Below are 57,671 nucleotides of genomic sequence, written 5' to 3'. Positions count from 1 at the left end.
ACTTGTCGTCCAGTTTCCATCCGAATGCTTCCAGTCGTTTTCTCAGCACCATCTCATTGGTGCCTTTTGTTTCCAGCATTTCTGTCAAAGACTGTCGGAGGTCCAGGGCTACATCCGGAAGCAGGATATTTCCCTGGCGCATTGCCGACAATACAACTTTCGCAAAGTGTTCTAAAAGCGCATAATCTCCTGCCGTTATTTCCCTGCCCAATTCATTCACGCAGATTCTGCCAAGATAGGTCTCTTCAAACCATAGATTGATATAGAGAATCCTGTATCCAAACTGCTGCTCCGAAAACATCTGAGATCCTTTCGTGTTCATGGTCTTCTGGTATTCGGGTGAAATTTTAAAATCATTCATAATCTCAACGGGCAGATGGCGTTTGCCTGAACCCGGATCTGAATTCCAGCTGAACTGCCCCGGCATTTCATTTACGCTGGCCATTATTTCCGAATTGGTATCATGGATAAAAATCGGATTTTCAAAGACGGGGATGCTGATGATGCAGATTTCCTCCAGGGAAAGATTCGACAAAAGGGCTTTCGTCAGTTCCTCATCCCATAAATTGAATTTCATGAAGATTCTCTGCACCTCATAATATATTTCATGCAATGATGTCTGCTCCGGCAGGCATATACAGGCATTCTTATTCAAGACCCTGCTTCGGGGTTCTCCTATGCATATAATTCCGTATCCGGAAATATCCAATGACTCATTGAAATACGCCGCCTCCCCCAGAAGCACGTGCTGGGGGATAGGACCGGAGCTCAGTTCCATTAACTGGGATCCGATGAAATCCAGCCGTGTGCCGGCATATCCTCCCTTTACTATGGGATTCCATGCCCTTAATCTCTCACATAGAATATTCATGCTCAATCTCATGATTCACCTCCCGATTCACGAAAATATGTTTGGTATAAAGTATATTAATTTTTTTCCAAATTGTCAATTCTATGTAGTATATACTTTGTCATTCTATACCTGTATAATGAGCTCATGTGATGCATTTAGATGTTTAACAATCTAGGAAATGGAGGAAATATCAATGTTATCGAAACGTGAAAACTTACTGGAAACCATAAGGGGAGGTCACCCGGACAGATATGTCAATTCGTACGAAGCTTTAGGTCTCGTAATTGACCCGATCATGACAAAAATCGGTGGTTTTGCTTACACAATGACACCTGGTGATGTAGAAGTCAACGGATGGGGGGTTACCATAACCTTCCCTGTCGGAGCACCCGGTCCTTTCCCTGTGCACGACGAGAAACATGTTTTAGTCAAAGATATAACAAAATGGAAAGAGGTTGTAAAGGCGCCGCCTGTGGTACTTACAGACGAGGAATGGACCGATGTAAAGAAACAAGTAGCATCGATTGACCGGAATGAACAGTTCGTCACGGCGTTTATGGCACCCGGAATGTTCGAAAAGCTGCATTACCTTATGAGTATAGAAGATGCCCTTATTGCTTTTTATGATGAACCGGAAGCAATGCATGAACTTATTGACTTTTTGACGGAATGGGAACTTTCCTACGCGAAAGAACTTATGAAACATATGAAGCCGGATGCAGTTTTCCACCATGATGACTGGGGAAGCCAGAAATCATCTTTCATTTCTCCGGAAATGTTTGAAGAATTCATTGTTCCTGCCTACAAGAAAATTTACGGATATTTTAAGGAACAGGGATGCCTCATCGTTCACCATTCAGACTCGTACGCCGCCAACCTGGTCGATTCTATGATTGACATGGGTATAGACATCTGGCAGGGCGTTATGTCAACAAATAATATTCCGGAACTGATTGAAAAGTATGGCGAAAAGCTCACATTTATGGGTGGCTTGGACAATGGCCTGATTGACAGAGAAGACTGGACACCAGAAAAAGTAGCCGCTTTTGTTGAAAAAACCTGTCAGGAGAACGGAACCAGATATTATATCCCATGCACAACCATGGGCGGTCCTGAAAGCACATATCCAGGAGTTTATGAAGCAGTCTGTTCCGAGATAGATCGTATGAGTAAAGTAATGTTTTAAATCTGCACTAAAAAGGGAGCTGCCTGGCCTGTTGAGCCGGCAGCTCCCTTTGAAATCAATGATTTACTTAACTATAAAAACCGGACATTTGCAATGGGAGATGACCCTCTGCGCAACGCTGCCGATCAGGTAATAGTCTTGAGCCGTCTTTCCGAGATTGCCGATTACTATAAAATCGACGCCCTTCTCTTCTGCATACTTGATAATTTCCCACGCAGGATTCCCGTGGAGCATTTCGTGCGAATAGTCCACGTGGGACTCTTCCGCCAGTTTTGAACATTTTTCCAACACTCCCTGAAATGACGAGTCCCAAAAGCCCTCTGTGTCTGCAGCATAAGGGCTGCAGACATCGCAAAATGCCAGGTACGAATTGTCGATTACCGATACACCGATGAGCTGGGCATCATAGAGACCGGCTAACTCTAAGGCCTTATACATTACTTTAGGTGCGTAATCAGAGTTATCCAGAGCAACTAAAATTTTTCTATTCATAACAACAGCCTCCTTATTAAGTATAAGTCACCGTTCCACAAACTTGCAGTTTATACCTTTTCCGCCTCTGCCTTCCTGCTTCTTCTCCTCAAGATTGAAAAAACCAGGATGCCCCCCAGCACGATTATGATCACATCGGCAACAAAGGCTGTTCTCAGATTGACTCCGGCAATGCCGCACCCTACTAAAATAATCATAAATGCCGCAATAAATCCAAAAAATCCATATATCCTTTTAATTAAACCCATTTCATCCCCCTGCTTTTACTGTTTGACTTAATTATACCCTCACCGGAAAAATTATTCAACTCATTTATCAGCCCGGCATTGTTTGCAATAACGCCGATATCCATTGATAACTGCACCCGTATAATGATATAATACGCATATAAAATTCCCGAAAATCGGGTTTTTCCGGTTATACTTCAAGTATAGCACTACAATAGTTTTACACTCAGATATTCAGAAAGAAGGACAGAACATTTATGGATACAAAACACAACAAACTCATTTTATTCACGACCAGCCTGGGTGCTTTCATTGTACCGTTCATCAATTCAGCCATTAACATCGCACTCCCGTCCATCAGCAGGGATTTTTCATTAGGTTCCATCCTTCTGAACTGGATTCCATTATCCTTTACTCTTGCCGTGGCAATATTCATTCTTCCATTTGGAAGGCTTGCAGATATTCTGGGCAGGAAGAAGCTCCTTGTTTTGGGTATGCTCCTATTTGCGATTTCTTCCATCCTGAGCGGACTATCTACCGGTCCTGGTATGCTGATCTTCTTCCGGATTTTTCAGGGAATTAGCGGTTCTGCGATTTCAGTCACTTTAATTTCCATTCTGACCTCCGTATTTCCAGCCGGTTCAAGAGGCAAGGCTTTGGGCTTGAACGTTGCAATGACCTATATAGGCTTGTCCGTCGGACCATACCTGGGCGGTCTGCTGGTTCAGTATTTCAGCTGGAGGAGCATATTCTTCTTTTCAGCAGTCATTGCCTTCATTATATTCATCTCTCTGATCGGGCTGAAGCAGGAGTGGGCCGAAGCGAAAGGGGAAAAATTCGACCTTGTGGGCTCAACCATTTATGGCATAGCCTTAATGGGTATTATTTCCGGTTTTTCTTTTATCCAGTCCATATGGGGCATCATCCTCATTCTGGTGGGGCTCGCAGCCACTGCTTTTTTTATTGTTTATGAAAACCGGACAAAATATCCCATTCTAAACATTTCACTCTTCAGATACAACAAGGTGCTGGCTTTTTCCTCCCTGGCTGCCCTGATAAATTACAGTGCTACCTTTGCACTCAGCTATCTTCTCAGCATTTATCTGCAAAACAATTTTGGATTTGATTCTGCTAAAGCCGGACTCGTTCTGATTGCCCAGCCCGTAGTTATGGCAGTCTTTTCTCCGGTTACAGGGTTTTTGTCGGATAGAATCGAGCCGCAAAAGGTCGCCACACTGGGTATGTCTATTACAACCCTGGGATTATGCTTCTTCATCTTTCTGAACAAAAACACCAGCATTGCCTATATTGTTGTGGCTCTGTTGATTCTCGGTTTTGGTTTTGCCCTGTTTTCATCTCCAAACACAAATGCTATTATGAGTTCCGTGGAAAAGAAATACTATGGTGTTACTTCTGGAATTCTGGGTGCGGCCAGAACGGTAGGTCAGGCTTTCAGCATGGGCATATCCTCCCTGGTTTTAGCGCTCATCATCGGAAACCAGCAGATCAGTCCGCAGAATGCACCCGAACTCCTTTCCGCCGTTAAAACAACATTTACAATCCTTGTTATACTTAGCTTTTTTGGAATATTCGCCTCCCTTGCCAGAGGAAAAATGCATACAGACACAGCCGAAAAAAAATAATCTCGTTTGTAGCACTTCCGGGAAATCAATATGAGAAAAAGCCAAAAATATGTACTGATCGTCTGATTCCTGGTTTCCATATTCACAATCGGGATAGTTGGATATAGAATCTTGCTTGATGTCAGCTTTATTGAAGCGTTTTATATGACATACATGACAGTTTCTGTATGAACATGCATTTTCTCCACAGCTATGGCGTCAGATATCTAAGATTTGTCATGCTGCCAAGCAGCTTGTACAATATGTTCTTTAACTCAGTATCAAAATCGGCGCCATAAATATAAATTCGTGCCGATACAGGATAATCCGTTATTATCCCATCAACACCAATCCGGCTCATTCCGCTGATATATTGGGGCGAGTTTGAAGTCCAGCAATATACAAGTTTTCCTGCCTGATGTATGGTATTGATCCGATCAGCGCTCAAAAACACCTGATTTAAGACGATTGCGTCCGCATACTCTATTTTTCTGTAATTTCCATACACCGTCGTCGCTATTAGACCTGTCATAATAGAATCATCCAATTCTTTGACTCTCTTGATTGCGCCGCCATTGAAAGAACTAATCATGACCGATTCAGACATATCCGCTTCCTGTACCAGGTTTACAACTTTTTCCGCTAGGCGGATTTCATTGCCATTTTCTGATTTAAGTTCAATTTTTAGTGCAATTTTACCATGGCATTCCTCCAGAATCTCCCTCAGACTCGGAACATGCTCCCCTTTAAAATCCGCAGAAAACCAAGAACCGGCATCCATCCGGTCTATTTGCCAGGAAAACATTTCTGACATGGCGGCATTGACTCCTGTGGTTCGCAGCAAGGATTCATCATGCATAAGATACACCACCCCATCCTTGCTTGTCTGAACATCTATCTCGATTCTGTCCGCTCCGGCTTCTATGGCGGATTCAACTGCGGCGACTGTATTTTCAGGAGCCTCAGAAGAAAATCCTTTGTGTGCAATTATTTCCGGACATGTCAGATCCAGATAATACGCATACCTTGTAAATGTGTTCCTGAAATATTTTGGACCAATGAGGCTAAGGGAGAACACAGCCGTCAAAAGGATAATGGAGATTGTCCAGTATTTGATTCCGACTTTCCTTGAATCAATCTGTGGAAAATCCGGGAACATTTCTTCCCTCTTGCACAGACGGTACAAACGGGCGGCAACAAAACTGTTTATAATGCTAAAAATCACCACAGTGACCAGGGTAATCGCCGTTTCCAGAATCTGCACGGCCGACAGGAACATGCCAAAAACCCCCTCTGCCGTGCCGTTGTTTGCTAAAGCAAGAGTTATAAACATTGAAATGATCAAATACATTCCCAGGATCAGAATGCTTGCCCAGAACAAGGCAACAACGAGATAAAACATATTTCGCAGCCAGTGCTTGCAGATTATTCTAAAACCTTCAACAATTGCTTTTCTAATCGTTTTCCCCTCTAAAAAAACGATTGGATAAACAAACATCGTAAAACTATTGATTATCAGAATAATAACTATTGCGGTTCCAAAATGCCAGTCCTGCATATTAATAACCCTGTCAAGACCAAACCGAAAATAAAAGGAAAGAAGAAACACAAAATTCGAGAACGGATGTGCAATTATCAGGATAATTACACCGATTACGGATTGGTTTTTTAGCGCACAATGAAATTCCGCAACACTTTGTCTGACTAAGTTTCCCAATGACCTTATGGAAGGATTATTAGCGAGCGTATACATTGAAGTTATCCTGAACAAGGAAAGAACCATAAAGATCGCGAATAACAAAATAAAGCTCAACATGGAAAGCGGTTCGGACAGCAAAACCTTAAGATCGGAATTCGTCAGATAATCGAGATTGGCGCTTTCCAAAGAAAAAAACAACAGATTCCTGCTTAGCGGCATTAATAACAAACTGATCAGAATTTCTATAACCAGGTTAAATGTCACGGCAAGCCCAAGAATCTGACGCAGGCTTTGCCATGTACTCAAAAAAAAGTGATTCTTATGCCTGATTTCTTTTTTGCTTCGCATCATCCTATTGCCTTTCACAGAGTAAACTTCACGTACTTTTCACCATATTCCCAAATGCATGACACATCCCGGCGGTATATTGATTACACAAAGCAATTGACTTTGTAAATATAAATCTTTTTCATAGCCGGCGGGACTAGCCATCCTGCCGGCCTCCTTCTTTTATTATTCGAGCCAGCATTTGTTCTGCTTCATCCAAATCATCTTCTGACAGGACCACGAACCCTGCATTTCTAAGCATCTCCGCTGCAACTCCCTGCCCTGAGATTTTCTGTCCCGTAAAGCTTCCGTCGTAGATCGTTCTGCTCCCACAGGATGGGCTGCTTTGCTTCATGATTGCAAAAGCCGCACTGTTTTCCTGTGCCAGTCTGAGAGCTTCCTTTGCCCCACAGATATATTCCTGGGTTATGTCCGTACCATCCCTTGCAATCACCTTGTCATCCACCCTCTGGGCATCTGCACGGGGGACCGGCAGTCCCCCGAAAACCTCAGGGCAGATTGGTACCAGCCGCCCCTCTTCCTTCCATCCAGCAAACCGTTTATCTGTCAGCGGTATGTTCTTTCCGTCATATCGAACTGCCCTGCCCCCATACAGACATTCACTTACAAGGATTTTTTTCATCTGCTTCCTCCGATCAAAAGATTGAATTTTACTGCATTTTACTACTATGCATATTTATAAAATGATGCTATAATCTCCTAATGGAGTCATAGCTCAGCTGGGATGAGCGTCCGCCTGACACGCGGGAGGTCATGGGTTCGAGCCCCATTGGCTCCATTTTTTTGTGTGTTTTTATATATATAAAAGCAATGCGATTATTTCCAGATCCTCCTGTGTGTCATTAATCAACGCATGGCTCTCTCCGTCGTCAGTCAGGGCAAAATCGCCTTCGTATACCTCAGCTTCTCTGCCATTATCGATTATCTTACCTTTCCCTTTCAGGATATAATACCCCTCAAAATCGCCTTCATGCAGATGATTTCCAATGGAGACACCCGGTTTGAGTATCATTTTCGAAAAAACCCTGCCCTTTCCACGAAATTCCTCCTGTGTCAAAAACGGAATCATCATCACCTCGCCATTGCCACCCTGGATATTTCTTGGTATTGCCGTTAAATCTTCTCTTCTTTTTATCATGATATCCTCCCTTTTAACTTCACTGTTTTTTCATCTTTTGTACATATTTTTTTCACTTTCACCTGTTATATTAAATACACCAAGCAAATACCTTTTAATATATATTTTTCATTTGAGCCGGTCCGGGAGAAATTCCGACCGGCTCCCTCTCTTTTCAGGGAATCCACTAAGCGATTCCAGGTATCACCGGCACTTCGTCCGTAATGAATATATAATCATCCCCCGCTTCACATTCAAAAGCCAGCACCTTTACCCCTTGCTGTTTCGCTTCTTCCAGCACAAGTCCGAATTTTGGATGGGTATCCATGTTAGGCGTGAAATATTTCGCTCCTTTCATCTGTATAACAAAAATAACATATGCCTCAAACCCTTCCCTTATGCATTCGCATAGCTCATTGACATGACGGACTCCTCGCTCAGTAGGAGCATCCGGGAACTTCATAACTCCATTTTTTTCCAGTGTAACTCCCTTAACCTCAATGAACATCTTCCTGTCCCCGGATTCCACATAAAAATCAAATCTGGAGTTCAGATGCCTGCACTCCGGTTTTATGTGTGTGATATCTGGAATAAGTTTTCCCTGTTGAAGGAATTCCATGAATATTTTATTAGGAGCCTGGGAATCGATATTAATAATTTTGTTTCCTTTGTATGCGCTGATTAAATCATAGCTCGTTTTTCTGGATGGAGAGGGCAGATGCTGAAGAAAAACATCGGTGCCAGGCAGCAGAATTTCTTTGCACCGTCCGGTGTTTTTTACATGACATACCCGGCTTATGCCTTCCACTTCCACATTCGCGATGAATCGGTTTGGCCTGTCAATAAATTTCCCGGAAATTACGTTATTGTATATCATTTGATTTCTTCGACATCCCTTCTCATACAAATCCCCGGCACAGGTACCAGAAATCGGCACCTGCACCGGGGTTAAAATTGGCACCTATGGCAAATCAATAACTTTAAGCTTTTCCATCACTGCCGAGCACATTTACAATTTTATGGGCAACCACGTCCTTAATATTGCTTCTTCCCACCTTCAGGTATTCCCTGGGATCAAATATCGCAGGATTTTTGAATAAAACCTGTCTGATTCCGGCGGTCATAGCCAGACGCAAATCTGTATCGATATTAATTTTGCAGACTGCCGATTTTGCGGCTCTTCTTAACATTTCCTCCGGTATGCCGATAGCATCAGAGAGATTTCCACCATTTTCCTGTATAATCTTAACATATTCCTGGGAAACGCTGGATGCACCATGCAATACAATCGGGAACTCTGGAATGCGCTTCGTGATTTCATCCAAAATATCAAACCTCAACACAGGATTATGGCCTGGTTTGAATTTGTAGGCTCCATGACTGGTACCTATGGCAATGGCCAGGGAATCAACATTTGTGCGGCTTACAAATTCCTCAACTTCGTCCGGGTGAGTATAGCTTGCATCTTCGGCACTTACGTTTACGTCGTCCTCAACTCCGGCCAGTTTTCCAAGCTCGCCTTCCACTACCACGCCTCTTTCATGGGCATAGTCGACCACTCTTCTGGTAATTTCAATATTTTCCTTAAAGGAATGGTTTGAACCGTCAATCATTACGGAGGTGAACCCGCCGTCGATGCAGGCCTTGCAGATTTCAAAATCATCTCCGTGATCCAGGTGAAGGGCAATAGGGATATCGTTTTCGATCAGCGCTGCCTCCACCAGTTTCGTTAAATATGTGTGGTTGGCGTATTTTCTTGCACCAGCTGATACCTGTAAGATTAACGGAGATCTCAGTTCTCCCGCAGCTTCCGTGATACCCTGCACGATTTCCATGTTGTTCACATTAAAAGCTCCAATTGCATAACCGCCTGTATAAGCCTTCTCAAACATTTCTGTAGTCGTTACCAATGCCATAATAATTGACCTCCAAAGTTTTTCTCCATTTTATTTGTTTTGATTCAACAAACATCTTCGTTCTCTAATTTAACACGTTTCATTAATATTTTCAATCCTTAAAGAGGTAGAGGGGGCAGACCCCCCTACTCAACAAAAAAGATGAGACTGTTTGGAACATACAGCCTCATCCTGCAAAAATCCGCTATTTAACTGCTACCGGCTGTTTTCCTTCAAACTGGAAAAAATATACGGGAGCAACTTTCTTTCCTTCAACCCACTGGAATTCTCCCTGGATTCCTTCAATTACTGGAGAATTATAAAACCATTCTGCAATTGCAGCTTTTTCAGTTTCAAGCTTGGCGGGGTCACCAGTGATGTTCAGTTCTTCAAAACACTGTTTAATTGCCATAAGGGCGTTATAATAATCAGGAACCGGATTAACGGTAGGCGAAGCTCCCTCATTATCGGCTTTGTATGCTTCCACAAGTTTGTTCCATTCTTCACCGTCATAATTTGGATCCAGCTTATTCCATATATACGTTCCATTAAGGGCATCCTCACTCACAACGTCAGAATAGTTAGGAGAGAATGCTGCAAAAGTGGCACAGATTCTATTTCCCTCATCGACGCCTCTTGTTCTTAATTCGGACACTACCTTGGCTGCCTCATCGGCTCTGATACCGATATAGTAGCCATCCACGTCTGCATTTATTGCCTGGACTGCCGCTGGACCTGCATCCAGGACACCTGTTTCAACCTCTATGATTTTCTTCACTGTCACACCAACTTCCGGGAGCCCCGATTCCAGCATTTCCGCAGTAGCCATCTGGGAAGGATCTGTTGGATTTGCGAACACAACAATCGATTTGATGTCCGGATTTAATTCGACCCAATGTTTTGCTGCCAGTAAATCCCCTTCTTCTGAATCTGTCATATATGCTATGGCAAATGGTGAATACTGCGCCCTGATGTCCGGAAAGGAAAATGCTGCAATATTTGTAACAGATGCATCAAATGCAACCTGTCCGGCAGCCTCACCGCCCGGTGCATCCATCGGACCTACCACAACCAAAGCATCATCAACAACCTGACTCATGGCACTTACCGCCTCCGCAGTATCAAACTTTGTGTCATGCATGTCGATCTTAATTGTTTTGCCATTGATGCCACCGGCTTCATTGATAATTCCTGCTGCATATTCGGCTGCCCACGCTGCCGGCTTTCCTACAAAAGCTATGGGACCGGTTATTGCGCTTAATACCGAAATGGTCAATTCCCCCTGTGCCGTGCTTGATTCTCCGGATCCGGTTGTCTCCGCTCCTCCGGAACTTCCACATCCGCTCAGACTTCCTAACACCATAATCATGGAAAATGTTGCTGCCAGAATTCTTTTGAATCTCGATTTCATAAACTTCCTCCTTCTATATGTAAAATTTTAATTAAAACCGTACTTATTTTCTGACAAATACCCTGCCTACGCCTGCAACCATTTTTCTGGTTACAAGTCCTTCCGGACGTGCCATCAGAATCACTATCAGAATTACCCCATATATGATCTGCGCATAAATTGCAAGACTGGATGGTATCCACTTATTGATTCCCCATAGCAAGGGTACCGATATAAACATCCCCCATTGGGTATAACGCCCGCCTACAAAAAGCATTGTCATGACAGAAAGAAGCAGGGAAAATCCAAAAGTTTCGGGGTAAATAATCCGCATATTAAATGCATAGATTGCGCCGGCTACAGCCCCTAGTGCAGATGATATCGTAAGACCTAAAACACTGATTATCTTTACGTTAACTCCCAGAGTAGCCGCCATATCCGGATCTGTCTGAACAGCCTCAAAGGCACGTCCCAGTCTGGAATGATCCAGCCTGAAAATGAATACGGCAACAATCAGTACAAGAATCAGCGAATACAGAACCAGATTCTCTATCTTCGGGATGCCGCTTATGCCTCTGCCAGCCCCTAAAATATCTATATTGCGGATAACAGACTGAATAATGAATATGAGAGCCATGGAGGAAACCGCCGTAACGATTCCGCTTGTCCTGGAAAACCCTAACGCCGGTATGAACCCCAAAATTGCGCCAACTACGATAGCCCCGATAATGCACACCCAAAATGGCCAGTGCCATGTCTTTGATGCAAGTGCCGCAAAGTATCCGCCTATCGCCATGCAATAAACAGTGCCATTATACAACAGACCTGCCCGGAAAGGAACATATGCTGCCCAGGTCAGTATGATGAATACGCAGCAGAATATTATAAAATATGAAAGCGCTGTTGACATGGTATCCCCTCCTTTCTATTTGGCCGTTCCAAACAGCCCGTTTGGTTTCCATATAATTACCAACATGATAACCCCATAGAAGATTGCCTGCGTCCAGCTGCCAGGAAGGTAAGCAAGAGCCATCGCTTCAATCAGACCCATGAACAGAGCAGATAAGAGACCGCCTTTCAAATTACCCATGCCTGCAAAAAGCATCAATATTACGGATTTCACTGCAAATGTATCTCCAAGAGAGGGACCGCAGGTTCCTATCGTCATAATAATAAGGATTGCAATAATGGCTGCCAGAAAACCGGCTATCCCAAATCCTATCATTCCCGTCATTCCAAAAGGAATGCCAAGCATTTTCGCCACCCGGAGGTTCTGGGCCATAGCGCGTATGGCACGTCCCTGTTGCGTTTTATGCATGAACCAGAGCAGTACAAGTGCTACGACCACAGCACTGATCAAGGCAATGATGTTCGCAAGCGAAAGCCGAATCAGACCGAAAGTCAATGTAATTCCGCCACCCCTCATACTGGCTGGAAACGCAAAGTTTCCTCCACTGTTTACAAATTGAGACATGAATTCCGTCAATATAATCCCTACGCTCATTGCAAGTACGATCGTCTCAAGTTGGGCTCCTCTCTTGCACAACGGTCTGAAAAGCGGTTCTGTCGCCATTGTAACCAGAACACCGACAACAACCATGACAGCGATGGCCATCGCTATGTTTCCGCCTGATGTATTCAATGTAATCCAGCCTGCTGCCATCGTAATCATAATAATATGGGCATAACCTTGATGCACTATATCCCTCACCAATACCAACAGATTCATGCCGAGTACTATTAATGCATAAATGCTGCCTGTAGCCAGTCCGTTAATTACCTGGGCAATAAAACTTTCCATACTCTAAATCACTCCCATCTATTGATATTAATCTGCACCTAAATATGCACTTCTGACGGCTGGATTGCCAGCCAGGTCGCTTGATTTTCCATCCAGTACAGTTTCGCCTAAATCAAGAACATATCCTCTGTCAGAATATTGGAGCGCTTTTTTTGCATTCTGCTCCGACAGCAGGATGGTCATCCCTTCCTTTTTCAACTCAACAAGTATTTTAAAGATTTTATCCACATAGGCCGGAGATAAGGCCAGGGAAGGCTCATCCAGCAGAATCAGCTTCGGATCTCCCATTATGGCGCGGCTGATGGCCAGCATCTGCTGTTCTCCTCCGGATAAAGTGCCGGCTTTCTGCAGGCGCCTGTCATAGAGAATCGGAAAACGTTCATACACCTTTTCAAGATTTTGCTCTATCACGTTTTTCTTATGATAGGCACCAAGCTGCAGATTTTCCAGAACAGTCATACTGGCAAGCATACCCCTGCCTTCAGGAACGACCGAGATTCCCCTTTTAATCACTTTATCTGTCGACACCTTAGTGATGTCCTCATTCATAAATGTAATTTTTCCTTTAGTTGCTTTCTGAAGTCCGATAATCGTATTGATCAATGTTGATTTTCCTGCGCCATTTGAACCGATCAGGGTAACGATTTCCCCTTCAAATACTTCCATATTAATGCGCTTGATTGCGCAAATCTGCCCATAGTAGACAGACAACTCTTCAATTTTTAAAATTCTACTCATCTGTTCCAAGATATGCTTCCACCACCCTCGGATTATTTTTCACTTCTTCCGGCAAACCTTCCGCAATTTTCGAACCAAACTCGATAGCTGTAACAATATCCGATGCACGGGTAACGAGCTTGACATCATGTGCAATCAGAATAATCGTGGTTCCATTTGCTTTGATTCGTCTTATCAGATTTTCTATAAATTCGGACTCTTCCGCACCCATACCGGCCGTTGGCTCATCCAATAGCAGAAGCTTTGGTTCACCCGCCAGCGCCCTGGCAATCTGGAGGGTCTGCTGCTCTGCCCATACTAAATCTCCAGCCCATCTGCCTGCTGACTTATCCAAACCGACAAATTCAAGAAATTCCATTGCCTTGTATCTGATATGTTTTTCCTGTTTCGATTCCTTAAAAGGCAGATGGAAAAATGTTCCCATAATATCTGTACTGGTTCGCAGGTACATTCCGGCCATAACATTTTCAAGAACTGTCATTCGCGGCATTACACGTGGAATTTGGAACGTACGCCCAATTCCATGTTTGGCAATTTCATAAGGCGTCATGCCCGTTATATTCTTTCCATCAAAGATGACTTTCCCCGACGTCGGACTAAAAACGCCACTAATGACATTAAACGTAGTTGTTTTTCCAGATCCATTAGGACCGATCAGTCCATGGACGCTTCCCTGTCTGATATTCAAATCAACATCTCGCAATGCTTGTACGCCGCCAAAATTCTTGATGACCTTTTCCAATTTCAGGATGTCCAATGTGCCTCCTCCTTTTCCTACATTATTTGGCTTACCTAAATCTATCATCTTCAGGTGTGACGAGTATGTGACCATTGTGAAATCCATGTGAAATACTGCATTTTTTTCAGTTTTTTTGTGCATATGACACAAAAAAGGAGCCGTCATACACGACTCCTTACCGTGAATATCTTTTGGTCTATTTATCTGCTCCCACTACTCTATCCGCAAAGAAATGCTTTGCAATAATCCGTATCCCATCCTGAATGCACAGGTCACAATCCCTGATTGGCGTGCCTGTGTCCTCACCGCGCAGTTCCCTGCAAATAATGGTGCCATTCCTATCCTTAAATTCCATAGCCAGTTTTCTGGTCAGATCAATTGTCTGTACTTTTGTGGTATTATTTTCGATGTTCCCTCCACTCGTCATAAGTCCGGCAATCATCGCCATTGCACAGACAACACCACAAACTTCCATAAGACCTCCGACTCCGCCTCCAAATCCTTCTGCCATCTTAAAAAGATCTTTCTCGTCCGTATCCAGCAGGTCCGAAAAAGCGCACACCACACACTGGGAACAGGCATACCCTTTTCCTCTGCCGCCCATCGCAATATCAATCCTTTTTTGAATATCCAAAATGTTCCCTCCCTACCCGTATCTTAATTTTAAATTCCTGTGGAACTTTCACGCTCGAAACCAGAACCTGCTGCCCTTACCCGGCTCACTGTCAACCCCATATTCGAAATTATGCTGATCCAGGATTTCCTTGACGATGGACAAGCCGACCCCCGTGCTTCCAAAATCTTTTGAACCGGGATTTATCTTATAGTATTTGATCCAGATATTGGGCAGGTCTTCCCCGGCGATGCCGACGCCATGGTCTATGACTTCAAATAATATATGTTTGCCTTCACACCTTACATTGATATAAATTGGCCCACCGGAATATTTAACCGCATTAATTATTACATTGAACAACACCTGTTCAATCATGGGTTTATCCGCCTTAATCATATATTTTTCAAAAATCTTCGTTTCAAACACCGCATCTTTCCCATAAATCACTTTCAAGTGTTCTATAACTTCATTTACCAGCCTCCCAAGTGAGAATTTCTGTAACTGAAGTTTCGTTTCTTTTGACTGCAATTTGGCCAGATTCAGGGATGCGTTTACAAAAATGGAAAGTTTATCTGTCTGCTCAATGATAATTCCCAGGTGCCTGTCCCTTTTTTCCTGATTATCACCAGAAATGTTCAATATCATTTCCGCATAAGCTTTAATCATTGTCAGCGGAGTCCGCATATCATGAGAAACGTTGGCTATCAAATCCCTTCTGTTCTGTTCGTAATTGGCAAATTCGCGTGCCGCCATTTCCATTGTCTCTGACAAAAGATTGATTTCTGCATACGTATTTTGTGGAAATGACACGCTGTAATCTCCGTTGGCCAGTTTTTTTGCACTATTCGTAATTATAACTATCGGTTTCAAGAACTGCCTGGCCAGAAACCACGACATCAGCAAGGCGAATGCAAATACAATGAGGGATATCTCCAGAAGCTGCAGCTGTACATTATTGATTACAGCTTTTTCATGGTCTGTGGATTTTGCAACAAAAATAATCTCCCGTTTTCCTTCCCAGCTGGCCAGGACCTGCGCATGCACGACCCAGTCCGTGTTTCCGTCTTCTATGACATAGTCTATATAACCATTGGAGTTTTTTAGCTGTTCGATCAGATTATCCATTTTTAGAATTTTTAACGGCCATCGGGCATCCAGTCCGGCGACTCCGACTGAGTCCAATTCCTCTCCATCCTCTGTCATGGTCTTAATCTGATACTCGCCCGAATAAGCTGCAGCCCGCATTGCCTTGTAATAGGCATCCGTACCATATGTGGCTGAAATATTCCATGTTATGTTCCGTAACGAATCCAGAGTATCCTGTCTTACCCTTTGCTTTATATTGAAAAGTTGAATGAAGAATACCACTCCGACAATAATTACCGCAAATCCGATAAACAATAGATATAATCTGAAACGTATTCCCTTAAAATCAAAGAACTTCAAACTTATAACCTACCCCTCTCGCCGTGATGATATATTTCCTGTATTCTCCAATGGAATGGCGGAGCATTTTGACATGGGTATCCACCGTCCTGTCGTCTCCCATGTAGTCATAGCCCCAGACGTTATCCAGCAGCTGCTGCCTCGAAAAAACGATATTGGGATGGGATGCCAGAAAATAAAGCAAATCGAATTCCCTCATCGTTATTGCAGCTTTAACACCGTCAATGTATACATTATATGCCTTTCCGTCAATTTTCATCCCCTCGAACTGCAGGCGGCACTTAGAAGTATCTCCATCTGATATGCTCTGTCGTCCCCGATTTCTAGACAGGATTACGCCAAGACGAGCCATCAGTTCTTTGGGCGAAAACGGTTTGACCACGTAATCATCTATTCCAAGACTGAATCCATACAGCTTGTCATGCTCTTCCCCTTTTGCAGAGAGTATAAGTACCGGAATCGAATTGGTCTTTTTAATCTTCTCGTACGCCGTCAATCCATCAATCCCCGGCATCATGACATCCATTATTATGGCATCAAAATCCTCTGTCCTGCAGCATTCAATAGCCTTCAGTCCACTTTCCGCTTCCCTGACTTCATGTCCCTCCAGTTCCGCATATTCACGTATTACTTCACGAATCATCGGTTCATCATCAACAATCAAGACTCTTGCCACTTTATACCTCCTAATGCCACCCATCCATCGAAATAATTTAGTATATTATATAACTTATGTCATAAATTTACAATTCACAGTTCCATATGTTAAAATCATTGTAACTAATGTCTGGACGGAGGAGTTTTTCATATGGATATAAAGCTTTTATTATTCAAACAGCATTCCTATAATATGTGGGAATATGACGACGATTATATAAACCGCATAGCGGCTCTGGGCTATGACGTAGTCCTGCATCCGACCGAGGGACTTTCCCTGCCGGAGGAAGCCTATACCTGCGAAGTACTTGCCACGGTAGGCATCTTCCAGCATGAGAATATTGATGATTTCAAAAACCTGAAGTTTATCCAGGTACTGGCTGCAGGCTTTGACCATTTTCCTGCGGATAAGATCAAGGAGCGAAAAATCATCCTGGCCAATATGCGGGGTGTATATGGCATACCGATTTCCGAATTCGTGCTCTCCGGTATTCTCAACGTTTATAAACAGAGCCGGGTGTTTGATTCTCAGAAAAAAGATCGTGTTTTCAGGCGAAAACAGGACCTTATCGAAATCTATGGTAAAACAGCAGCTATTCTGGGAACCGGCGACCTCGGATTCCAGATTGCAAAAAGACTGCAGGCTTTCGGAGCCAAAGTGATCGGCTTCAACCGCCATCCACTGCCTTCCGACTGTTTTGATGAAGTCCATTCCATTGATCATGCGGGGGATTTTCTGCCCCAAGTGGATATAGTAATTCTTACGCTTCCCTTGTCGGATGACTCCTTTCACCTTGCCGGAAAGGATTTTTTCCGCAGCATGAAACCGGGCAGTGTCTTTGTCAACGTGGGCCGCGGGGCGGTCTGCGATGAAGGGGCGCTGGTTGACGCACTTAAAAACAAGCTGCTGCTTGCAGCCGTTCTGGACGTATATGAGAAAGAACCCCTGCCCATAAACAGCCCTCTCTGGGACCTGGAAAATGTTTTTCTATATCCCCATACAATGTCCGGTTCGGATAATGCATTCGGAAGGATGAAGGAAACACTGTACAGAAATCTAAAGGCTTACGCAGAATGCAAAGAACTGGAGAACAGATTTTTTTAAACCGTCTTGCATTCGGTTATGGAATGGTTATAAGACTAATAAGAACTTTCGTTAATTCACTTATGGTTATAAAATGGAGATACAAATTCAGATTTTTAGGAGGTTATTTATGAGTTGCAATCCATTTAACAAAGAAGAAGAACTAAAAGATATGGGGATGTATAAAGATGTTCCCAGCCCATACGGATTCCCGCCGGTTCACGCCAGAAAATTCAACACCCCGATCACCCCAAAAGAGAATTTTCAATTATTGATGCAGAATAAAAAGCCCTGTTGGATGCCTGTACTTCCCATCGACTCCAACATTGTCCAGCCTGAGGTCATGCCGGATGCATTTGCCAGAAACCATGGTGGAATTGACTGGTTCGGTATTGACTGGGCATTTGAGCCAAAATCAAATGCTGCCATGGTCAGACCAAACACAAGACGGCTTTCTGATATCACGGAGTGGGAGAAAGAGCTTGTCTGGCCGGATTTAAATACTATCGACTGGAAGAAGGATTACGAAGAAAATTATAAAGATGCTATCGATCCGGACCGTTTCACCACTTTCATGATCGTCAACGGTCTTTTTGAAAGAACCGCCGACCTCACTTCTTTTGGAGATACTTTCTGCTATCTGCTTGAAGAGCAGGAAGCTCTCGAGGCATTCTATACCAAGTTGACTGACTTCCACATCGATCTGATAAAGATTGCAAAAGAAGTTTATGGGGCAGATATGATTACTTTCCATGATGATATGGGAACACAGAGAAGCCCATTTATGTCCAATGAGACATTCCGGGAAGTCATGATGCCTCACTACCAGAGAATGAACGCCGCTGCCCACGATATGGGTCTGTATGTGAACTATCACTGCTGTGGAAATGTCGAACCAATGATTCCACTTTTCATAGAAGCCGGATTTGATTTGTGGGAAGGCCAGGACAATGCGAACAATAAACTTAGTATCATGGAAAATTATGGCGATAAAATGGCTCAGGTCTCCATTATGGTCGGCGACCCTGCCCTGCCGGATGAGGACCTCCGGAAACTGATAACCGATCTTGTAAATACGGTCGGCAAAACCGGACGATTTATTCCATACTATATCGAAACGAATCCTGACAGATCCTTCGATTCCTATGAATTATTCTATGTTTTGAGCCGTGAATTATACAGCAGATAATTACTCAGTTACTCGGGGGTCAGACCCCCGAGTATTTTTTCTACTCTTTTGAATTTAAAATCATCATATTCGATTACATGGATTCCCATTTCCCTGGCCCTCCTGTAAACAGTCGGGAAATCTGTGGAAAAGGTCCCAACCGTGGCGACTACTCCAATGCCGCATTCTCCGCCAAACCGTTTGACGAGCATATCAATTTCGTTCAAATCTTCTACTGTAATTATTTTAAGCTTACAGGAAATAAATATCGGCCGGGTGCCTTTCACCAGGGTCACGTCCAGCTCATTGCTTATGTTATTCTCTTCATTCCCAATTCCATTCCAATCGATAATCGTACTTATCCGCACCTCATCAAAAAAATCCATCCGCATCGCAATCAGAAAAAGATACAATTCCAGGATAAGGCCCTTATCATTCAGGCATTTTTTTATGACATCATTTTTATAGGAAAAATTTATCTGCTTCTGGGTTATGTTCAGATCCCGGATTATTTTGCCTGGAGAGGAAGCCAGCGTGGACAGCTTATCCTCAATGAAATCATTATACTGCATCCGTTCATGCAAAGAAAATGGAGACGGATCAGTCAGAAGGCTGTTTCTTTTATTCTGAAGGTAATCAATCAGCCTCCTCCATCTTTCCTGATTGTCAAAAAAGATATTCCATAAAAATTCTATATCCAGCTGCATCTCCGGAGACAGCTTGTTGATTCCGATATGTCCATATCCTTCCAGAGAGCCTCCCGCCATCAGGACAAAATCCTCCAGTTGTAATTTTGGAGCTTTTAAATTATTCATTTCTTCTGTAATTTTAAAATTTGATACATTTCTTATCATGGCATTTTTAATGTCATAAAAAAAAGCTGGGATTCTTTGTTCACCAATAAGCTCTCCAACAGCAATGTACAGAAGATTTCCACCTCCACAAAGTTCAACAGCACTTTCCGGATATTTTTTGAGAATTTCTTCCAAAACCTGCGAAATATTCTCCAGATTCTGTAAATCCACTGTATAGAATTCCATTTTCACAGAAGGAAGCTTTTCCCTGAAGAAAACTTTCAGCTGTTTTTCCCGCATTTCCTTACCGCCTAAAAATACAATCTGTTCCGGTTCAAACAAAAGTGCAGCATATACATTCCGAATTGGGGATGAAGAATATAGTTTTATCAAGGTCTTCATTGGGGTCAGGCACCTTTCTTCTTTTTTTTATATTTTATCGATTTCAGCAAATAATTAATCCATTCTTTGTTATATTCACGAAAATTCATTTTCGTGGCCCAGACTTTTGTACTTTCATGCTGCGGATGGCTCTCATCATGGTAAATGCGCAGAAATTCATAGAATCCCTCCAATCCACCTACATCCTCCGGCGGGGCTGTCCCTTCCCCATCCAGAAGCATCGGGTATCCATAGGGGTAATCTTCCACGGTCTCCTCCAGTCGGACCACAAGCTGCCATCCTGCCCCAAAATCATACTCATAAAGAATCTCCCCCTGTCTCTCCAGATACCCATCTATTTTCAACCCACTTGGCTTACGTATGACAACCTTCAGACTTTCCTGGTAGGCCCGCTCAAATTCCTCCAGATTATCCGGAATTGTCTCCAGCCTTTCCTTGTAGAATCTTTTGTTTTTCAAAAAATGCTTGTGACCCTCATACGCATCCTCATCATTAGTCACCCTTATATTTTCCTTGCTCAGCACAAATGCATACAAATGATAATTTTCATTGGGATATCCTCCCCGAAAATTCGTCACATCCTGTATGATATCATGTAGCCTTCTGTATGTGGCTCCGGCCGGCATGATGATCCGACGCCATACCAGAGGCTCTGAGCCCTTCATTTCAATTTTCACGATATACGCTTTCATGACAGATCCATCCTTTTTATTTTCTAACTTTTTTATCATAGGCAAAATCAATCCATTCGTCAAGAAATGAATCACTGCTGACATCAAATGCTTGATTTTATTGACATTACGATACATTACTTCTATAATGAGAAAAATATAACCTTTAAATGAGAACATAAAACGGAGGGTATAAAATGAAAAAAGAGAAATTATTTGCACTGTTAACCGCTACACTATTATTGATTGCCATGCCTGTGAACGTTTCAGCAGCATCCGGAATCAATGATGCAGAACAGAGCATACTGACAAAATTAAAGGCAGGAATCAGCGTGAATGGGACCAACATAGCGATTCCGGCTGAATATATCAACATGGCCGAAACAGAAATGATGAAAGACGGTGTAGACATCACTGCAACTGAGGCTTCTAGTATAAATGCACAAATCGATGCAGCAGCCGCCATCGTAAAGGCTGAAGGCGTGTCTCAACTCAGCCAGCTGTCAAACTCTGCCAAAACACAGATTGTTGATAAAACGTCTGCCGCTGCTGCAGTTGTGGATTACTCCGTGACCTACAATACATCCAGCGATATTTTAACCATTAAAAATTCTTCCGGCGCTGTGGTAGCCACTCTTTCAAATTCCGACATCATCAAAGCGACCGGTGCTTCCACAAATTCGACGGCCATTCTCCTGTCCGGCATAGCCGTGGCGGCCATCGCAGGAATTGCAGTTGCCAATAAAAAGAAACTTTTTGTTAAAACAGCATAAAAGGAATATTGTGAAAAAGATAATGAAAAAAAATCTCAGTAAAATAATGGCATATTTTTATCTGCCATTATTTTTTACTTTAGCAGGATATGCCTTTATATATTTTGCCGCAAAACCACTTATAGATACCGGCTTGTCGGTCGCAGGAATGATGGTGGCTGATGAAGTTCCGGATTTCTCATCTGATTTGAATTCCATCTATACCGGAGCGGTTCTTTCTGACCAGCAAACCATTCCGTTGAGCAGCATCCAGATTCCCGACTATGGAACCCATTACGGGAACATCCGCTGCGAGAGGATCGGACTTGATGTTCCTGTATATATGGGCGATGACAACGCCATACTTCGGGTGGGCGCAGGGCAGTTTTCAGGAAGCTTCCTGCCCGGTTTCAACAGGACGATTCTTGTTGGCGGTCATAACACCACTTTCTTTCTGCCATTGCAGTACATCCAGCCCGGGGACAGGATAAACTACTCGACCAACTACGGAGAATATATTTATGAAGTGACGGAGGCAGCTGTCCACAACTATAAAGATACCTCCGCATACGATTTATCGGCCGAAACTGAACAGCTTATCCTGTACACCTGTTATCCTTTTGACAGCCTGACAGGCTCCAAACAGGACCGTTTATTCGTGTATGCAAAACGTTTATCCGGACCGGATATCGAATAGGAGACCAGAATGCGGAGCTTAATAAAAAACTCATCAACGAGATACATCATCAGCCTGATCATGTCTTTCATCCTGACACTTGTCCTGACGCTCATGACATGCTTAATAGGAATCTATGCAGGCTTTCTGCATGACAATGCAGTCTTAAAACGGCTGGACAGCACCTATTTCAAAAGCCTGCAGACCGTGCTTTACGACAATCTGGAATCAGCTTCGATTCCGGCGGGAATTCCATTGGAGACGCTTACGGATATTTACCCGCTTACTATGGTTGCCCTGGATACTAAGGCTTACGCTGAAGCCATACTGGCAGGACGCGAATACGAGGCAGACTCAACTGCTGTATCGGAAACGCTTAAAAGCAATGTCCTATCATATATGCAAAGCCAAAGTATTTCCTTAACGCAGGAGCAGCTGGCCAACCTGGATGAATTTGCAAAACAGACAGGAGCTGATTATACCGATGAAATAAAAGTCCCTTTTCTGACATACCTGGTGCAGGCAAGGAATATATATGCTCCGGTTATGATGATCGGCATCCCGGTAAGTATCCTGATTTCCATCCTGATTTCCTTGTTCCTGATCCGGCTTTATCATTTCAAGCATAAGGCTGTGCGCTTCCTGACCTACAGCACTTTATCTGCGGGACTCCTGTGCATTATCGTTCCAGGGCTGGTTCTTCTGACCGGTTTCTATAAGAGGATCAACCTTGAACCTGAATACTTCTATCATTTCGTCTCAGGATATCTCTCCAGCGGGATAAAGGTTTTTGTTATACTCGGCTTCTTATGGCTTCTCGTTTCGGCATTCCTGATAGGGGTGACGGCTTCGATGAAGAAGTCTGTTAAATAAATAAAAAGATATCCGCCGGCTGTTAAAGAAACGACAGCCGGCGGATATCTTTTTATTTATCTATTAAAGATTTTAAGAGTTTAGACTTCTGAAAATTACAGCCACCAGGCCCACTCAAGCGCTAATCCAAAGTGTGCGAAAATATAGAATGCCCCGTCTGCATCATAGAATGGTACTCCAAAGTCCTTATTGTCATCAATTCCCGGAGCTCCAGTGAAATTCATTGTATTACTGATACCTAAATGTTCATCTATGATACTGACATTGTAAACTTCCCCATTCATTTCGATTCCCTGGGCCATATTGTAATCAATCCTATACATATTGCCACCAAGACTTACAACCGTGAATATTCCGACCAGGCACTGTCCACCAACTGGATTGCCAGCCTGAAGCGGGTAGGTGCTCCTGCTTCCATTATAATAATTGTACATGAACCAGTTTCCCTTTGGCAGTATCCGGGTTCCTGTTCCGTCAATCCAGCTGTTGGCGCCCGTCGCCGTTTCATTCGTTATACAGCAGCAGTATTCTCCACAATTTGGATCAACGCAGATTTCTTCGGCAAATACCGGGACAGCCAATACCGGAAGCAACAGTGCCATCGCGGCAATAAAAGCTATACCCAACCTGATTTTCCTACTTTTCCTACTTTTCATGATCCTACACCTCTTTCCTGTTTTCAGGTATAATAATCGCAGTCAGATATCTCCTGAATTCTACATATCCTACCACCTCCGGATGTTTATTCCATCCTGCTTCTCAAATCCACCATTATCCTCACCTTCATTATATATCAGCTTTTATGCTAAATAAAGAACCGGAGCGAATTTGGCAATGACAACGATTGGTCACAATCAATGACATTGCCATCCGCTCCGATTTATCCCATGTATTTATTTATGGATTAAGAAAGCCTGGACTCCGGTAATCATATTCCGGTTTTGCTGTTCCTGGGAATTATAAGCGGTTGTGATGCCAATATCACCAACCGCACCGGCACCAAGTGTAAACCGCCCTGAAAAGACGACTCCGCTGGACCAGTACAGCGTCCCTTCCAATTGGAGAGTGTATTCTCCGTCCGGTACCGGATTTCCTGTTTCATCCCTCAAATCCCATCTATATTCTCTTGTGCCGCTTTCCAGAGGTGTTGCCCCAGAAATAGAATCGAGCTGGATTTCAGATAAATTGCGAGGCACGGCTTTAGCAACCCAAGTAGGAAGGGCATCCTCCCGGAAAGTATATCCGGCCACTCCGCCTGACAGCTCGTTTCCTGTGGCTGTAAAGCTGGTGACAAAAATCGTCCTCACAACTCTTCCTGAGCTGTCCTCTATCCAAAGGGCGTACTGGTTGGATGCCTCTGTTGTGGAATAGCTTTTGTAAAACGATACAACCAGCTGGTCTGGTCTCTCTGGAGGATTTGTCTGGGTAGTGGACGTAGGTGCAGTAGTCGGATCTGGAGTGGATGAGGAGTTCTTTATCGTGGTTTCTGAGGTTTGCGCATCTGTTTCAGCAGTCGCAGAGGCCGATTCAGTAGTTGCCGCAGTTGTCTTACCCGACTCATCATTATCACCATGCCAGACTGTTAACCGTACGGCCAGGATAACTACAGCCAGTATGAGTACGATACCGGCTCCCGTCAGCAGTTTTTTTTTCCTGATAAGCTTTTCCTTCATGGCAGCCACGCTTCCCTCTTTCAGGTTTTTATTTTTTCATACAGTCCCAATACTGGTTTCATGATTTTATCCGATTCAAAACCTAAACAGTATATGTCGGCCAGATCCTTTAAGGAGGTCTCTTCCTCATACAGATCTTTCATCAGGTCTTCATAGAATACCGGCCTGATAGGATTTTCCATATTTTCCTCTGACCTTATATCCTTTTGTCGGATTGCTTCAGACTCAACCTGTTCGCCTTTACACAGCTCTTCTAACACTTCTCTTCCCTTTGCGGTAAAGGCAGCAGCCAAAGTTGCCCTATCCCCGGGTTCCCGGTAACGACCCTCCCAGAAGTCCCCCAGACGTATGTCTGCGGCGGACCCCCGGCGGAAGAGGCATTCGTAGCACGATGGCATATATACGTGACCCAGCAGATAAAACCGGTAAAATAAATCCTTCGTTTCTGTACAAGTATACTCCTTTGCATTACCCTCTATCCGGATGTGGATTTTTTTCCCTCCCGACTTATCCCGGAATACAACCCGTGGGGCCAACCCATATCCATGTTCCAGGGCTCCCTGCTGCAGATATTTCTTCCATAGATTCCAGGTAGGTATCCCACGGCAGACAATATCTACCAGAACAAATTGATCCCGCCTGTTTTCCTTTTGAAGCAGTTTATCCATTCCGCTGATCTGGCAGGGCGTTCCGAAAATTGCAGCCTTTTGCCGGATATTCTTTGCCTTCAAAAACAGATCTGCCGAATTGCTCTGGATATACTTGGATCCCTGGAAATTGGCTAATTTTAGCATTTCCCCCTCCACGGCCATTTCATGGGACGCCTCCCGCTTCCCGGCATCGTATGAACAGCCGGATATGATGTATCCCCGAGTATGGAGCATCCGGGCTATCTCGTACGCAGCTCCTCCGGATGCGCTGGCATTCCTGATTTTCTCTTCCCTGGAACGGATTGCAAAAAGCGCCTGTTCCTTTTCACTCAAATTTCCGGTGGTCTCCCCATTAAAGGGACAGACCTCTACGCACACGCCACACCGTGTACACTTTTTCTGCTCTACCTGCGCTGCCCAGAACCCGTCCCGGTTTCGTATTATCCGGACGGCTCCCTGATCACATATGGCCTGGCAGGATCCGCATCCGCAGCAGGTATTGGTGATTTCAAAAGAAAGATGATTTTCGGAAGCCATACTCTTGGAAAGCGCATCATGCAAGAAAACCAGGGATTTCCGTTTTTCCTCCTCAATCCTTTCCATAGCCCCCTCAAATCTGCAGTCCATCGGTTCCGGGTTTACCTGAGACTTGTTTATGACCAGCCTTTCCTTCAGTCCCGATATTTGCAGTATATTGTGGATTCTTGAATTCCGGGAATTTTTATCATTATTGGAATACCTTTCATACGTATAAAAAGGCACTTTGAAAATAATGGAAAATATCGTGCCATGAAAAGAATCTGTGCACACGAAAGCCGCATCCCTGATCAGATGTATGAACTCCGCCGGGCCTACTCCGTCTTCCGCGGCAAAACCCCTTTTATAATCATCGTTGCATACCGGGATGACCTTCACGGGGATTTTGATTTTTTCAGAAAGCATCTTCACATGATGCCAGTTCTCTTCGTTGTCATCCCCCAGAAAATAAGACAATATATAAGGTTCTTCACTCTTGCCTTCTGACGCAAAACCAGTCCATTCATCCGCCGAGAGAAGAAATGTGGGATCCAAGGCTACAAATGCATCTTTTCCACATATCTGTCTGATTGCGCGGGAACCCTGCTCCTCCCGGACCGACAGGTGTCTGAATCTTTCTATACTCTCTTTCATTCTTTTCTTCACGCATGGATCCAGTATATCCGTCTGGCCGATACTGGGTGCATAAGCAATCATCTTATCCGTATCACGGACAAAATCCAGAAAATACTTTGGATTGAACCAGGACGGCGACCAGATCAGATCGCTTCCACAGACAAACGAGTCATACAGGTCATTCAATCTGTATAAATCCGAAGCCGTTCTGCATTTATACGTTAAAGTAATATGCTGTTCCCGGAACTTTTCAAAGGCAGCATTCCGTTTTTCATCCCGGATTTCCAGTTCATCCTTGTGCACATGGGTTATTTTCCTGACGGCTTTCCTCGCATAATACGCAAAATGCTTTTTATCCTTCAAAGTCACCAGTCGTCCGTGTGGAACATAGTGGATAACGTCTGCTTCATAACCGGCTTTCCGTATGGAATTGTACAGAGCTGTCACTTGAAGAGCTGTCCCAAAATTATTATAATGAAACCAAGTCATTATGGCTGCTTTTTTCATAATGAACCCTCCCTGCCCAGGCCCTTGTTCTCACTTTCCCATTCTGGAGAAAAGTTTTCTCCAATTTGTATGAAAGATTCTTTTTTGTTCCAGTTGCAGTAGGATGACTGATAGCAGCGTCTGCATGGGTTCTCCATTTTTTCCGGATCATTGACGATAGACCTGTATTTCTGATATTCCGGAGCATTCCAGACGCTCATGAATTCCGGTCTGTTCTTTACATCGTATCGGAAAAACTGTACCGGTGTAGACATGCATGGTCTGACATAGCCATCAGAACCCAGAAAAAAATCTCTCCATGATACATAACATTCCTTATGCAATTTCTCGGTTGCTTCATCTTCCCCCGAAATGTAGGGCAGTTTCAGGAGAATTCCAAGTTCTTCTCCGATTTGCGCCGCCTCTCCAAATACACTCCTTACCTCTTCTTCCTGCCCCCATAGACTTTCGTTCAGAATATCGTCCCCAAATACCGTCAGATAAACGACTTTCACTTCTTCGATGCCAATGTCAGCGGCAAGCCGGATGAGATCCGGGAGTTCATGAAGGTTTGACTTCATGGCACAGAATACGAAATTGATATAAGGATAGGACAGGCACTGTTCTTTTTTTTCTCTTTCAATTTCCTTCAAATCCCGGACAATCATATCCAGATCTGATCCTTTCCGGATCCTGTTGTTGGTTTCCTTCGTAGCTCCATCCACACTCACGGCAAATACATCCACTTCATAATCAAATAATGCTTTCTTTATCTGCTTTAGATTCATCCCATTCGTGCAAAAATATTTTCTGGCTCCATGCCTATGGATAATTTCAAGCATTTCAATAAAATGCGGATGGATGGTGGGCTCACCCCATCCCATCAGGGTTACCTCCTCCACAATGTCCATCATCGGTTCAAAACTTCTGAACACCTCCATATCGAACGCTGTCGGTTTAAATTTTGCGGCATTTCTCCCGCACATAATACAGTTAAGGTTGCAGGCATTTGTCAGCTCAAATACGAGTCTTCTGGGATAAGATTCCAGTATCTCTGCTTTAGCTTCCAGCTCGCACATATTCAGTTCTGTATTTTTCTTCTGCCTCTCAGACAGTTCTTTTCCTGAAAACAGAGTCTTTGTTTTTGCACGGATAATCATACGCATCTCCCCTTTATCTGCTGTGTATAAATCCAAGAATTGACTGTACCATAAAATCCAACTTCCGATCATCCATCCCGGGATAAACCCCTATCCACAGCGAATCGCTCATGATTCTGTCTGTGTTCTCCAGGGTGTCAACAACCCGGTATCCGCCATTGCCGTCTCTCATTGCGTCAAAGCAGGGCTGTTTGAGGAAATTTCCAGCAAAAAGATATCTTGTCTGGATATTTCTCTCTTCAAGGTGCTTTGCAAGCTCATTTCTTGCAAAACCTGCATTTTCCTTGACCGTCATCAGAAAACCAAACCAGCTTGGATCCGAATTCGAAGCCGTCTCTGGAAGAATTATTTTGTCCGAAACGATTTCAAGTTCCTGTCTCAGCTTATTCCAATTTTTTTTCCTTGCTTCGATGAAACCAGGGAGCTTCTTCATCTGTGCACAGCCAATGGATGCCTGCAGGTCGGTAGCCTTTAAATTATACCCAAAATGGGAATAGACATACTTATGGTCATATCCCTCCGGAAGCTGTCCAAACCGGCCGGCATGTCTTCGTCCACATGTGTTATCGACTCCGGATTTACACCAGCAGTCCCTGCCCCAGTCCCGGTAGGAATTTACGAGCCGGTTCAGCAAAGGATTGTCTGTACAGACTGCGCCTCCTTCGCCAAGAGTGATGTGATGGGGCGGATAGAAGCTGTAGGTAGAAAGATCCCCGAAGGTTCCTGTCTTTTTGCATTCCCCGTCCATACAATACACGGACCCCAGGGCATCGCAGTTATCCTCAATCAGCCACAGCCCATTCTGGGTACAGAATTCCTTCACAGTTTTCAAATCGAATGGATTTCCCAGAGTATGTGCCAAAAAAACCGCCTTTGTACGATTGGACAGGGCCTTTTCCAATTTGGAAACATCCACGTTGTATTGTGGAATTGTAACATCCAGGAAAACAGGGACGGCACCATACTGAATGATTGGCGTAACGGTTGTCGGAAATCCGGCTGCCACCGTAATCACCTCATCTCCCACTTCAATCCGGCGCACGCCAAGCTCCGGTGCCGTTAGGGCCATAAAGGCCAGCAGATTTGCTGACGAACCGGAATTTACAAGAGATGCATATTTCAATCCTAGAAATCCGGCCAGATTCTGTTCAAACTCATCTGCATAATGTCCCGTCGTCAGCCAGAAGTCCAATGAAGCCTGTACCAGATATACAAGTTCGTCTTCATCAAATACCCTGCCAGAGTAGTTGATTCGGTCTCCAGGCGAGAATTCCTTATGATTTGCAAACTCTTCCTGATAATATTTTTTTGTCAGTTCAATAATTTCTTTCCGTAAATGATCTGCTCCCATATTCCCCCCCATATCATTTTACAAATCCGGTCTGCTGTTCCTCCCAAATTCTCCACGGTGCAGTGCCTTCTTCCCATAATCTTTCCAGAAGCATTTTATCCCGCATAGTGTCCATGCACTGCCAGAACCCATAATGCTTGAAGGCTTTAATTTCCCCCTGTTCAGCAAGGGTTACAAGAGGGTATTTTTCAAGAATGCAGTCGTCTCCGTCAAGATAATCGAATATCCTCGGATCCAGCACCATGAATCCCCCGTTGATCCATCCACCCTCTTCGATCCCCTTTTCCTTGAAACTGGTGATATCCTCGTTTGAATCGATATCAACGCTTCCAAACCTTCCCCCGGGCTGGATCGCTGTAATCGTGGCGATTTTTCCATGGGCATGATGATAGTTTTCAAGGACATTCATGTCTGCATCGCATAAGCCGTCCCCGTACGTCAGCATAAAGGCTTCGTTCCCAACAAATGGCTGTATGCGTTTAATACGTCCTCCTGTCATAGTGTTGAGTCCTGTATCGATTATAGTAACCTTCCAGGGTTCCGTGTGATTGCTATGTACCACCAGCTTGTTTTCAGCAGTAAAATCAAAGGTGACATCGGACATATGCAGATAATAGTCTGCAAAGAATTCTTTGATGACATACTGTTTGTATCCACAGCATATAATGAAATCATTGTATCCATAATAGGAATAGTACTTCATAATATGCCAGAGAATCGGTTTCTCGCCGATACCTATCATCGGTTTCGGGATTAAGTGGCTCTCCTCACTGATTCTTGTACCAAACCCACCTGCTAAGATTACTACTTTCATCAGGATGCCTCCTTTTCTCCCGCCAAATGTCTGCGGATTTTCTTGAACAGCGCTTTAAACAATATGGCGGGCGTATTCAGGAGCAGACCCGGGGACAGATAGTTCAAATAATTCGGAATGCCTGTCCTGGGGCTTCTGACCATATAGGCTACGAATTCCTGATAATGCTTCCTGCTTTTCAGCATTTTTTTGATCTGCTCGTTCGAATAACCGAATCTGTTCATTTCTTTTACGGAAACTGTCATATTATAAGCAAATACCTCCAGATATTTCTCGCTCCATGAAATCCCGCTGTAACGGTCATGTATATAGACCTCTTCAATAAGCCATATGCCATTTTTATCACTGGCAGCAGCCAGAGCCCAGCTAAGGTTTGTCGTCAGACTTCTAGTGCAGGTTCTGATCGCTTCGATTACATATTTTTTTTTCATGATTACAGCCGTTATAAACATCAATACGCCGTCATTCCGCACAAAAATATCCACCGCTGCTTTTTTGCCATTTTTATGCAATCCACCCTTAGGAAAATTGATGACCGATTTGGAACATCCGGGCGTATATTCTCCCATAAAAAAGTTGTGGTTCATGGCAATCAGACCAACATCGTTTCCTGAATAAAAAACTCCAAAGATGGCATCGGCTATCCCATGGGTAATAATATCGTCATCCCCAACGAACCATATATATCTGCCTTTAGCTTTTTTTGCCAGTTTTCTGGTATTGCCGATAAATCCAATATTTTCTTTGTTCACCCAGTAGGTAAAAGTCTTGTTCTGCTTTCGCAGATCCTGCAGATTTTTGGCAGTATCATCCTCTGAACAGTTGTCGGACACAAGAATCTCCACTTCGTCCCGATAGGGCGCAAATTCAGACAGAATGAATTTGAGCTGTCGCATGATATGCTCATTTCTGTTATAGGTCGGCATGCAAATACTTAGAATTTTAACGCTCTCCATATACAACGCCCCCTCATCACTGGATCCGTTCGTTGACCCGGATCCGTTTTTTTTCGAATCTCTTATCTATTGCTCCTGAAAGCTGAAATCTGACCAGGCTCATTTTCCATCCAGCATCAATATTGGTTCTTTGCAGCTGCTGACGACTGGTATCATGCAATACAGGCTGGGAATTCGTCATCATTGAATACCTGTATCCGCTTCTTTTTATCCAATCTGAAGCCGCCTTTGTGTAATGGCATTCTTCCCCTCCGCACCAGGCAAATGCTTCCACTTTTCTTCCGAGCATCTTTTCAAGCTGTTCCTTTGATGTCTGGATTTCTCTTTTCAGAAGTTCCTGAGAGTCTGTAATCTCCATCCGGTGATGGGAATAAGTGTGGTTTCCGATAATGTGCCCTCCTTCTGCCATGGTTTTTAGCTGGGCCGCAGTCATATATCCCCGGGTGTCCACAAGAGACGAGGATACAAAGTACCATCCTGTAAAACCATACTTATTCAGAATCGGAAAAGACATCTCATAATTATCCGCAAAGCCGTCATCAAAGGTTATCGCAAGACCCGGTTTATCTCTGAAAATATACCCGGATTCCAAAAAACTTTCCAACTTGTCCCTTGTTACATTTTCAAACTCTGAATAATACCATTTAACCTGTTCCTCGAAAATATTCCGGCAGGCGGCTGGGACATGATGATAATTGATAATCCTAATATAATCATTCTTATAACTTTTATTAAGGTCCCTTAGTCTTCGCTCATTGATTCCAAGAATCTCCATCATGTCTGCCAGATAAGTCTTAAAAATCAATCCATTCACAATTTTCCTCCCGATATTCTACCAAAAAAGAGCGCATTCCCACTCATGGGAATATGCTCTTTCCATTTACGAAATATTCGATGAAGTTTTATCTGAATACCAGAATCCATCTTCATGCTGCAGCCCGCCTTTTTTTATAATCCGAAAGCTTCTGTTTTCATTATTATACCATGTATGACTTCCAGAAACAATGTTCACTGTTCGGATGCTTCCACTTGCCGCCCCCATACGACCCGGTTCACATAGTCCGTGTAGGACACGATGATTCTCAAAATTTTTTCCGATACGTTAGGCACCTGATAATCATACACAGGTCTTAAAGTACTTTGATTCTGGGTCTCCAGCACCTGCAGACCCTGCAGAATCCTTTCCTTCCCAAGTCCCACCATCATGACGGCCGCCTCTTCCATTGCTTCCGGTCTTTCGTGTGCCTGTCTGATGTTCAGTGCCCTGAATCCGAGAATGGAGGATTCCTCGCTTATCGTACCGCTGTCGCTTATTACTGCTTTCGAATGGATCTGCAATTTGATATAGTCATTAAATCCCAGGGGTTTTATGATGCGGATCAACGGATTGAATTCGACCTCACTATGCTCTATCATCTTTCTGGTTCTCGGATGTGTACTGAATATTACAGGCATGCCATAGGTGTCTGCAATGGCGTTCAGACTTTCCACCAGATCAGAGAAGTTTTTCCCAGTACAGATATTCTCTTCCCGGTGTGCTGAAACCACAAAATAGCCTTCGTTCTTTAGACTGAGACGTTCCAGTACATTCGATTTATCTATATCCTCTTTTCTTGAATAAAGGACTTCCATCATCGGACTGCCCGTTTTAATAATCCGGTCTGCTGAAAGACCTTCCCGAAGAAGATATTCCCGGGCAATTTCGCTATAGGTCAGATTGATGTCTGCAATGTGGTCTACAATTATCCTGTTTGTCTCTTCCGGTACTCTCTGGTCAAAACAACGGTTGCCTGCTTCCATATGAAATATGGGTATATGTCTTCTCTTTGCTGCTATGGCGGCAAGACAGCTGTTTGTATCTCCCAGGACCAGGAATGCGTCCGGCTTGGTTGCTTCGAGAACCGGTTCTATATTAATCAGGATATTACCGACTGTTTCTATCGGTCCAGCACCTGCTGCCTTCAGGAAATAATCCGGCTTTCTCAATTTGAAATCCTCAAAGAATATCTCATTCAATTCATAATCATAGTTCTGACCCGTATGTACAAGTATGTGCTCTATCGCATCCGATTCTTCCAGCTTGCCTATGACGGATGAAAGCCTTATGATTTCGGGCCTGGTACCTAAGACGGTCATGACTTTAAGCTTTTTCATATTACACCTCCAGAAAGTATGTATCGGGTTTATCCGGATTAAACACCTCGTTTGCCCACATGAATACAACCAGATCCACATCTCCTACATTGACCAGGCTATGGGTGTAGCCCGTCGGTATATCCAGTACCTGCATTTTTTCTTCACTCACATAATACTCAATGATGTCATCCGAGTCCACCTTACGAAACCGGACCAGACCCTTTCCGCTTACTACAAGAAATTTCTCGTTTTTGGAATGATGCCAGTGATTTCCCTTTGTCACTCCAGGTTTTACGATGTTCACGGAAAACTGGCCCCTGTCATCCGTCCGGATGATTTCAGTGAAAGATCCCCTTTCATCCGCATTGCTTCTGAGTGGATAGGCAAACCGTTCTTTAGGAAGAAAGCTAAGGTACGTGCTGTAGAGTTTTTTTTCAAGCGGATTTGACATATCCGGCACATGCAGATTTTCCCTGTTTTCTTTGAAAGACTGAATTATAGTGGCTATTTCACTCAATGTTGCAGTGTGATGGATCATAACATCGCAGAAATCCCCCTGTCTGTTTTCCTTTCCGTTTAAAGCCCTGATCATTTCTTCAACCAGGTCGTCAATATAGACGAGACTCATAATCCGATCCGGATCACTTAACTGAATGGGGAGATCATTTGCAATATTATGGCAGAAGGTTGCTACTGCGCTGTTATAATTTGGCCTGCTCCATTTTCCAAAAACATTGGGAAAGCGGTAAACCAGAACTTTTATGTCGGTTTCCTTTGCATATGCAAACAAAAGATCTTCCGCTGCCTTTTTGCTTTTTCCATATGGGTTATCCAGAGCCGCTTGAATAGAGGAGGAAATCATAATTGGCGCCCTGTTTCCGTTTTTTTTCAGCATGTCCAGCAGGAACAGAGTAAGATCCCTGTTCCCAGACAAAAATTCCGTGTCGTTCACCGGGCGGTTCACGCCCGCCAGATGAAATACGAATTCACATTTTTTTGAATATGCATCCAGAAGGTCCATGTCCGTATCTGTATCATACTCCATAATATCCGCATACCCGCGGTTATGTAATTCGGTCACCAGATTTTTACCAATGAACCCTCTCGCTCCAGTAATCAGAATTCTCATGTCCGATTCCTCCACATATCCAGCTCATCCTGAATATACTTCAGGGAAGACAGTTTGCTTTTTGTTTCTTCCAGATTAAGTCGGTAGGCGTTTTCCGAATTGAATTCGGACAGCTCTGTCTTCCTGATCCTGCCTTCAACAAAATATTTGTCATAATTCAGGTCACGTTTGTCTGCAGGAACACGGAAAAAACTCCCCATATCAATGGCATGGTCGCATTCTTCCCGGGTAAGCAGCGTCTCATACATCTTTTCACCGTGCCGGATTCCTATGATTTTCACTTCATTATCAGCTTCAAAAAGCTCCTTCACTGCCTGTGCAAGAATCCCGATGGTCGTTGCAGGTGCCTTTTGCACCATTATATCACCACTTTCAGCATTGTTAAATGCAAACAGAACCAATTCCACTGCTTCCTCAAGACTCATGATGAATCTGGTCATGGCTGGATCTGTAACAGTCATGGGCTTCCCTGCTTTAATCTGTTCAACAAAAAGGGGAACGACCGAACCCCGGGAACATAATACATTGCCATACCTGGTGCCGCATATCAGTGTCCTGCCCGGATCCACCGTTCTGGCCTTGGCCACGAAAACCTTCTCCATCATTGCTTTGGAAGTTCCCATGGCATTGACCGGATAAGCGGCCTTGTCCGTTGACAGGCAGATGACCTTTTTGACTCCTTCATCAATACACGCCGTCAGTACATTATCTGTTCCAAGAATGTTCGTTTTTACAGCTTCAATTGGAAAGAACTCACAGGAAGGCACCTGTTTCAAAGCGGCTGCCTGAAACACATAATCAACCCCAAAAATGGCATTGCGAATGCTGCCCGGATCCCTCACATCACCGATATAATATTTGATTTTGCCGTTATCGTAAATATGACGCATCTCATCCTGTTTTTTCTCATCCCTGGAAAAAATCCTAATTTCCCTGATGTCAGTATCAAGAAACCGATTCAGGACTGCATTCCCAAAGGAACCTGTGCCTCCCGTGATCAATAAGGTTTTGTCTTTAAACATATTATTGTCCCCCATCTCCGGTTCTCCTTTTATTTGCAATCATTTTCAGAATCTTTTCTGCGAGTGACTTCAGATATTTCAGTTCCGGACTCGTTCGGGTGAAAACCACAAAAATGATTCCGGTAATAACAAATGCAATGGCAATTTTCAAAAATACCACGATCAGTCCCCCCGCAATCCGATAAGTTATCAGCATGCAGATTCCAAAGGACGCCACCGTCATCAAAAAATACTTTAGCTGTTTTATCCAATACTCCCGGACCTTTTTGCCGAAAATATCCCTAAACAGTATCAGCGGCTCTCTCCAGAAAATAGTCGTTACCCTTCCGATGGCCGTGGCAATAAGTATTCCAGGAAGTCCGGCTATCAAACCAAGTATAACCGAGAACACCAGATTGACCATGGCTGCGATGAACATCAGATATTTAACCTTCATGAATATCCCCATCGTTTCCCTGTACATCCAGTTCTGATTTGAAATGCAGGACAGATAAAAGGTGATTACAATTGCAGCCGTTGTAGGCATATCCAGTATGTATTCCTCCCCTACCCATATGGCAACAAAATCGCGAAAAACCAGAAGAAAAGCGATGGTGCAGAAAGCTCCGATCCAATGAAAAAATAAGGTCATTGTCTTATACATCTGGTAAGATTTTTCTTTGTCATCCTGGGCATTCAGGTTTCCCAGGGATGCGAGAAAGGCGTCTGTCAGAATGCTTATGAATGTGCCAACCATGACCACGATCATGCTGTAGTTTGAATAATACCCGACGACAACAGTTCCAAGCATAATGGATATCAGAATATTGTCCGTAGAGGTCATCAGTACCCCACCGATTTTATAAAAAAATGTCGCTTTTATATTGTCGACGAGCTTTCTCTTTTCTTCGATTTCCTTCTGGAATCTGGCTTTTTGCTTCAGAAAAGGGTATTTTTTATCAGCAATGATACTTATAGTCAGATTATTCATAATTGTGGAAAATACCAAAACTAACAGAAAAGCAGTGTAGTTCCTGAAAAAGAGCAGAATTATTATCTGAGCCCCATTCTGAATGATTGTCAAAATCGTATTAATTATATTCACCATGAAATTCTTCTGATCCGCATTAATCAGTATGGACTTATAAACCACAAAATATGACATAACCGAATTCAGAAGAAAAATCAGATAATATATAACCTGACTTCGATAAGGCAGCTCGCTCTTTACAAGATATTTCAGCAGGGGAACAAGCATCAGTCCGAGAACCAGCACGGATACTGCTATCAAAGAATAAATCCTCCGGAAGAATATGAGCAGATTACGTATCTTATCGGTGTTCTGCGCAGCAATCGGTTTATAAAGTGTATATATCAATACATTTCCGACCCCAAGTTCTGCCAGGGAAAGCATAGAGAGAATATTAAGATAGAGGCCGTTTATTCCAAGGTATTGGGCACCCAGCGTTTTTATGAGTATTGTACGGCACACAAAGGTAAGCAGGGTTTTTACCACCTGATTTATAACTCCGAATATAGTATTGCGTATGGAATTCACGGCCCTTGAATCAGTATTCATCCACTTAGTCCCCCAGCGCATCCGCTAAATATTTTTTCCCTTTTTCCCTTTCCAGTTCTATCCTTTCATTGCATAATTTGAAATCTATCGGTTCGTCGACTCTTATATTCCGGCTGCATTCCGTCAGCACCCGGTTTTCTAAGCCCAATTTATTGGCGATGTTATAAATTCTGCTTTTAGAGGAAAAGGCTTTATCTTTATCAACAAATATCCAGAATTGTTTATTGAAAATTGCAGAAAAAGCCGCCGCATGAAATGAATCCGTACAGATGAAATCTGCATAGTACAGAAGGGAAAGAAACTCCTTGGGACCGGCGTCATACATCTTTTTATTCCAATACAGCAAATCCCGCAGATTCTTATTTATAACTACCAGTGGCATTCCGGTTTTTTTCCTCATATTAATGGCAAACGACCGCATTCCTGCTACATTTCCGATAAAATAGCAAAAAATATACGGTTTTTTGATTTTTCTGGCGGGGATTATCTTTTTCCATTCCCTCCGGCTCAGGAGAAATACCGGGTCTGGGAGCACCGCCGGTCTGGTGCCGGTAATTTCTTCAAGGATATGGGCTCCCGCCTCTTCCCTGGTTGACTGAGCTTTGAAGCCTTTCAGATTATCTCGAAACAGAAAATGATATTTTTCCTCTATCTGGCTGGTTCCTATACTGGGCGCATACGAAATACATCTTGATTTATCCTCCACGAAAGGAAGCATGTATGCTTCATCAAAGTCCGTACAGTATGGATTCCATATCTGGTCGCTGCCACATATGTAATAGTCGAATTTTTTCCCAATCCGGTACAGTTCACTAGATGTATGGTATCTCTTTTTACTGTGTTTAACATTTTCCTCGATAAACCGGTCAAACCGCCTCCTGCGGACCAGTACAGCCGGTAAAAAAAGCATGGTGTGCAGGTTTCTTGCCTTCCCCATAACTGAATGTGAGCATTCCATAAGGCTGTACAGATTTTTTTGGGCTTTCGTCTGGAAATCAATCGTTTCTGCCCGGTATCCTTGATTATTGAGATATTTGTTTAATGCATATGCCTGCAGGGCTGAACCATAATTCAGAGCTCTGTGGAAAGTTATGATACCTATATTTTTCATTTTTCAACACTCCTTCCCCGCTATTCATAGAAGGTTTCCCTTAAAATACCCGCCTTTATTAGTTTCCTGTTTTTTTCACAGCGGGCCTGAGCCCTTAACATATCCATTGGCCTTTCTCTTTTGATACATCTGAGAAGAAACTGCCCTGTATTGGTCCATCTGGAAACGACTCTGGATGCCGCTCCCATTTTATGTTTATAGCTGATATACTCCCGGTTGATGACATACATGTACGTTCCCTTCAGGGTTGGCACCCTGTATTCATTCGAAACGAGATGTCTTACCCTGACCTGTTCGTTTATGATGCATCTGCGTTTCTCTGTTTGTGCCTTTTTGTAATATCCGTAGCTGAAATCCAGATCCTCCGCATAAGCATACCCCGTTAGTCTTTCATCCCATTCCAAATTCCACCTGTCCTTTAATGATTTGCGGATAGCGAAAAAATATCCCATGGCCCATTGCGTTTCGACTTCTCCCCTCACATCATCCGGATAGCGGCCCAGTACAGAAAGGGTGACGTGCCCGATTTTACGGTTCCGAAAGGACTTTGTCCCAAACAGATATCCCAGATCTGTCCGCGAATGTCCAGAGTTTTCATTTATTCCAGCCACCATCGCAACATTATCATTTTGCATGAGATTGAAGAGATTCTTTAACGTATCCTCTTTAACATCAACATCATCATCTGAACATACTATGATTTCATGACGGCATAGTTTATACCCGTTGTTTCTGGCTTTTGTAAGTGAAGGCTTTTCCTGAAAGATATATTCAGTTTCTATCCTGTCATTATAAAACCCCAAACAGCTTCTGTTCAAATCCTTTTCCGTATCATTCAAAGACTGGTCCACCACAATAATCTGAGCAGGGATATATTCTTTGTCCATCAGTCCATCAATGGTTCTTTTAAAAGCGTCAGGCCTGTTCATTGTCGGAATTACGAATGAAATCGGAAGCGTCCGGACCATAATTTTTACTCCTTTCCATCTCTGCTATATTTTTGAATCAGGTTAACAGCATTCCTGAAGCTTTGGGCGTATACTTCATAATTCCACTTGTCCATACAAGCGCTTATCTCTTTCTGGCAAAAACTGGCCTTCAATGCCCGCACTATCTTATCCGCCAGATCCTCCGCGTTCCCGCTTTCAAAAATGAATCCATTACGGTTTTTCATAATCAGGTCGTCTGCAGCTCCGGCTTTATCACTCACAACGCAAGGGATTCCGCAGGAAAGAGCTTCATTTATTACAAGACCCCATTGTTCAAAGTAAGAAGGCAGTACAAAAACATCCGCCAGTTTATAAAATTCAGCAAGACACGGCATGGTCTGATATTCAAAGAAATATACTCTGTCATCCACCCGTAGCTCTATAGCCTTTTTACGCAGTCTCGCTTCTTCTTCTCCCTTTCCGACAATAACAAGAACGGTATCTTTTTCAAGCTTCGACAATACCTCCATTAGAAGAGGAATATTCTTAACCTTGGTCAATCTTCCTACAAAGAGAATGACAGGTCCGGATCCGACTCCATATTTTTCCTTTAATTCCTCTCTGCCGGGGCAGTCTTCGACCGTTTTTCTGAAATACTCCACATCTATGGTCATCGGCATCGTGAAAATATGGCTGCTGTCCATTCCATAATACTCAAACAATCTGCGCTGCCTTGTTCCCCCTGCAAAACCATATGCCTGATTTTCAAAAATCCTATGAAGGTACAGAGATTTGATCTGTGCCTTGATCCGACTGGAAGGCAGCATCAGCTGTGTATCCACTTCGATACAATATGGTATTTTCTTACAGCGGCAATACTGAATCAATCCGCTGCGGATAAAATCCGAATATCCATTAATGATCATCAGGTCAAAGTGCTGATGGTGCAATTCTTTTCGCAGATGCCAGATTTTTTTGGAGATGCTCCCTTCTAGTATCAAACAGTTTGAAGGCAGTTCTGCATCCGGAATATGACCGGTTACAGACTGGCTGCAAAAGACACAGGTGATGTCATTATCCGTGGATACGTGGTATACATTTTCAATCAGGGAGATTATATAGGAGGTAACCTCTACAAAAACAGCCAGGATCTTCATTCTCATTTTCCTCCCGCCCGTTTTTGATAAAACCTGTGTATTGTCTGATTGCTGTAGACCAGTTTTCGAAGCCTCTGTCGCAAAAAGAATGTTATCCTGGCCTTCAGGCAGCTGATATGCGTTGGATACCCGTAAACAGAATAGTTGGTATCCATGTCACAGTTCCACCTTAACTTGAAGTCATAATCGCCCCGCATAAAGGATATGACATCAATCTTCTGTTCAAAACCGTATCGGATGATATGGTAATAAAGCCCCTGGCCTGGATAGATATTCCCATGTGCAGGAGCATAGGCGGTTAACCACAGAAAAATCCTGTTGTTATATGTCATGGTTACCATAAAGGCAGCATCGTCGTCTTCAATCCTGGCGATATAGACGGAATAGAGGGGTTGTGCATCCTTATTTTTCAACATCCCTGGCAGCCAGGACAGCCCGGACCTGTTAATCCGCTCTCGCTGCCTCTCCTCATACAATGATAGTATCGTATGCAGAATGTCATCGTTGATTTCTGCATGCTGAAACGTTATCCCGGATTTTATCGACGGGCGGATCGTGTTCTGTCGTAAATTCTTGCTCAGTAAAGTGTAATAATCATCAAAATCTTCATATTCTCTCAAAGAAATATACGCGGTACGCGTCATTTCACGAATCAAGCACTTGTTTTTCCCGGAAAGAATCCGTTTTATGGAATGAATCTGAGGCGAATGGGAAGGCATCTGCTGGAGGACGAAAGCATCTGCGTCCTTTCGCAGCATGTCTACGAAACCCGATATCACCTCATACTTTTTTTTATGGATAAGAAATAGCCCGTAGTCAATATGCTCCCCTCCGATAAAAGAAGTAGTTCCGTTTCGAATTACCAGCGGCGCTATTCCATATATTTCTGTTCCCTCGTAACCTTTAATGATATGCAGAAGGATTTCATCCTCCGAATTTTTCCACCAGGCGAAATTCCATTCCCAGGTTTGAAAAGGCGTGGCATCCTCCATGGAAGCGGCTATCGAATTCCACTTTTCTCTTAATTGCAGAAATTCTTCTTCCGAATCAATGATTTCAAAATTCATAGGATCCTCCCCTCCCAAGAGCGTTCACTTGTTCAATTTGCTGTTTCAAGAATAATCTGCACAACGCCTTCCCATCCCGTCGTATCCGGTTCCCATCGTTTTGTCGCTTTTCGGATTATATCGCCTCTTAGCACCCCTTCCATCAGCCTCGCCAGCTCCTCCGGATTGAATGGATCAAAATAATAGGCGTTTTCATATCCATCGAGAACTTCATGTGCAAACGGGCAATCACAAGCAATTATGATGCTTCCAGACATGCGGGCTTCCAAAAGGGGCAGACCAACAGTTTCAATATACGAAGGAAAAATCAGGGTAGTCATTTTATATTTTTGCATTACGGACTCCCGCGATATAGCCCCCAGATATGTGATATTCTGCCCTGGCTCTGCCTGCTCAAGTGTCAGAAATATTTCAAAATCTGCTATGCCCTTCTTTCGTAAAATCTCACCGGCTTCACAGATGCATTTGTGATTTTTGTATATATCCTTTGAAGCTGGATAGAAGAATTTATGCCGGTCAAATTGGATTTTTTCAATGTTTGGAGGCGGAGAATCACATTCAGGGAAAATGCTGTTGATCCGTCCCTCCGAAATCCCCGTTGACTCAATAACTGCGTCCCTGATCCATCGAGTTTGCACGATAACTCCATCGGCTCTTTTTATCGAACTTCTGATCATTGTGCCGATCAGATATTGATATACCGCCAGTTTTCTTTCTTCAGGCTTAAAAAATGAGAACTTTTTTATTTTTTGAAAGGGGATTGACTGGTGCACATATAGAATCTGGGGGCAAGCCAAGCCGTAAACCATGGTATTCTGAAGGGAAAAGATGATATCCGGCTTCAATTTTGATATAAACCGGCTTCCTGAAACTGCGTCAAAAGCCAAACGTGAAAACCAGTTTTTTTTGACTTTATCCAGTACAATAACTTTGATATTTCCGTTTTCCTCTATATGGCGGTCTCCCAACAGGAATATCCATTCATGCTCCTTTCCATAATCTGACTTTTGAAGAAAACCATGAAAACTTCTGAGAATCGATAGTGCTCCCCCTGAGCTTGCAGCTATATCATTTACGACTATCCTCATTCTTCCCACCTTTAACTATGCTCTCTCTTTAACATCAGTCCGAGCATGAGCCATACGAAATAACATTTGACTCCTGGTCCTAATGGAGCAACTCCCTCAAATATGCCATTGACACAATAACTGACTGCGAGAACCAGAAACATGATGTTCACGCTTTCGTCCATCCTCAAGTGGCGTACAGCCCATATCGCCGGATATATTGCCACAATAATCAGAATGCTTCCAAATATATATCCGTGCTGCAAAAACGCAGCCAGATAAAAGCATTCATAATATCGGTTGCCTGCTCCAAGCAACCCGTTCCCTTCAATCAGACTTGGAAATGTACTCAGTATATCCAAGCGTCCGGAAGAGACCTCATCCAGATTCTTGATATCCCTGTTTCCAAGCAGAATATTATTGACTAAAAAATTATACAGGGAATCATTTGAAAACAGTGCAATCGCAAAACCGACGATTACCAGCATTATCAGCGCCTTGATTTTCCAGTCTGCCCTGCTGAAGAATACGACAATGATAATTATGATCAGGAGGCCTAAAATACTTGCCCTGCTTCTTAATGCAAGCAGAAAAACTGTAAACAACAGGACACCTGCATATTTAAACACCCTCTGATACTTCCTGGTTGGCCTGATACAGAATATCAGCAGCGTAATTGCCGTAAAAATTATTTGGGAGACTGAATTTTTTGAACTGTACACGTATTGGATCGAATTCCAGTCAAAACCACCTCGAAAATAGGTGAAATATACTGCAAATGCAACGATGGCTGTGCTTGAAATATACCCGGCAGCAATTATTCCAAAATCTTTTTCGGTCATCTTTCCCGAATAAAAATATATGACTAAAACCATAAATATACTGAGATAGAACGGATAGGAAAGGCTGGTGATCAGGTAATCATTCCCGTTAATTATAGTGGCTAAGCATTGACCGATCAGAAAGAGAACTGCCATGACCAAAAGGAAGAATATCTCTTTTTTTAACTTGTATCTGTTTTTGAAGACAATGAGCAGCAATGCAACAACCCACAACGGCATAGCGACGATTGTAGTCAGTCCCCGCTCCACAAGAATAGGAAGCTGCGAAATGTTAGTAGCAAAACATAAAACAGCAATTTGAATCTTTGTGGATTTTTCGCTTATATTCGTCATATTTTCCTCTGTTGCATCCATGAATTCATCTCTACTCAAAGTAACGGTCCATTTTGTTTAACAGCTCTGTCTTGGAAAAATAATTCCTGCTGAAATTGCTTGCATTGTTTCCCATATGGTACATTTCTTCTTTTGGCTTGCTGCATATCTCTATAATCTTTTCTGCCAGTCCCCCGACATCTTTTGGGGGAACACAAACGCCTGCACCTGATACACGAAGAATTTTTTCCGTCTCTCCTTCTGCTGAAGCGATTACAGGTATCCCACAGGCAAGGTAGGACTGAAGCTTCGCCGGAATTGTTTTGGCAAATACCGGACTTGGTGTAAGACAAAGGAACGCTGCGTCACTGGCTGCCAGAAGGTGAGGAATCCGGTCTGGGGGCTGCTTTGGAATGAAATTGAACATACCTCCCACATCCTTGTTTTTCACAAGTGCTTCAAGGGTTTCCCTGTAGCGACCGTCCCCGACGATATTAAAGCGAATCTTTTTCTCAAATCCTGCTGCTCTCAGACGTTCAGCCGTCTCCGGCAGAATGTCCAACCCCTGGGCATTGCCGATATTTCCAGTAAAAATTATGTTAAAGGCTCCGTCCTCTGGAATTTCTCCTACTTTCTTTTTTGGAATTGGCATATAAAAATCCTCGGCATATTGGGGCCAGTATTCCAGCTTGTTTCGCGGAATATTCCGCATAGCAATAGCTTCAAGAAAGCTTTCGGATGTTGTGAATATCATAGTGCAGTGTTGATAAATATAATCGACAATCCGTCCAATAACGCCCAAAATCCTTTTATTCGATATCCCGGAAACCATTTCCAGACTCTCCGGCCAGAGATCCTGCACATATAGATAGCAGGGAATCTTTCTCTTCCTCGCATACCATACGCCAGGAAGAGCCTGGAGGATTGGGGACAGCCCAAAGATGAACACATAATCGGCCCTGATACCTGTGAATATCTTCCAGAAAAAACCGGATATGACGAAAGATATGTAATTCAGGCCCAGGAATACCGGATTCTTCCCTCTTGGCACAATTGGAATCCTTATAATGTTCACACCGTTGTTTTCATCCTTTCTTTTTTTGAACAGTCCATACCCTTCGAAAAATTTTCCCTGAGGGTAATTTGGTATGCCCGTGACGACTGTTACTTTGTATCCTTTCTTTACCCATTCAGTAGAAATGTCATTTATCCGGAACTGTTCCGGATAATAATATTGGGAAACGATTAAAATATGCTTCCTCTTCTCTTCCTGTCTTTTTCCCTCTATCACTCCTATGTGTTTGAATACTTTTATAAATGACTTGAAAAAGCATTTAAAATCAAGCCAAAATCCCATTTTTCGGACATATTCTCCATCCATTTTTGCCTTAACTTCAACGGATAGCCCGTCCCGTCCGTTTATCTGTGCCCATCCCGTGACCCCCGGTTTGATATCATTGGCTCCGTATTTGTCACGTTCCGCTATCAAATCCTCCTGGTTCCACAGAGCCGGTCTCGGACCGATAATGGTCATCTGTCCGGTAAGGACATTCCATATCTGGGGCAGCTCATCCAGGCTTGTCCTGCGCAGAAACCTTCCCGTCCTGGTGATCCACTGCTCAGGATTTATCAGCATGTGTTTCGGTACATCCTTAGGTGTATCTATCCGCATTGTCCTGAATTTGAGGATATTAAAATTGGTCTTATGGATACCGACCCTCTTTTGCCTGAATAACACGGGGCCCTCCGTGTCGAGCTTAATCGCGATAACGACCCCCAGAAAAACCGGCGAAAAGACAATCAGCCCAAACAATGACAGAAGTATATCGAACAGTCTTTTTACCCATAGATATTTCATCCCTGAGCTCCCCTTTACCAACACAGCGTTTTCCGTTATTTGTTTTTTCTGTCCACATCATGCGCAGTACTTGCCGGCCGTCCGCCCTGTTCGTTTGTCTGTCCATTTGTCTCTTCGGTTCCATATCTGTAGGTGGGCACGATTTGCTGCACGAATTTCCGAATGTCCGCCGTGTCGTTGTAGCACGCACGTTTCAGCCTCTTTAACTGCCTGATGAAAGTTTTCATATCTATCTCAAAGGGCTGTTCAACGTGAATCTTCCGGTTAGGTGTCTCTCCAAGACCGTTCGTATTTCTGATCAGCTCCTCGAACATCTTTTCGCCAGGTCTGAGTCCCGTGAATTCGATTCGAATATCCTCATATGGCTTGAGACCGGAAAGTCGGATAATATTGACTGCCAGATCCAGGACCTTAACCGGTTCGCCCATATCCAGGATGAATATTTCTCCTCCCAGTGCAAATTCTCCTGCCTCCAAAACCAGCGACACCGCTTCCGGTATGGTCATGAAGTACCTGGTTATATCCGGATGTGTCACTGTGACCGGTCCGCCATTGGCAATCTGCTTTTCAAACAGGGGAATGACACTTCCGTTTGAACCAAGCACGTTGCCGAATCGGACCGCAACAAAATCTGTGGCTGAATATTTGTTGAATACCTGGATGATCATCTCACAGATGCACTTGGATGCACCCATGATATTGGTCGGATTCACCGCCTTATCCGTCGATATCATGACGAATCGCCTGACATCAAATTTATCTGCGGCCATTACCGTATTCACAGTACCGAACACATTGTTGATTATAGCTTCATTCGGGCTGGCCTCCATGAGGGGCACATGCTTATGGGCAGCGGCATGGTAGACAATATCCGGTCTGTATGCATTAAATATTTCATATATTCCTTCCCTGTTCCGTACGGATGCGATCAGAACCACCAGATCCAGCTCCGGGTAATTTGACACGATCTCCTGCTGAAGGTCGTAGGCACCATTTTCATATTCATCCAATACGATTAACTGTTTCGGCTCCCCCATGGCAATCTGCCTGCATATTTCACTGCCGATTGACCCTCCTCCGCCTGTTACCAGGATAACTTTTCCACGTATATTGTTTTTCACTCTGACAAGATCCACTTCAACCGGGCTCCTGCCGAGGAGGTCTTCCAGTTTGACTTTCCTGAGTTTGCCAACCCCGTGCTCCCCGTTGACCATCTGGTAGACACCTGGAAAGATTTTCAAGTCGCATTTTGTTTCATTGCATATGTCTATTATTTCGGCAACATTTTCTTTTGTGGCAGACGGAATCGAAATAATTATCTCATCAATCTTATATTTGGATGCCAGAGAAAGAATGTCCTCTCTGGTTCCCATCACTTTAACTCCCTGGATATAGCTGCCCTGTTTTTCCGGTGCATCGTCCACCAGACAGCATATTTTCCGGTTTTGGTGTAATGTTTCGGAATCCATTCCCTGGATAAGGATACCCGCCGCGTGCCCGGCTCCAATTATCATAGTATTGACAATACTAGAGTCTCCATAGCGCACTCTGCTCCGTATCATCATGATGGATCTGTACATGAATCTGGTCATCAGTGTCAGGACAAACAGAGATGACGTGTATATAAGATAATAGCCTACCGGCACACGGTAACCGATAAGCAGGATTCCAACAACCTGAATAGCCGATGAAATAAGGGATGCCAGGAAAATCCTGCTCATTTCCAATATGCTTGCCAGACTCCAGATGCTGTGATACAGCCTGAATAGATAAAAAACAAGGATTGTCATCACTATATTGAATGGCAGATAGCGCCCCAATGAATCCAGATACTGGAAATCGACCTGGGTAATTTTGAAATCAAACCGAATAAAAAGGGACAGGTATGTGCACACGATTATAACAAGTGCATCACTGGCTGCCTTAAGCACTCTTTTGATTACATTTGTTTTTCCGGCAAGGATATTCCGCATTTAACTCCCCCCGTTTCCAGGACTTTCATCTCCTGCGTACTTTTCATTGTGCTTACCATAGTATTTGCCATAATACTTTCCATATAATCCTGATTTGGATATCTCCACATTGTTAAGCACCGCTCCGAGAATACGGCATCCGGTTTTTTCAAGCTGTTCCTTGACAGCCTGTGCGAATTTGTAGCTTACTCTGTTTGTAGATATGACAAGTATCACGCCATCACAGACACCTGCCACTACGGCAGCATCGATGACTTTCCCCAAAGGCGGTGTATCGATTATTACATAATCATATTCCTGTCTGAGTCTCCTGACCAGATTCCGGAAACGCTCCCCGTTCAACAGCTCGGACGGGTTCGGTGGAAGGGGACCCGAAAATAGCATATACAGATTGCTAATGCTTGTCGGGTATACGGATTCTTCAGCATCTATTCCCGAAAGATAATGACTGAGGCCCTCAACGTTTTCCTCGATCCTGTATCGGCCCATTGTTACGGATTTCCGTAAGTCCGCATCCACAAATACAGTCCTTTTACCTGCACTGGCTGTCGAAAGGGCAAGGTTAAAGGCTATACTGCTCTTTCCCTCATCATCGAGACAGCTTGTGATACCTACAGTCTTGATATCATGACCGGAAAACTGAATATTGGTTCTTAATTTCTTATATGCTTCGTCCGCATAATAATCCAGTTTAATCAGCTTGTTTATCTTTACGGTTTTCATACGCACGACCTCTTTCTATTCAGCTGCGTTTTCCGCTTGTTCCGCCTTTGCTCTGGCTTTTGATTTTTTCCCAGACTCAACCATACTGCGCTGAGCCGGAATTGCGCTTAATACACTTATTCCAAGATATTTTTCCACGTCATCGCCGGTCTTTATCGTATCGTCCAGAAAATATCCAGTGAATACAATCAGGCAGGCAATCAGGATACCGAGAAAAGCTCCGATGACTGTATTTTTCAAAATGTTGGGCTTGGATGCCGATGTTGGTACGTTTGCTTCCTCCACCACATTGACCTGATCGATGTTCATGATCTTAAGAATCTGGTCTGCCGCTGCGCCCCTTACGGCGTCCGCGATTTCTTTTGCCATAATTGGATCCGTATATTTCACAGTAATGTCGAGTATTCTGGTATTCGCTGGATTGTTGACGGTTATGAGCGAGGCAAGTTCCCCGTACGACATGTTCAGGTCAAGGTCCTTGATCACCTGCTCCGTCACCGGCCGGCTCACGATGAGCTGCATATAATCCTGCGTGAGCTGGCTGCCCGTCTGCAGATCCGAATAGGTTATCGATGTTCCGGTTCCCTCCACGTTTATAATATATATCTTTGTAGTGGATTCATATACAGGAGTCAGAACGAACCTGCTGAACGAGTAGGTTCCAATCATAAAGACAATTCCTGCAAGCAGAATAATCCAGAGCCTGTCACGCAGTATCCTCAATATTTCTCTCATATCAATTTCGGTTTCCTTATTTGAATGTTTCATGTAATCATAACCCCCATCAAGGTAATTGTTTACCTGTTCCATTCCCTGTCAAATAACCGTCTGATACTTTTAGACAAAAATAGCAGTCAACCATCTTCATGTTCAAAAACACGTATGATTTCCTGCTACTCCATCTTCTTCTAACCTTCTTTCCCCACCAAGCAAGAAAATGCGAATTGTCAAAAGCTAGTATTCTTTGTGTTAATTATACCCCAAATATACAATAATATCAATAATTAAGGATTTCTTATTCAATGGGCCGCTTGCCCTCTTGCCGGGAGACTTTGGTTTTTGTCCGTCTCTTTTTCAGCAGAACAACTCCCGCGTAGACAAGTATTCCAAGCACTGCTCCAATACTGTCTATCAGAACATCCTTACCCTGTCCGGCACGCCCCATTACAAAATGCTGATGGAGTTCATCACTGACAGCATATAATGCGGTGCCCAGCAGGGCGACCGGCATCCGTATTCTGAGCCTGTATATTCCAAAAACAGCCATGAACAGTCCGCCCAATAGTACAAATTCCAAGGCATGTGAGGCCTTCCTAATTGCATAATCAATATTCATCGCATAGTCGGCCTGCTCACCCTCTGTCATTTCATCAAAGCCTTCCACAAAAACCTTCCCAATCGCTTCTCCGATTTCCATGCTCAATTCGGATGATTGAGGGGCAGGCTGTGACGAAAACAGGAAGATCAGGAGCATACAGAGAACAACCAGACCTATGGCAATTATTTTCTTACGATTTCTCATGGAGCACTCACGCTTCCTTCTAAAAGGCATGCCTTTGCAGGAACCACATCGATAAGTACTTTACAGAATTATTGTGACATGCTGGGGCAAAAATAACCAGTATTCCCTGACAGCTGTTTAACGTGCCGTGAATGGTTCTTTGCAAATCCGCGGCATGTATTCACTGCACTTTAAAATATTGTTTACATTAGTTTTTTCTTCTTCGGCAGACCAGGTATCTGTCGCTAAAAAAGTGCCTAGATCTTTCCAGTCATCAGTTAAATCCAGCGTATTTAGTTTGGCATGCCTCCGATATCCTGGTTGAATACTTTATCCTGGGCTGCCGACAATATCCTGAGACACAGAGCCGTTGCCGGTTTCGTCCACCGGTTCAGATGCAAATATCGAACCGGACGGTGTAAATGCAATTACCGCACATAACCCCAGAGCAAGAATACTTTTTCTTAGTCTTAGTCGTTTCATCAAACCCCTTCTTATTATTCTGTAATAGTACGTAAATGTTAGGTTAAAATAAAAAAGCAATCATGATTTCTGCTTGAAGCAGAAATTATAATTGCAACCTGACAATCTTAGCGGAACACTTATTAGTACCGCCTTAGACTAAAGCTTTGCGTCACCAATTTTCATCGGCTTTGCCCATTTATTTAATTATAAGCTAATAATACTCTTAATATCTGTGAATTTCAAGTTTTTTTATTTTGACTGTGGGGTCAACTTGGGGGTCTGACCCCCATTGGTCCAATCCAGCAAGTGATATGAAAGCAGAATCCGGAACCGTTCCTCCGGGTTCTTAATATCCGCGCCTACCATCGAACTGATGCGCTCCAGCCGGTACATCAGGGTCGTCCTGTGTATAAACATTTTCTCGGAAGTATGTGTGATATTCATGTTGCAGTCAAGGTATGTCCTGAGGGTCTCATAAAGCTGGGTCCCATGTTCTTCATCATATTTCAGGAGGGAAAACAACCCCCTCTCGCAATATATGTCCGAAGATATGTTACGGGTCATTTCATGGAACATTGCAGGAATGGTATAGTCCCCAAAATAATAATACCAATACATCGGGTCCCTTTTTTCGCCGACCTGCACCGCAAGGGCAGTCTGAAAAAAATATTCCCGGAGTCTGAAGAAATCACTGCATACCCGGCTGATTCCGGCTCTAAAAAGTCCTTCCCTCAAGAACATCTTGATTTCCGACAAAAGAATGGAAAGTTCCTTTCGGTTCTTTTCCAGATTGATAATCATCAGGATAGATTGGTCATAAGGAAATACAAAGCTGTGTGGAAAATGATTCTCCAGCTGGTTGCAGGTGTAGTTTGCCGAAAAAGTTTTGGAATCCCGGTCTTCCGTAATAATTCTGATATAAAAATGACGGTCATTACGTCCCCACCCGATATCAGTCAGACCAGCAAGCAACAGCATTTCATTGACTGCATTTCCAGAAAGCATATCCTTCAAGGATTGCTCGAAGGCCTTGATTCTTTCGTTCTGGCGAACCTTGCTGTATTGAAGTACCGGCTCCAAAATATTGGAGAAATATTCCAGCAGCGAATATTCTCCTGGGGTTATTTCGCGCTTCAGTTCGTTAATACATATCCGGCCGGCATAAAAATTATTCACCCAGAAATTATGATACAGGACCTTATAACCGATGACGTTTTCGGAGCACATTTTTGCTCCTGTAGTCAGCATCGTCTGCTGAAATTCCTCGTTCAGTTTAAAGTCATTCAATACCTCAAGGGGCAGTGTCCGCTTCCCGCTTTTTTCATCGTAATCCCACACCGGAAGTCCCTGTGCATCGTTGCTGATTGCCAGCAGAAAGAGATTGTTGTCATAGACAAGAATGGGGTTTTCAAATATTTCCGCACTCAAATCGCATAACTCCTGTAGCCCCGCTCCCTTGCTGACCGCCTCATGTAAGGATTCCGCCCAAATGGTATATTTGAAGTAGATTCTCTGTATTTCCGAAAAAAGCTTTACCAGCGGGATATCTTCGGACAGAATCAGACACTCGTTTTTCCGGATAATCCGGCTGTCTGGTTCCCCAAGGCTGATAACCCCGTATCCCCCCCTTAATACTGCCGCGTTCCGGCAGCCTGCTCCGATTAACAGGATGTGCTGTTCCAGAGGTATTATGTCATCTTCCAGTGCCTGAACGCCGATATAGCGCATGGGATCAATTTCATGCAAGAAACTCTTTACTGTATACTTCTTTGACAATTCCTCTTCTAAAATTGTTAAGTTCAACCGCATATTCGTCCTCCAAATTCCTATTACTATAAAGTATAGGAAAGCATGCTATAAATGTCAACAACTCTGTAGTATTTCTTTTTTGCATTTATTCTTGTAATATAGGTATTGTTAAGTTTTTCAATAATTTATATTTCATTTAGGAGGTATGCTATCAAATGTCGGAAATAAACGTTAATGAAACAGCCAGCTCGTCCTGGTTTGTCAAGGATTTAAACACTGAAGGCATGGAAAAGAATGCAGAAGAGTTATTCAACGAGCGTATTCAGCGAGTAGAGGATGCCGTGGCCTTAAAGGAGAGCGATCGGATTCCTATCGCTCCCATGATTGGTGCACTGCCATTTTTTCTGGATAACTGCACCTATAAAGATACCATGTATAATTATCCACGCGCAGGCGAAGCCCTTATAAAATTTTATAATGATTTCAAACCGGATGCAACGACCCATCTCGCATTCACCAGCGGCCGCTCAAACGAAATTGCCCAGTCTAAAATGATTGACTGGCCGGGTCGCCCAGGAACAAGGGTTCCAGATTTTTCCACTTACCAGGTGAAAGAATACGAGTACATGACCCAGGATGAGTATCCGGAACTTCTGAAGGATTACACCGGTTTCATGCTGAGAAAATACATTCCACGCGCTTTTCCAGCCCTACAGGGTCTTTCCGATGTGCGGATCGTTCCTTCTATAATTTTGAATACGACACCGATGGGCTCCCTGTATTCTCCCGCCGCCCAGGAAGCATTTTCACTGCTTGCCCAAATTGGCAAAGAAGATGGACTTGCTGCCGAGGCGTCCAACGCCGTTACAAACCAGCTGGTTTCCATGGGATTCCCTCCATTCATGACAGGTGCTGGCGAAGTTCCTTTTGATATTTTAGGTGATTATTTCCGCGGCACCCTTGCGGCCCTCACGGATCAGCTGGAATGCCCGGATGAAATGGAAGCAGCCTGCTATATGCTTGCTGACATCCAGATTGCATCCTATGAATACTTCAAGCATGTTCCATTGCCTGTCAAAAGGGTATTCTTCCCTATGCACAAAGGAATGGACGGATTCATGAGCGACAAAATGTACGAGAGACTATACTGGAAACCGCTCAAAAAGATTATCCTGGCTCTTGTTGACATGGGAGTGACTCCTGTTTTGTATACAGAAGGTAAGTATTTCACTCGTATTCAGCAGCTTGCGGATCTTCCGAAAGGCAAGGTCATCATTCACTTCGAGCAGACTGATATGGTTGAGGCAAAAAAAGTACTCGGTGACATCGCCTGCATCAGCGGCAACCTGCCAATATATCTGCTGGAATATGGCACAAAACAGCAGGTTATCGATGAGTGCAAAAGAATTATCGACATTTGCGCTCCTGGCGGCGGTTATATTTTTGATACAGACGGATCTATTGACAATGCCAAAAGGGAAAACGTCGAGGCCATGTTCGATACTGTCATGACCTACGGAAAAAACAGATAATCAGAAAACTTTCAAAAGCGGTGTTAGGGCATATAAGCCCTGGCACCGCTTTTCTGTGATATTCTAGAAAAGGATTACGTTAAGAAGGGGGTCAGACCCCCTTCTTGAATATTTCAGAAATCACCTTACCTACATGCTTTGGGTCTTTTCCCTCTAAACTCTTTCCTAACTTCCCGACATATTTTCCGGTCCTGCTAAGAAATTCGCTCTCTGCAAATTTTCTAATCCATTCCAGATTCTCCGGTTGTACTTCTCCTTTCTGCATTTTTTCCATAATCTTGATGGTTATCTCTCCTATCACCGCAGTAATGACTGCCGCTACAACTGAATTTATCAACGCAGCTGCAATATTCAAACCCGGAATTGCTTTCAATCCGGATATGACAGTCCTGGCCCCAAGAGTAACTGCTCCGCTGCTTATTATGGCATTTGTTATGTTGTTGGAATTTCTATCCTTTTTGTTCAATCCATATATTTTTGATATTCCGATAACCAGACCGCTTTGCAGTGGCATAAGTATCAGCGAGTCGGCAACAGGTATCGGCACAGCTCCGATCACGGCTGCCCCTGAAGTAGCTGCAATTGTAAGTGAATTCGCATTTGTTCGTTTAATCCGCAGACTCAGTTCCCTGACTGATTTTTCATTTATTCTAAAAGCTTCAGGTATGATTTCGTTTGTTCTTTCAATCAAATGGTCTACCCCGACTGGGGGAATAATAATTTCTTCATTGACCGCAAAGGGCTTCGCCACAACTGGAATGATTCCAACTATGTGCAGATGCTGAGTTTTATATTTTTCAAGGCTTATCTTTACCATCCTGAAATTTTCTTCCAATTCCTTCTCGGAATAGGATTTTGTCAGGACAATGATTATTGGTATATTTTTCCATAACCTGGCCACATTTTTTAATAAATCCAGATTTTTCGAAAAAACCCGCTTCGAAGTGGCGTCTATACAATACCATATAATATGGATGTATTTTTCTTCTTCATTTTTCTTCACGCTATCCTTGGACCACTTGCTTAAGGCATTCTTAGTCTGAATTTGTGCCCGCCATCCATATTCAAGGCCTCTGGTGTCAATCAAACGAAAATTCGTTTTCCCGGTTTCGTAAATTGCCATTTTTCTGGTGATTGTGGAACCTTCCCCGACTGCAGCCCGCTCAAAATCAAATACCGTATTTATCAAGGTACTCTTCCCAACCCCTGAATTTCCCACCACTAGTACGTTTGCTTTTATATTCATATAGCAACAACCTTTCTTTAAATGTGGGTCCCCGTCGGTGAATTGAAGATTTTTGTCCTGGTACTGCTTATATTATACCATTTATATAAAATACCGTCGATGTTGATGTGTAAATAGGGGGTCTGACCTCCTCTGTTATATTTATTCACATACATCATTAATGTCATATCCTTGTGGATAACTGCACGATATTTAACATGCTATAATTACGTCATAAAGAACTGGTCGGGAATGAATCAAATCAATACCAAGGAGGTCTACATGAATAAAATGAATCTATTTCAAAAAGGTTTCGGCTTAGCATATACTGGTTTTCAGGTCGGATTGTTATATGCACGAATCATAAAATCAAAAACTATCAACTAGTCGTGTCAACAATAAAATGCCGGATGTAATGTCCGGCATTTTTATTTTTTTAGAAGGATGGGGGTCTGACCCCATAGTAGTTGTGCTATAATATAAGACAAATACCTATTTTGAAAGAGGAGTACCATGATTCAGGATATTGAACCCAGAATATTTAATAATATCTTCAAAAATATTCCAGCCCAGCCACAAGATTTATTTCTCGCATACGATGGGGAAAACATACTCATTCACGAAGACAGGGATAAGCTTTGGTATCCGTCATTCTCTGATTTCGAAGATCATTTTCCGCGGCTGAGGGAGGAGGCCCAATTTCTCTTTACCATTGATGCTATTAATTATTATCTTGTAAGCAAAAAAGGATTGGATTCGATTGATGGGTGGACGTATGCAACCACGTCAAGGTTCCGTACTGAGCCCAAATACTGGCGTTCTTTCGCAGGTTCAGTGGGGTGGCAGCTGAACCGCTGGTATGACAACCACCATTTCTGTAGTAAGTGTGGGAAACAAATGGAACGTTCAGAAAAAGAGCGGACGCTTTACTGCGAATCCTGTGGCTTCCAAGCTTATCCGACTATTTCTCCCTGTGTAATCGTGGCAGTTTATGATGGCGATCGCCTGCTTCTGACAAAATACGCTGGTCGCGCATATAACCGTTATGCTCTCGTGGCCGGTTTTGTCGAAATTGGAGAAAACCTGGAACAAGCGGTTATCCGTGAAGTAAAGGAAGAAGTCGGATTACAGGTAAAAAACCTGAAATTCTATAAGAGCCAGCCATGGCCTTTCTCTGACAGTCTTTTGGCAGGATTTTATGCAGAACTGGATGGAAATGATGTTATCACGTTGCAAGAGGATGAACTTGCTTTGGCCGTGTGGATGCATAGGGATGATATCACTGAAGAGGAACTCAAAATCAGCCTCACCGGTGAAATGATGGAAGCCTTCAGGACCGGTACAGTCAAATTACAAGATTGACTAAGGGGTCTGACCCCCATTTGCGAATTTCACGCACTTTTCATATTGCAACCATTATCTTATCACTTAAATCTTTTATTCTTATAATATCAAAGCGGATGACTTTGTTAATATAAATCTTTTTCATAAGCCTGCAGGAATTATATTCTTGCAGGCTCTCCTTCCGTCAAATCCGAATCAGAGTCCTGCATCCAGTTTCTTAAAAAATCCACGGTAACAATCTTTGAATCTCTTTGCCATTGCAGAATTCATTATAGATGTACTCTTATACATCTCTTTACAAACCGGTTTCATATTCCTAACATCTTCGGGGGTAATATTTTTAGAATCCTCCAATAAAATGGCATTGAACAGATTGAGCGTTGAATTGATTTCGGATTCAGGAACTTCGCATGGGAGAGAGGACTTTATAACCCTTTGGCAATATACGTCCATAAATTCGAGAGCATTCATAAATTCCGTGACATTAATATCCAACTGGATCAATCTGTTCCCATACAGGTTATAATATTCACTCACGATTGCTGGCGAAACCTCTTCGATTTTCTTTTTCAGTACTTCCGCCTTTTCCATCCGAGTAAGTTCTTTAAATGGCTGATTCGACATATTTTTTGTCTCCTTGAATAATTTATGATAATTATATCATATTTTATGTATCTATGGAGGGTCAGACCCCCTTCTCAATAAATTCTCTATACAAATTACGACTTCCATTTTTGAAGCAATCAAGTATTTCCTGAGTCTGTAGAAAATTCCATTCTCTCATCCCGACGTAAATACCATAACTGCTCCAGGGATATTCCTCGGGTCTGCTTACCATCTGGGCCCTTACCGGATTTTGGTGTATATAACGGTTAGACTCCAGTAAATAATAAACATCTTCAATGATTTTCGATCCATATCTGCCTTGAAATAGATGCCCCGACAATGAATATTTCTTATTGTAATAACGTGTATAATCCATTTTGATGGCCTTCATAATTTCCCAAATAGGCTCCTCTTTCGTTTCAAGCTGTAAATGAATATGGTTTGACATCAGGCAAAAACTCAGTAGGGAAAAAGGATGCTGCTCTCCCGTAATTTCGAGGATTTTCAGAAATTCAAGATAGTCTTCCTCCTCCCAGAAAATATCATCTGAATGATTACCTCGGTTTACCACATGATATTTTGCACCTGGGTACCAAATGCGCGGTTTTCTTGCAATACTCATCATCACCTTTCCTGTTAGATTTTCGATTTTGTTGCTGAAATGTTGGGGTTTTAAAAAAGATATGATCAGAATGTAAAAGATATGAAAATATTGTAACTTATTGCGATTGTAATGTAAAGAGTTGTATAGGAGTAATGTGAAACCGAGGGGTCTGACCCCCAATCGAGTAGGAGGCTAACCATTAATTGATTAGCCGTCCTCTCACACCACCGTGCGTACCGTTCGGTACACGGCGGTTCCTTAGTTTTCATAAAC

General features: G+C 43.3%; 55 protein-coding genes, 1 tRNA gene and 1 riboswitch (1 of these 57 running past the window's edge). Of the genes, 10 read left to right on the top strand and 46 right to left on the bottom strand.

Annotated features, from left to right (window positions below; all coding sequences use genetic code 11):
- Positions 1-883 carry the 5' portion of a PucR family transcriptional regulator gene (locus tag BUA79_RS07120; protein ID WP_073993674.1) on the bottom strand. Its footprint begins 641 nt before the window's first position, so the window shows 883 of its 1,524 coding nt (coding positions 1-883); it begins with the start codon at positions 881-883; its stop codon lies beyond the left edge, outside the window.
- 163 nt (positions 884-1,046) lie between these two features.
- Here BUA79_RS07120 and BUA79_RS07115 point away from each other — a divergent pair, with 163 nt between their 5' ends.
- On the top strand, positions 1,047-2,039 hold the full coding sequence (locus BUA79_RS07115) for a uroporphyrinogen decarboxylase family protein (RefSeq protein ID WP_073993673.1): 993 nt from the start codon (positions 1,047-1,049) through the stop codon (positions 2,037-2,039).
- A 63-nt stretch (positions 2,040-2,102) separates the two neighbouring features.
- Here the strand turns inward: BUA79_RS07115 and BUA79_RS07110 are convergent, their stop codons facing one another.
- Together BUA79_RS07110 and BUA79_RS07105 are read right to left on the bottom strand one after the other, a co-directional pair.
- Positions 2,103-2,531 carry a universal stress protein gene (locus tag BUA79_RS07110; RefSeq protein WP_073993672.1) on the bottom strand — a complete coding sequence of 143 codons (429 nt, stop codon included), beginning with the start codon at positions 2,529-2,531 and terminating at the stop codon, positions 2,103-2,105.
- A 50-nt stretch (positions 2,532-2,581) separates the two neighbouring features.
- Positions 2,582-2,779 (bottom strand): hypothetical protein, encoded by a 198-nt coding sequence (locus BUA79_RS07105; RefSeq protein WP_073993671.1) that lies wholly within the window; start codon positions 2,777-2,779, stop codon positions 2,582-2,584.
- 236 nt (positions 2,780-3,015) lie between these two features.
- Here BUA79_RS07105 and BUA79_RS07100 point away from each other — a divergent pair, with 236 nt between their 5' ends.
- On the top strand, positions 3,016-4,401 hold the full coding sequence (locus BUA79_RS07100; RefSeq protein ID WP_073993670.1) for an MFS transporter: 1,386 nt from the start codon (positions 3,016-3,018) through the stop codon (positions 4,399-4,401).
- Positions 4,402-4,591: 190 nt separating this feature from the next.
- Here BUA79_RS07100 and BUA79_RS07095 read toward each other — a convergent pair whose 3' ends face one another.
- Positions 4,592-6,430 carry a glycerophosphodiester phosphodiesterase family protein gene (locus BUA79_RS07095; RefSeq protein WP_094757355.1) on the bottom strand — a complete coding sequence of 613 codons (1,839 nt, stop codon included), beginning with the start codon at positions 6,428-6,430 and terminating at the stop codon, positions 4,592-4,594.
- A 133-nt stretch (positions 6,431-6,563) separates the two neighbouring features.
- Complete coding sequence (locus BUA79_RS07090) at positions 6,564-7,049, bottom strand: 2-thiouracil desulfurase family protein (protein ID WP_073993668.1); 486 nt, start codon at positions 7,047-7,049, stop codon at positions 6,564-6,566.
- A gap of 82 nt (positions 7,050-7,131) precedes the next feature.
- Between BUA79_RS07090 and BUA79_RS07085 the strand changes: the two genes are divergently transcribed.
- Positions 7,132-7,205, top strand: a tRNA-Val gene (locus tag BUA79_RS07085).
- A 15-nt stretch (positions 7,206-7,220) separates the two neighbouring features.
- On the opposite strand, the gene BUA79_RS07080 is transcribed toward BUA79_RS07085, so the two are convergent.
- The 11 genes from BUA79_RS07080 to BUA79_RS07030 all read right to left on the bottom strand — a co-directional run bounded on the left by BUA79_RS07080 (position 7,221) and on the right by BUA79_RS07030 (position 16,845).
- The gene (locus tag BUA79_RS07080) at positions 7,221-7,565 is read right to left on the bottom strand and encodes a cupin domain-containing protein (protein WP_073993667.1); all 345 of its coding nucleotides are present in this window, start codon (positions 7,563-7,565) and stop codon (positions 7,221-7,223) included.
- 166 nt (positions 7,566-7,731) lie between these two features.
- Entirely contained in the window at positions 7,732-8,505 is a 774-nt protein-coding gene (sfsA, locus tag BUA79_RS07075) for a DNA/RNA nuclease SfsA (RefSeq protein ID WP_330389211.1), read from the bottom strand.
- Positions 8,506-8,524: 19 nt separating this feature from the next.
- Complete coding sequence (gene fba, locus BUA79_RS07070; protein ID WP_073993665.1) at positions 8,525-9,460, bottom strand: class II fructose-1,6-bisphosphate aldolase; 936 nt, start codon at positions 9,458-9,460, stop codon at positions 8,525-8,527.
- A gap of 184 nt (positions 9,461-9,644) precedes the next feature.
- Positions 9,645-10,850: an ABC transporter substrate-binding protein gene (locus tag BUA79_RS07065; protein WP_073993664.1), complete on the bottom strand. Its 1,206-nt coding sequence runs from the start codon at positions 10,848-10,850 to the stop codon at positions 9,645-9,647.
- 43 nt (positions 10,851-10,893) lie between these two features.
- Entirely contained in the window at positions 10,894-11,739 is an 846-nt protein-coding gene (locus tag BUA79_RS07060) for a branched-chain amino acid ABC transporter permease (RefSeq protein WP_073993663.1), read from the bottom strand.
- A 15-nt stretch (positions 11,740-11,754) separates the two neighbouring features.
- Positions 11,755-12,630 carry a branched-chain amino acid ABC transporter permease gene (locus BUA79_RS07055; RefSeq protein ID WP_073993662.1) on the bottom strand — a complete coding sequence of 292 codons (876 nt, stop codon included), beginning with the start codon at positions 12,628-12,630 and terminating at the stop codon, positions 11,755-11,757.
- 27 nt (positions 12,631-12,657) lie between these two features.
- The gene (locus BUA79_RS07050) at positions 12,658-13,368 is read right to left on the bottom strand and encodes an ABC transporter ATP-binding protein (RefSeq protein WP_207647326.1); all 711 of its coding nucleotides are present in this window, start codon (positions 13,366-13,368) and stop codon (positions 12,658-12,660) included.
- Entirely contained in the window at positions 13,361-14,173 is an 813-nt protein-coding gene (locus BUA79_RS07045; RefSeq protein ID WP_073993696.1) for an ABC transporter ATP-binding protein, read from the bottom strand. The genes BUA79_RS07050 and BUA79_RS07045 overlap by 8 nt, the downstream gene beginning before the upstream one ends.
- A 130-nt stretch (positions 14,174-14,303) precedes the next feature.
- Positions 14,304-14,741, bottom strand: coding sequence for a C-GCAxxG-C-C family protein (locus tag BUA79_RS07040; protein ID WP_094757354.1), 438 nt, complete (start codon positions 14,739-14,741; stop codon positions 14,304-14,306).
- Positions 14,742-14,789: 48 nt separating this feature from the next.
- Complete coding sequence (locus BUA79_RS07035; RefSeq protein ID WP_178138555.1) at positions 14,790-16,124, bottom strand: HAMP domain-containing sensor histidine kinase; 1,335 nt, start codon at positions 16,122-16,124, stop codon at positions 14,790-14,792.
- A gap of 31 nt (positions 16,125-16,155) precedes the next feature.
- Entirely contained in the window at positions 16,156-16,845 is a 690-nt protein-coding gene (locus BUA79_RS07030) for a response regulator transcription factor (RefSeq protein WP_073993660.1), read from the bottom strand.
- Between the two features lie 132 nt (positions 16,846-16,977).
- On the opposite strand from BUA79_RS07030, the gene BUA79_RS07025 reads away from it, so the two are divergent.
- Together BUA79_RS07025 and BUA79_RS07020 are read left to right on the top strand one after the other, a co-directional pair.
- Complete coding sequence (locus BUA79_RS07025) at positions 16,978-17,931, top strand: NAD(P)-dependent oxidoreductase (RefSeq protein WP_073993659.1); 954 nt, start codon at positions 16,978-16,980, stop codon at positions 17,929-17,931.
- Positions 17,932-18,040: 109 nt separating this feature from the next.
- Entirely contained in the window at positions 18,041-19,099 is a 1,059-nt protein-coding gene (locus BUA79_RS07020) for a uroporphyrinogen decarboxylase family protein (protein WP_073993658.1), read from the top strand.
- Between the two features lie 8 nt (positions 19,100-19,107).
- Here the strand turns inward: BUA79_RS07020 and BUA79_RS07015 are convergent, their stop codons facing one another.
- Positions 19,108-20,274 carry a PDDEXK family nuclease gene (locus BUA79_RS07015; RefSeq protein ID WP_073993657.1) on the bottom strand — a complete coding sequence of 389 codons (1,167 nt, stop codon included), beginning with the start codon at positions 20,272-20,274 and terminating at the stop codon, positions 19,108-19,110.
- Positions 20,275-20,279: 5 nt separating this feature from the next.
- Entirely contained in the window at positions 20,280-21,005 is a 726-nt protein-coding gene (locus BUA79_RS07010) for a plasmid pRiA4b ORF-3 family protein (protein WP_242941661.1), read from the bottom strand.
- Between the two features lie 137 nt (positions 21,006-21,142).
- Here BUA79_RS07010 and BUA79_RS07005 point away from each other — a divergent pair, with 137 nt between their 5' ends.
- The 3 genes from BUA79_RS07005 to BUA79_RS06995 are packed head-to-tail and all read left to right on the top strand — an operon-like array spanning position 21,143 to position 23,246.
- Positions 21,143-21,718, top strand: a complete 576-nt coding sequence (locus tag BUA79_RS07005; protein WP_073993655.1) for a hypothetical protein — start codon at positions 21,143-21,145, stop codon at positions 21,716-21,718.
- A gap of 10 nt (positions 21,719-21,728) precedes the next feature.
- Positions 21,729-22,394, top strand: coding sequence for a class D sortase (locus BUA79_RS07000; RefSeq protein WP_143147884.1), 666 nt, complete (start codon positions 21,729-21,731; stop codon positions 22,392-22,394).
- 9 nt (positions 22,395-22,403) lie between these two features.
- A complete protein-coding gene (locus tag BUA79_RS06995; protein WP_073993654.1) occupies positions 22,404-23,246 on the top strand; it encodes a hypothetical protein in 843 nt (280 codons plus the stop codon).
- A gap of 95 nt (positions 23,247-23,341) precedes the next feature.
- On the opposite strand, the gene BUA79_RS06990 is transcribed toward BUA79_RS06995, so the two are convergent.
- The 25 genes from BUA79_RS06990 to BUA79_RS06870 form a co-directional block, all read right to left on the bottom strand.
- Positions 23,342-23,902 carry a hypothetical protein gene (locus BUA79_RS06990; protein WP_073993653.1) on the bottom strand — a complete coding sequence of 187 codons (561 nt, stop codon included), beginning with the start codon at positions 23,900-23,902 and terminating at the stop codon, positions 23,342-23,344.
- A 237-nt stretch (positions 23,903-24,139) separates the two neighbouring features.
- Positions 24,140-24,919 (bottom strand): DUF2271 domain-containing protein, encoded by a 780-nt coding sequence (locus BUA79_RS12230; protein WP_094757360.1) that lies wholly within the window; start codon positions 24,917-24,919, stop codon positions 24,140-24,142.
- 20 nt (positions 24,920-24,939) lie between these two features.
- Positions 24,940-27,228 carry a polysaccharide pyruvyl transferase family protein gene (locus BUA79_RS06980; protein WP_073993652.1) on the bottom strand — a complete coding sequence of 763 codons (2,289 nt, stop codon included), beginning with the start codon at positions 27,226-27,228 and terminating at the stop codon, positions 24,940-24,942.
- Positions 27,225-28,367 carry a radical SAM protein gene (locus BUA79_RS06975; RefSeq protein WP_073993651.1) on the bottom strand — a complete coding sequence of 381 codons (1,143 nt, stop codon included), beginning with the start codon at positions 28,365-28,367 and terminating at the stop codon, positions 27,225-27,227. The genes BUA79_RS06980 and BUA79_RS06975 overlap by 4 nt, the downstream gene beginning before the upstream one ends.
- Positions 28,368-28,380: 13 nt before the next feature.
- Complete coding sequence (gene rfbH / locus BUA79_RS06970; protein WP_408633829.1) at positions 28,381-29,730, bottom strand: lipopolysaccharide biosynthesis protein RfbH; 1,350 nt, start codon at positions 29,728-29,730, stop codon at positions 28,381-28,383.
- 1 nt (position 29,731) lies between these two features.
- Positions 29,732-30,532 carry a glucose-1-phosphate cytidylyltransferase gene (rfbF, locus tag BUA79_RS06965; protein WP_073993650.1) on the bottom strand — a complete coding sequence of 267 codons (801 nt, stop codon included), beginning with the start codon at positions 30,530-30,532 and terminating at the stop codon, positions 29,732-29,734.
- Entirely contained in the window at positions 30,532-31,488 is a 957-nt protein-coding gene (locus BUA79_RS06960; protein WP_073993649.1) for a glycosyltransferase family 2 protein, read from the bottom strand. The genes rfbF and BUA79_RS06960 overlap by 1 nt, the downstream gene beginning before the upstream one ends.
- A 16-nt stretch (positions 31,489-31,504) precedes the next feature.
- Positions 31,505-32,302: a polysaccharide deacetylase family protein gene (locus BUA79_RS06955; RefSeq protein WP_073993648.1), complete on the bottom strand. Its 798-nt coding sequence runs from the start codon at positions 32,300-32,302 to the stop codon at positions 31,505-31,507.
- A 194-nt stretch (positions 32,303-32,496) separates the two neighbouring features.
- A complete protein-coding gene (gene wecB / locus BUA79_RS06950) occupies positions 32,497-33,642 on the bottom strand; it encodes a non-hydrolyzing UDP-N-acetylglucosamine 2-epimerase (RefSeq protein WP_073993647.1) in 1,146 nt (381 codons plus the stop codon).
- Between the two features lies 1 nt (position 33,643).
- Entirely contained in the window at positions 33,644-34,753 is a 1,110-nt protein-coding gene (locus tag BUA79_RS06945) for a capsular polysaccharide biosynthesis protein CapF (protein WP_073993646.1), read from the bottom strand.
- Complete coding sequence (locus tag BUA79_RS06940) at positions 34,750-35,775, bottom strand: polysaccharide biosynthesis protein (RefSeq protein WP_073993690.1); 1,026 nt, start codon at positions 35,773-35,775, stop codon at positions 34,750-34,752. The genes BUA79_RS06945 and BUA79_RS06940 overlap by 4 nt, the downstream gene beginning before the upstream one ends.
- A 1-nt stretch (position 35,776) precedes the next feature.
- On the bottom strand, positions 35,777-37,333 hold the full coding sequence (locus BUA79_RS06935) for a lipopolysaccharide biosynthesis protein (protein ID WP_073993645.1): 1,557 nt from the start codon (positions 37,331-37,333) through the stop codon (positions 35,777-35,779).
- A gap of 4 nt (positions 37,334-37,337) precedes the next feature.
- Positions 37,338-38,444, bottom strand: a complete 1,107-nt coding sequence (locus BUA79_RS06930; RefSeq protein WP_073993644.1) for a polysaccharide pyruvyl transferase family protein — start codon at positions 38,442-38,444, stop codon at positions 37,338-37,340.
- Positions 38,445-38,464: 20 nt separating this feature from the next.
- Positions 38,465-39,412, bottom strand: coding sequence for a glycosyltransferase family 2 protein (locus BUA79_RS06925; RefSeq protein WP_073993643.1), 948 nt, complete (start codon positions 39,410-39,412; stop codon positions 38,465-38,467).
- A gap of 5 nt (positions 39,413-39,417) precedes the next feature.
- Positions 39,418-40,536, bottom strand: coding sequence for a glycosyltransferase (locus tag BUA79_RS06920; RefSeq protein ID WP_094757352.1), 1,119 nt, complete (start codon positions 40,534-40,536; stop codon positions 39,418-39,420).
- On the bottom strand, positions 40,533-41,597 hold the full coding sequence (locus tag BUA79_RS06915) for a GNAT family N-acetyltransferase (RefSeq protein WP_073993641.1): 1,065 nt from the start codon (positions 41,595-41,597) through the stop codon (positions 40,533-40,535). Before BUA79_RS06915 ends, BUA79_RS06920 begins: the two co-directional genes overlap by 4 nt.
- A 32-nt stretch (positions 41,598-41,629) precedes the next feature.
- Positions 41,630-42,685 (bottom strand): glycosyltransferase, encoded by a 1,056-nt coding sequence (locus tag BUA79_RS06910; RefSeq protein WP_073993640.1) that lies wholly within the window; start codon positions 42,683-42,685, stop codon positions 41,630-41,632.
- A gap of 11 nt (positions 42,686-42,696) precedes the next feature.
- Positions 42,697-43,860 carry an O-antigen ligase family protein gene (locus tag BUA79_RS06905; RefSeq protein ID WP_073993639.1) on the bottom strand — a complete coding sequence of 388 codons (1,164 nt, stop codon included), beginning with the start codon at positions 43,858-43,860 and terminating at the stop codon, positions 42,697-42,699.
- A gap of 10 nt (positions 43,861-43,870) precedes the next feature.
- Positions 43,871-45,676: a sugar transferase gene (locus BUA79_RS12650; protein ID WP_330389208.1), complete on the bottom strand. Its 1,806-nt coding sequence runs from the start codon at positions 45,674-45,676 to the stop codon at positions 43,871-43,873.
- A 35-nt stretch (positions 45,677-45,711) separates the two neighbouring features.
- On the bottom strand, positions 45,712-47,649 hold the full coding sequence (locus BUA79_RS06890) for a polysaccharide biosynthesis protein (protein ID WP_073993638.1): 1,938 nt from the start codon (positions 47,647-47,649) through the stop codon (positions 45,712-45,714).
- Positions 47,650-48,372, bottom strand: a complete 723-nt coding sequence (locus tag BUA79_RS06885) for a CpsD/CapB family tyrosine-protein kinase (protein ID WP_073993637.1) — start codon at positions 48,370-48,372, stop codon at positions 47,650-47,652.
- A gap of 15 nt (positions 48,373-48,387) precedes the next feature.
- A complete protein-coding gene (locus tag BUA79_RS06880) occupies positions 48,388-49,140 on the bottom strand; it encodes a YveK family protein (protein WP_073993636.1) in 753 nt (250 codons plus the stop codon).
- 247 nt (positions 49,141-49,387) lie between these two features.
- Positions 49,388-49,894, bottom strand: coding sequence for a VanZ family protein (locus BUA79_RS06875; protein ID WP_073993635.1), 507 nt, complete (start codon positions 49,892-49,894; stop codon positions 49,388-49,390).
- Between the two features lie 309 nt (positions 49,895-50,203).
- A complete protein-coding gene (locus tag BUA79_RS12510) occupies positions 50,204-50,356 on the bottom strand; it encodes a hypothetical protein (protein WP_178138554.1) in 153 nt (50 codons plus the stop codon).
- Positions 50,357-50,445: 89 nt separating this feature from the next.
- Positions 50,446-50,541: riboswitch (cyclic di-GMP riboswitch) on the bottom strand.
- A 46-nt stretch (positions 50,542-50,587) separates the two neighbouring features.
- Positions 50,588-52,147, bottom strand: a complete 1,560-nt coding sequence (locus BUA79_RS06870; RefSeq protein ID WP_073993634.1) for a PucR family transcriptional regulator — start codon at positions 52,145-52,147, stop codon at positions 50,588-50,590.
- A 155-nt stretch (positions 52,148-52,302) separates the two neighbouring features.
- Between BUA79_RS06870 and BUA79_RS06865 the strand changes: the two genes are divergently transcribed.
- Positions 52,303-53,619: a uroporphyrinogen decarboxylase family protein gene (locus BUA79_RS06865; RefSeq protein ID WP_242941660.1), complete on the top strand. Its 1,317-nt coding sequence runs from the start codon at positions 52,303-52,305 to the stop codon at positions 53,617-53,619.
- Between the two features lie 91 nt (positions 53,620-53,710).
- Here the strand turns inward: BUA79_RS06865 and BUA79_RS06860 are convergent, their stop codons facing one another.
- Complete coding sequence (locus BUA79_RS06860) at positions 53,711-54,865, bottom strand: GTPase (RefSeq protein WP_073993633.1); 1,155 nt, start codon at positions 54,863-54,865, stop codon at positions 53,711-53,713.
- Positions 54,866-55,357: 492 nt separating this feature from the next.
- Between BUA79_RS06860 and nudC the strand changes: the two genes are divergently transcribed.
- Complete coding sequence (gene nudC / locus BUA79_RS06855) at positions 55,358-56,206, top strand: NAD(+) diphosphatase (RefSeq protein WP_073993632.1); 849 nt, start codon at positions 55,358-55,360, stop codon at positions 56,204-56,206.
- A gap of 177 nt (positions 56,207-56,383) precedes the next feature.
- On the opposite strand, the gene BUA79_RS06850 is transcribed toward nudC, so the two are convergent.
- Positions 56,384-56,812, bottom strand: a complete 429-nt coding sequence (locus BUA79_RS06850; protein WP_073993631.1) for a hypothetical protein — start codon at positions 56,810-56,812, stop codon at positions 56,384-56,386.
- Between the two features lie 61 nt (positions 56,813-56,873).
- Positions 56,874-57,416 carry a transposase gene (locus BUA79_RS06845; protein ID WP_242941659.1) on the bottom strand — a complete coding sequence of 181 codons (543 nt, stop codon included), beginning with the start codon at positions 57,414-57,416 and terminating at the stop codon, positions 56,874-56,876.
- Positions 57,417-57,671 lie beyond the last annotated feature (255 nt).

This window comes from Parasporobacterium paucivorans DSM 15970 (assembly GCF_900141895.1).
Classification (GTDB): domain Bacteria; phylum Bacillota; class Clostridia; order Lachnospirales; family Lachnospiraceae; genus Parasporobacterium; species Parasporobacterium paucivorans.
Note: the sequence above shows the minus strand (reverse complement) of the source record. Positions and strands in the feature narration are given on the sequence as shown.

Excerpts from the sequence above, each read along its gene's own strand:
- BUA79_RS12650 (WP_330389208.1), bottom strand. The coding sequence starts at position 45,676 with ATGAAATATCTATGGGTAAAAAGACTGTTCGATATACTTCTGTCATTG.
- BUA79_RS07115 (WP_073993673.1), top strand. The coding sequence starts at position 1,047 with ATGTTATCGAAACGTGAAAACTTACTGGAAACCATAAGGGGAGGTCAC.
- BUA79_RS06945 (WP_073993646.1), bottom strand. The coding sequence starts at position 34,753 with ATGAGAATTCTGATTACTGGAGCGAGAGGGTTCATTGGTAAAAATCTG.
- BUA79_RS07080 (WP_073993667.1), bottom strand. The coding sequence starts at position 7,565 with ATGATAAAAAGAAGAGAAGATTTAACGGCAATACCAAGAAATATCCAG.
- wecB (WP_073993647.1), bottom strand. The coding sequence starts at position 33,642 with ATGAAAAAGCTTAAAGTCATGACCGTCTTAGGTACCAGGCCCGAAATC.
- BUA79_RS07045 (WP_073993696.1), bottom strand. The coding sequence starts at position 14,173 with ATGATAGATTTAGGTAAGCCAAATAATGTAGGAAAAGGAGGAGGCACA.
- BUA79_RS07005 (WP_073993655.1), top strand. The coding sequence starts at position 21,143 with ATGAAAAAAGAGAAATTATTTGCACTGTTAACCGCTACACTATTATTG.
- BUA79_RS07110 (WP_073993672.1), bottom strand. The coding sequence starts at position 2,531 with ATGAATAGAAAAATTTTAGTTGCTCTGGATAACTCTGATTACGCACCT.
- BUA79_RS06960 (WP_073993649.1), bottom strand. The coding sequence starts at position 31,488 with ATGGAGAGCGTTAAAATTCTAAGTATTTGCATGCCGACCTATAACAGA.
- BUA79_RS06880 (WP_073993636.1), bottom strand. The coding sequence starts at position 49,140 with ATGAAACATTCAAATAAGGAAACCGAAATTGATATGAGAGAAATATTG.
- BUA79_RS07095 (WP_094757355.1), bottom strand. The coding sequence starts at position 6,430 with ATGATGCGAAGCAAAAAAGAAATCAGGCATAAGAATCACTTTTTTTTG.
- rfbF (WP_073993650.1), bottom strand. The coding sequence starts at position 30,532 with ATGAAAGTAGTAATCTTAGCAGGTGGGTTTGGTACAAGAATCAGTGAG.
- BUA79_RS07010 (WP_242941661.1), bottom strand. The coding sequence starts at position 21,005 with ATGATAAAAAAGTTAGAAAATAAAAAGGATGGATCTGTCATGAAAGCG.
- rfbH (WP_408633829.1), bottom strand. The coding sequence starts at position 29,730 with ATGGGGGGGAATATGGGAGCAGATCATTTACGGAAAGAAATTATTGAA.
- BUA79_RS07055 (WP_073993662.1), bottom strand. The coding sequence starts at position 12,630 with ATGGAAAGTTTTATTGCCCAGGTAATTAACGGACTGGCTACAGGCAGC.
- BUA79_RS07020 (WP_073993658.1), top strand. The coding sequence starts at position 18,041 with ATGAGTTGCAATCCATTTAACAAAGAAGAAGAACTAAAAGATATGGGG.
- BUA79_RS06845 (WP_242941659.1), bottom strand. The coding sequence starts at position 57,416 with ATGAGTATTGCAAGAAAACCGCGCATTTGGTACCCAGGTGCAAAATAT.
- BUA79_RS06925 (WP_073993643.1), bottom strand. The coding sequence starts at position 39,412 with ATGGTCCGGACGCTTCCGATTTCATTCGTAATTCCGACAATGAACAGG.
- BUA79_RS07060 (WP_073993663.1), bottom strand. The coding sequence starts at position 11,739 with ATGTCAACAGCGCTTTCATATTTTATAATATTCTGCTGCGTATTCATC.
- BUA79_RS07050 (WP_207647326.1), bottom strand. The coding sequence starts at position 13,368 with ATGAGTAGAATTTTAAAAATTGAAGAGTTGTCTGTCTACTATGGGCAG.
- BUA79_RS06885 (WP_073993637.1), bottom strand. The coding sequence starts at position 48,372 with ATGAAAACCGTAAAGATAAACAAGCTGATTAAACTGGATTATTATGCG.
- BUA79_RS06875 (WP_073993635.1), bottom strand. The coding sequence starts at position 49,894 with ATGAGAAATCGTAAGAAAATAATTGCCATAGGTCTGGTTGTTCTCTGT.
- nudC (WP_073993632.1), top strand. The coding sequence starts at position 55,358 with ATGATTCAGGATATTGAACCCAGAATATTTAATAATATCTTCAAAAAT.
- BUA79_RS12510 (WP_178138554.1), bottom strand. The coding sequence starts at position 50,356 with ATGAAACGACTAAGACTAAGAAAAAGTATTCTTGCTCTGGGGTTATGT.
- BUA79_RS06990 (WP_073993653.1), bottom strand. The coding sequence starts at position 23,902 with ATGAAAAGTAGGAAAAGTAGGAAAATCAGGTTGGGTATAGCTTTTATT.
- BUA79_RS06860 (WP_073993633.1), bottom strand. The coding sequence starts at position 54,865 with ATGAATATAAAAGCAAACGTACTAGTGGTGGGAAATTCAGGGGTTGGG.
- BUA79_RS06870 (WP_073993634.1), bottom strand. The coding sequence starts at position 52,147 with ATGCGGTTGAACTTAACAATTTTAGAAGAGGAATTGTCAAAGAAGTAT.
- BUA79_RS06980 (WP_073993652.1), bottom strand. The coding sequence starts at position 27,228 with ATGAAAAAAGCAGCCATAATGACTTGGTTTCATTATAATAATTTTGGG.
- BUA79_RS06915 (WP_073993641.1), bottom strand. The coding sequence starts at position 41,597 with ATGAATTTTGAAATCATTGATTCGGAAGAAGAATTTCTGCAATTAAGA.
- BUA79_RS06995 (WP_073993654.1), top strand. The coding sequence starts at position 22,404 with ATGCGGAGCTTAATAAAAAACTCATCAACGAGATACATCATCAGCCTG.
- BUA79_RS06850 (WP_073993631.1), bottom strand. The coding sequence starts at position 56,812 with ATGTCGAATCAGCCATTTAAAGAACTTACTCGGATGGAAAAGGCGGAA.
- BUA79_RS12230 (WP_094757360.1), bottom strand. The coding sequence starts at position 24,919 with ATGAAGGAAAAGCTTATCAGGAAAAAAAAACTGCTGACGGGAGCCGGT.
- BUA79_RS07015 (WP_073993657.1), bottom strand. The coding sequence starts at position 20,274 with ATGAAGACCTTGATAAAACTATATTCTTCATCCCCAATTCGGAATGTA.
- BUA79_RS06910 (WP_073993640.1), bottom strand. The coding sequence starts at position 42,685 with ATGAGGATAGTCGTAAATGATATAGCTGCAAGCTCAGGGGGAGCACTA.
- BUA79_RS07100 (WP_073993670.1), top strand. The coding sequence starts at position 3,016 with ATGGATACAAAACACAACAAACTCATTTTATTCACGACCAGCCTGGGT.
- BUA79_RS07090 (WP_073993668.1), bottom strand. The coding sequence starts at position 7,049 with ATGAAAAAAATCCTTGTAAGTGAATGTCTGTATGGGGGCAGGGCAGTT.
- BUA79_RS07025 (WP_073993659.1), top strand. The coding sequence starts at position 16,978 with ATGGATATAAAGCTTTTATTATTCAAACAGCATTCCTATAATATGTGG.
- BUA79_RS06890 (WP_073993638.1), bottom strand. The coding sequence starts at position 47,649 with ATGCGGAATATCCTTGCCGGAAAAACAAATGTAATCAAAAGAGTGCTT.
- BUA79_RS06930 (WP_073993644.1), bottom strand. The coding sequence starts at position 38,444 with ATGAAAAATATAGGTATCATAACTTTCCACAGAGCTCTGAATTATGGT.
- fba (WP_073993665.1), bottom strand. The coding sequence starts at position 9,460 with ATGGCATTGGTAACGACTACAGAAATGTTTGAGAAGGCTTATACAGGC.
- BUA79_RS07065 (WP_073993664.1), bottom strand. The coding sequence starts at position 10,850 with ATGAAATCGAGATTCAAAAGAATTCTGGCAGCAACATTTTCCATGATT.
- BUA79_RS06920 (WP_094757352.1), bottom strand. The coding sequence starts at position 40,536 with ATGAGAATGAAGATCCTGGCTGTTTTTGTAGAGGTTACCTCCTATATA.
- BUA79_RS07105 (WP_073993671.1), bottom strand. The coding sequence starts at position 2,779 with ATGGGTTTAATTAAAAGGATATATGGATTTTTTGGATTTATTGCGGCA.
- BUA79_RS06865 (WP_242941660.1), top strand. The coding sequence starts at position 52,303 with ATGTCGGAAATAAACGTTAATGAAACAGCCAGCTCGTCCTGGTTTGTC.
- BUA79_RS06975 (WP_073993651.1), bottom strand. The coding sequence starts at position 28,367 with ATGATTATCCGTGCAAAAACAAAGACTCTGTTTTCAGGAAAAGAACTG.
- BUA79_RS06905 (WP_073993639.1), bottom strand. The coding sequence starts at position 43,860 with ATGGATGCAACAGAGGAAAATATGACGAATATAAGCGAAAAATCCACA.
- BUA79_RS06940 (WP_073993690.1), bottom strand. The coding sequence starts at position 35,775 with ATGTTTAAAGACAAAACCTTATTGATCACGGGAGGCACAGGTTCCTTT.
- BUA79_RS06935 (WP_073993645.1), bottom strand. The coding sequence starts at position 37,333 with ATGAATACTGATTCAAGGGCCGTGAATTCCATACGCAATACTATATTC.